This window comes from Pseudomonas sp. RP-B7, from assembly GCF_059803535.1.
On record NZ_JAPFHC010000010.1, the window covers coordinates 55,713 to 113,383 of the forward strand.

Annotated in this window: 49 protein-coding genes (2 of these 49 cut by a window edge); 27 read left to right on the forward strand and 22 right to left on the reverse strand. The window is 61.5% G+C overall.

Going from position 1 to position 57,671, the window contains the following annotated elements; translation table 11 throughout:
- Positions 1-47, forward strand: the 3' end of a protein-coding gene (locus tag OPU96_RS11795; RefSeq protein WP_010564137.1) for a bacterioferritin-associated ferredoxin. Its footprint begins 172 nt before the window's first position; the window shows 47 of its 219 coding nt (coding positions 173-219); its start codon lies off the left edge, out of view; its stop codon occupies positions 45-47.
- A 201-nt stretch (positions 48-248) separates the two neighbouring features.
- Complete coding sequence (bfr, locus tag OPU96_RS11800) at positions 249-719, forward strand: bacterioferritin (protein ID WP_192297307.1); 471 nt, start codon at positions 249-251, stop codon at positions 717-719.
- A 69-nt stretch (positions 720-788) separates the two neighbouring features.
- Here the strand turns inward: bfr and grxD are convergent, their stop codons facing one another.
- Together grxD and OPU96_RS11810 are read right to left on the reverse strand one after the other, a co-directional pair.
- The gene (grxD, locus tag OPU96_RS11805; RefSeq protein WP_065906770.1) at positions 789-1,127 is read right to left on the reverse strand and encodes a Grx4 family monothiol glutaredoxin; all 339 of its coding nucleotides are present in this window, start codon (positions 1,125-1,127) and stop codon (positions 789-791) included.
- Positions 1,128-1,204: 77 nt separating this feature from the next.
- A complete protein-coding gene (locus OPU96_RS11810; RefSeq protein ID WP_498559107.1) occupies positions 1,205-3,313 on the reverse strand; it encodes a molybdopterin oxidoreductase family protein in 2,109 nt (702 codons plus the stop codon).
- A gap of 433 nt (positions 3,314-3,746) precedes the next feature.
- Between OPU96_RS11810 and argF the strand changes: the two genes are divergently transcribed.
- Positions 3,747-4,667, forward strand: a complete 921-nt coding sequence (argF, locus tag OPU96_RS11815; RefSeq protein WP_192297309.1) for an ornithine carbamoyltransferase — start codon at positions 3,747-3,749, stop codon at positions 4,665-4,667.
- On the forward strand, positions 4,664-5,773 hold the full coding sequence (locus OPU96_RS11820) for an ABC transporter ATP-binding protein (RefSeq protein WP_226455948.1): 1,110 nt from the start codon (positions 4,664-4,666) through the stop codon (positions 5,771-5,773). Before argF ends, OPU96_RS11820 begins: the two co-directional genes overlap by 4 nt.
- Positions 5,774-5,909: 136 nt before the next feature.
- On the opposite strand, the gene ybaK is transcribed toward OPU96_RS11820, so the two are convergent.
- Positions 5,910-6,380, reverse strand: coding sequence for a Cys-tRNA(Pro) deacylase (gene ybaK / locus OPU96_RS11825; RefSeq protein WP_226455949.1), 471 nt, complete (start codon positions 6,378-6,380; stop codon positions 5,910-5,912).
- Positions 6,381-6,706: 326 nt separating this feature from the next.
- Between ybaK and OPU96_RS11830 the strand changes: the two genes are divergently transcribed.
- The 11 genes from OPU96_RS11830 (at position 6,707) to OPU96_RS11880 (ending at position 19,183) form a co-directional block, all read left to right on the forward strand.
- Positions 6,707-7,564, forward strand: coding sequence for an MIP/aquaporin family protein (locus tag OPU96_RS11830; protein WP_192297312.1), 858 nt, complete (start codon positions 6,707-6,709; stop codon positions 7,562-7,564).
- Positions 7,565-7,642: 78 nt separating this feature from the next.
- Entirely contained in the window at positions 7,643-9,148 is a 1,506-nt protein-coding gene (gene glpK / locus OPU96_RS11835) for a glycerol kinase GlpK (RefSeq protein ID WP_226455950.1), read from the forward strand.
- Between the two features lie 83 nt (positions 9,149-9,231).
- Positions 9,232-9,987, forward strand: a complete 756-nt coding sequence (locus OPU96_RS11840; RefSeq protein ID WP_226455951.1) for a DeoR/GlpR family transcriptional regulator — start codon at positions 9,232-9,234, stop codon at positions 9,985-9,987.
- A gap of 302 nt (positions 9,988-10,289) precedes the next feature.
- The gene (gene glpD, locus OPU96_RS11845) at positions 10,290-11,828 is read left to right on the forward strand and encodes a glycerol-3-phosphate dehydrogenase (protein ID WP_226455952.1); all 1,539 of its coding nucleotides are present in this window, start codon (positions 10,290-10,292) and stop codon (positions 11,826-11,828) included.
- 314 nt (positions 11,829-12,142) lie between these two features.
- Positions 12,143-13,069, forward strand: coding sequence for a glutamate/aspartate ABC transporter substrate-binding protein (locus tag OPU96_RS11850; protein ID WP_192297316.1), 927 nt, complete (start codon positions 12,143-12,145; stop codon positions 13,067-13,069).
- Between the two features lie 194 nt (positions 13,070-13,263).
- Entirely contained in the window at positions 13,264-14,010 is a 747-nt protein-coding gene (locus tag OPU96_RS11855) for an amino acid ABC transporter permease (RefSeq protein ID WP_192297317.1), read from the forward strand.
- On the forward strand, positions 14,010-14,681 hold the full coding sequence (locus OPU96_RS11860; RefSeq protein ID WP_192297318.1) for an ABC transporter permease subunit: 672 nt from the start codon (positions 14,010-14,012) through the stop codon (positions 14,679-14,681). The genes OPU96_RS11855 and OPU96_RS11860 overlap by 1 nt, the downstream gene beginning before the upstream one ends.
- Complete coding sequence (locus OPU96_RS11865; protein WP_226455953.1) at positions 14,678-15,412, forward strand: amino acid ABC transporter ATP-binding protein; 735 nt, start codon at positions 14,678-14,680, stop codon at positions 15,410-15,412. Before OPU96_RS11860 ends, OPU96_RS11865 begins: the two co-directional genes overlap by 4 nt.
- A gap of 197 nt (positions 15,413-15,609) precedes the next feature.
- Positions 15,610-17,511: a two-component sensor histidine kinase AauS gene (aauS, locus tag OPU96_RS11870; protein WP_305392147.1), complete on the forward strand. Its 1,902-nt coding sequence runs from the start codon at positions 15,610-15,612 to the stop codon at positions 17,509-17,511.
- On the forward strand, positions 17,508-18,845 hold the full coding sequence (gene aauR, locus OPU96_RS11875; protein WP_192297321.1) for a two-component response regulator AauR: 1,338 nt from the start codon (positions 17,508-17,510) through the stop codon (positions 18,843-18,845). The genes aauS and aauR overlap by 4 nt, the downstream gene beginning before the upstream one ends.
- On the forward strand, positions 18,845-19,183 hold the full coding sequence (locus OPU96_RS11880) for a GlpM family protein (RefSeq protein ID WP_226455955.1): 339 nt from the start codon (positions 18,845-18,847) through the stop codon (positions 19,181-19,183). The genes aauR and OPU96_RS11880 overlap by 1 nt, the downstream gene beginning before the upstream one ends.
- 131 nt (positions 19,184-19,314) lie before the next feature.
- On the opposite strand, the gene OPU96_RS11885 is transcribed toward OPU96_RS11880, so the two are convergent.
- Genes OPU96_RS11885 through OPU96_RS11910 form a run of 6 tightly spaced genes read right to left on the reverse strand, consistent with a single transcriptional unit; the run spans position 19,315 to position 26,653 of the window.
- On the reverse strand, positions 19,315-20,712 hold the full coding sequence (locus OPU96_RS11885; protein WP_498559108.1) for a sigma-54-dependent transcriptional regulator: 1,398 nt from the start codon (positions 20,710-20,712) through the stop codon (positions 19,315-19,317).
- On the reverse strand, positions 20,702-22,474 hold the full coding sequence (locus OPU96_RS11890; protein ID WP_226455957.1) for a sensor histidine kinase: 1,773 nt from the start codon (positions 22,472-22,474) through the stop codon (positions 20,702-20,704). The genes OPU96_RS11885 and OPU96_RS11890 overlap by 11 nt, the downstream gene beginning before the upstream one ends.
- Positions 22,474-23,598, reverse strand: a complete 1,125-nt coding sequence (locus OPU96_RS11895; RefSeq protein ID WP_498559109.1) for a GNAT family N-acetyltransferase — start codon at positions 23,596-23,598, stop codon at positions 22,474-22,476. The genes OPU96_RS11890 and OPU96_RS11895 overlap by 1 nt, the downstream gene beginning before the upstream one ends.
- 31 nt (positions 23,599-23,629) lie before the next feature.
- Entirely contained in the window at positions 23,630-24,568 is a 939-nt protein-coding gene (locus OPU96_RS11900) for an alpha/beta hydrolase (RefSeq protein WP_498559110.1), read from the reverse strand.
- A complete protein-coding gene (locus OPU96_RS11905; protein ID WP_192297331.1) occupies positions 24,565-25,959 on the reverse strand; it encodes an aspartate aminotransferase family protein in 1,395 nt (464 codons plus the stop codon). Before OPU96_RS11905 ends, OPU96_RS11900 begins: the two co-directional genes overlap by 4 nt.
- Positions 25,952-26,653: an MtnX-like HAD-IB family phosphatase gene (locus tag OPU96_RS11910; RefSeq protein ID WP_192297332.1), complete on the reverse strand. Its 702-nt coding sequence runs from the start codon at positions 26,651-26,653 to the stop codon at positions 25,952-25,954. Before OPU96_RS11910 ends, OPU96_RS11905 begins: the two co-directional genes overlap by 8 nt.
- A gap of 227 nt (positions 26,654-26,880) precedes the next feature.
- Here OPU96_RS11910 and OPU96_RS11915 point away from each other — a divergent pair, with 227 nt between their 5' ends.
- Entirely contained in the window at positions 26,881-27,651 is a 771-nt protein-coding gene (locus OPU96_RS11915; RefSeq protein WP_226455960.1) for a MipA/OmpV family protein, read from the forward strand.
- A 70-nt stretch (positions 27,652-27,721) separates the two neighbouring features.
- Here the strand turns inward: OPU96_RS11915 and OPU96_RS11920 are convergent, their stop codons facing one another.
- The 5 genes from OPU96_RS11920 to OPU96_RS11940 all read right to left on the reverse strand — a co-directional run bounded on the left by OPU96_RS11920 (position 27,722) and on the right by OPU96_RS11940 (position 31,327).
- Entirely contained in the window at positions 27,722-28,114 is a 393-nt protein-coding gene (locus OPU96_RS11920) for a DMT family transporter (protein ID WP_192297334.1), read from the reverse strand.
- On the reverse strand, positions 28,111-28,491 hold the full coding sequence (locus OPU96_RS11925; RefSeq protein ID WP_192297335.1) for a DMT family transporter: 381 nt from the start codon (positions 28,489-28,491) through the stop codon (positions 28,111-28,113). The genes OPU96_RS11920 and OPU96_RS11925 overlap by 4 nt, the downstream gene beginning before the upstream one ends.
- A complete protein-coding gene (locus OPU96_RS11930) occupies positions 28,488-29,408 on the reverse strand; it encodes an arginase family protein (protein WP_305392144.1) in 921 nt (306 codons plus the stop codon). Before OPU96_RS11930 ends, OPU96_RS11925 begins: the two co-directional genes overlap by 4 nt.
- A 190-nt stretch (positions 29,409-29,598) precedes the next feature.
- Positions 29,599-30,252, reverse strand: coding sequence for a DsbA family oxidoreductase (locus OPU96_RS11935; RefSeq protein ID WP_192297337.1), 654 nt, complete (start codon positions 30,250-30,252; stop codon positions 29,599-29,601).
- A 55-nt stretch (positions 30,253-30,307) separates the two neighbouring features.
- Positions 30,308-31,327: an alpha/beta fold hydrolase gene (locus OPU96_RS11940; protein ID WP_192297338.1), complete on the reverse strand. Its 1,020-nt coding sequence runs from the start codon at positions 31,325-31,327 to the stop codon at positions 30,308-30,310.
- Between the two features lie 182 nt (positions 31,328-31,509).
- On the opposite strand from OPU96_RS11940, the gene metR reads away from it, so the two are divergent.
- Entirely contained in the window at positions 31,510-32,427 is a 918-nt protein-coding gene (metR, locus tag OPU96_RS11945; RefSeq protein ID WP_192297340.1) for a transcriptional regulator MetR, read from the forward strand.
- Positions 32,428-32,566: 139 nt separating this feature from the next.
- On the opposite strand, the gene OPU96_RS11950 is transcribed toward metR, so the two are convergent.
- The 4 genes from OPU96_RS11950 to nosR form a co-directional block, all read right to left on the reverse strand.
- Positions 32,567-33,073: a GNAT family N-acetyltransferase gene (locus OPU96_RS11950; protein ID WP_226455963.1), complete on the reverse strand. Its 507-nt coding sequence runs from the start codon at positions 33,071-33,073 to the stop codon at positions 32,567-32,569.
- Positions 33,070-33,708, reverse strand: a complete 639-nt coding sequence (locus OPU96_RS11955) for a LysE family translocator (protein ID WP_192297344.1) — start codon at positions 33,706-33,708, stop codon at positions 33,070-33,072. Before OPU96_RS11955 ends, OPU96_RS11950 begins: the two co-directional genes overlap by 4 nt.
- 24 nt (positions 33,709-33,732) lie before the next feature.
- Positions 33,733-34,146, reverse strand: a complete 414-nt coding sequence (locus OPU96_RS11960; protein WP_192297346.1) for an NUDIX hydrolase — start codon at positions 34,144-34,146, stop codon at positions 33,733-33,735.
- A 110-nt stretch (positions 34,147-34,256) separates the two neighbouring features.
- On the reverse strand, positions 34,257-35,573 hold the full coding sequence (gene nosR / locus OPU96_RS11965) for a response regulator c-di-GMP phosphodiesterase, NosR family (RefSeq protein WP_192297348.1): 1,317 nt from the start codon (positions 35,571-35,573) through the stop codon (positions 34,257-34,259).
- Between the two features lie 255 nt (positions 35,574-35,828).
- Here nosR and OPU96_RS11970 point away from each other — a divergent pair, with 255 nt between their 5' ends.
- Genes OPU96_RS11970 through OPU96_RS11985 form a run of 4 tightly spaced genes read left to right on the forward strand, consistent with a single transcriptional unit; the run spans position 35,829 to position 41,876 of the window.
- Positions 35,829-37,703, forward strand: a complete 1,875-nt coding sequence (locus tag OPU96_RS11970; protein ID WP_305392141.1) for a putative bifunctional diguanylate cyclase/phosphodiesterase — start codon at positions 35,829-35,831, stop codon at positions 37,701-37,703.
- Positions 37,704-37,759: 56 nt separating this feature from the next.
- Positions 37,760-38,689, forward strand: coding sequence for a cytochrome-c peroxidase (locus OPU96_RS11975; RefSeq protein WP_225595308.1), 930 nt, complete (start codon positions 37,760-37,762; stop codon positions 38,687-38,689).
- Entirely contained in the window at positions 38,686-40,500 is a 1,815-nt protein-coding gene (locus tag OPU96_RS11980; RefSeq protein WP_498559111.1) for a DAHL domain-containing sensor histidine kinase, read from the forward strand. The genes OPU96_RS11975 and OPU96_RS11980 overlap by 4 nt, the downstream gene beginning before the upstream one ends.
- Positions 40,497-41,876, forward strand: coding sequence for an ATP-binding protein (locus OPU96_RS11985; protein ID WP_305392139.1), 1,380 nt, complete (start codon positions 40,497-40,499; stop codon positions 41,874-41,876). Before OPU96_RS11980 ends, OPU96_RS11985 begins: the two co-directional genes overlap by 4 nt.
- Before the next feature lie 51 nt (positions 41,877-41,927).
- Here the strand turns inward: OPU96_RS11985 and OPU96_RS11990 are convergent, their stop codons facing one another.
- The 3 genes from OPU96_RS11990 to OPU96_RS12000 all read right to left on the reverse strand — a co-directional run bounded on the left by OPU96_RS11990 (position 41,928) and on the right by OPU96_RS12000 (position 42,960).
- A complete protein-coding gene (locus OPU96_RS11990; RefSeq protein ID WP_192297357.1) occupies positions 41,928-42,233 on the reverse strand; it encodes a HigA family addiction module antitoxin in 306 nt (101 codons plus the stop codon).
- Between the two features lie 8 nt (positions 42,234-42,241).
- Complete coding sequence (locus tag OPU96_RS11995) at positions 42,242-42,520, reverse strand: type II toxin-antitoxin system RelE/ParE family toxin (protein WP_498559112.1); 279 nt, start codon at positions 42,518-42,520, stop codon at positions 42,242-42,244.
- Between the two features lie 167 nt (positions 42,521-42,687).
- Complete coding sequence (locus OPU96_RS12000; protein WP_463983302.1) at positions 42,688-42,960, reverse strand: type B 50S ribosomal protein L31; 273 nt, start codon at positions 42,958-42,960, stop codon at positions 42,688-42,690.
- 189 nt (positions 42,961-43,149) lie between these two features.
- On the opposite strand from OPU96_RS12000, the gene OPU96_RS12005 reads away from it, so the two are divergent.
- The 5 genes from OPU96_RS12005 to OPU96_RS12025 all read left to right on the forward strand — a co-directional run bounded on the left by OPU96_RS12005 (position 43,150) and on the right by OPU96_RS12025 (position 53,347).
- Positions 43,150-44,769, forward strand: a complete 1,620-nt coding sequence (locus OPU96_RS12005; protein WP_226455968.1) for an FMN-binding glutamate synthase family protein — start codon at positions 43,150-43,152, stop codon at positions 44,767-44,769.
- 11 nt (positions 44,770-44,780) lie between these two features.
- Positions 44,781-45,065, forward strand: coding sequence for a putative quinol monooxygenase (locus OPU96_RS12010; protein ID WP_192297362.1), 285 nt, complete (start codon positions 44,781-44,783; stop codon positions 45,063-45,065).
- 62 nt (positions 45,066-45,127) lie between these two features.
- Positions 45,128-45,424, forward strand: a complete 297-nt coding sequence (locus OPU96_RS12015; protein ID WP_192297363.1) for a cupin domain-containing protein — start codon at positions 45,128-45,130, stop codon at positions 45,422-45,424.
- Between the two features lie 226 nt (positions 45,425-45,650).
- Positions 45,651-46,775 carry an OpgC family protein gene (locus tag OPU96_RS12020; protein WP_226455970.1) on the forward strand — a complete coding sequence of 375 codons (1,125 nt, stop codon included), beginning with the start codon at positions 45,651-45,653 and terminating at the stop codon, positions 46,773-46,775.
- 65 nt (positions 46,776-46,840) lie between these two features.
- Positions 46,841-53,347 carry an NEL-type E3 ubiquitin ligase domain-containing protein gene (locus OPU96_RS12025; protein WP_498559113.1) on the forward strand — a complete coding sequence of 2,169 codons (6,507 nt, stop codon included), beginning with the start codon at positions 46,841-46,843 and terminating at the stop codon, positions 53,345-53,347.
- A 3-nt stretch (positions 53,348-53,350) separates the two neighbouring features.
- Here OPU96_RS12025 and OPU96_RS12030 read toward each other — a convergent pair whose 3' ends face one another.
- The gene (locus OPU96_RS12030; protein WP_226455972.1) at positions 53,351-54,769 is read right to left on the reverse strand and encodes an amino acid permease; all 1,419 of its coding nucleotides are present in this window, start codon (positions 54,767-54,769) and stop codon (positions 53,351-53,353) included.
- Positions 54,770-55,059: 290 nt separating this feature from the next.
- On the opposite strand from OPU96_RS12030, the gene OPU96_RS12035 reads away from it, so the two are divergent.
- Positions 55,060-57,671: the 5' portion of a transglycosylase domain-containing protein gene (locus tag OPU96_RS12035; RefSeq protein WP_498559114.1), read on the forward strand. 502 nt of this gene lie beyond the right edge of the window; only the first 2,612 of its 3,114 coding nucleotides appear in the window; its start codon is at positions 55,060-55,062; its stop codon lies beyond the right edge, outside the window.

A 57,671-nucleotide genomic window follows, 5' to 3' on the forward strand; every position in this document is an offset into this window, starting at 1 on the left:
CAGCCCAGGCTGCGCTCCCCTATTCAGCAGAATTTACACACGCTTAAATCGGCGCGTTTTAAAGAACCGGACTTAGTGTCCGGTTTTTTTATGCCCGCAATTCAATAAGTTAGCGCTAAGACGCGGAACACAAACATTCTTATTCCGATTAATTTTCATTTATTATTCAATAACTTAGGTTTGACACTAAGGTTTTCGCCGCTCAAACTCCGGCCTATATACAGCTATTACAGGGCAGGACCCCAGTCATGAAAGGCGACATCTCAGTCATCCAGCAACTCAACAAAATCCTTGCCAATGAACTGGTCGCGATCAATCAGTACTTCCTGCATGCACGCATGTTTGACGATTGGGGCCTGGAAAAGCTGGGCAAGCGTGAATACAAAGAATCGATCAAAGCCATGAAGGACGCCGACGCGCTGATCAAGCGCATCCTGTTCCTCGAAGGCCTGCCGAACGTGCAGGACCTGGGCAAGCTGAGCATCGGCGAGCACACCCAGGAAATGATCAACAGCGACCTGAAATTCGAGCAAAAGAGCCACAGCGACCTCAAGGCCGCCATCGCTCACTGCGAAACCAAAGGCGACTTCGGCAGCCGTGAGCTGCTGGAAGATATTCTGGAAGACCAGGAAGAACACATCGACTGGCTGGAAACCCAACTGGGCCTGATCGACAAAGTCAGCCTGGAAAACTACCTGCAATCGCAGATGGGCGAATAAGCCCTCGGCACGCAGGTATAAAAAAGCCCCGCTCTCTCACGAGAAGCGGGGCTTTTCATTGCAAGCGAATCAAGCGTCAGTCTTGGCCGCCGCGTTTGCCGCCGCTTCCTTGATCAGCGCTTGCAGCGAACCATCAGCCGCCATCTCAACGATGATGTCGCTACCGCCGACCAACTCACCGGCAACCCACAGTTGCGGGAACGTAGGCCAGTTGGCGTACTTGGGCAGGTTGGCACGGATTTCAGGGTTCTGCAGGATGTCCACGTAAGCGAATTTCTCGCCGCACGCCATGATCGCCTGGGAAGCCTTCGCGGAGAAACCGCACTGAGGAGCGTTTGGCGCGCCCTTCATGTAAAGCAGAATGGTGTTGTTGGCAATCTGCTCTTTGATCGTTTCGATGATATCCATGGAACACCTCGGCTGGAACTTTGCGACTCACAGGTCGGCACGGTGGCGCATTGTAACGCAAAATTCCAGCGCAGTGCTCAGGCGGCTGCGACCTGAACCGGAACGCCGTTGAGCGCAGCGTTGCCCGACAACTCGTCCAAATGCCGCTCGTCGGTCAAGTCGTTCGCACTCGCCCCCGGCTGCCCACTGGCAATGCTCATCTGCACACCCGGACGGCCATGCCCCCAACCGTGGGGCAGGCTGACTACACCGGGCATCATATCCAGGCTGGCCAGTACTTCCACTTCGATCATGCCGATGCGCGAACTCACTCGCACGCGCTGACCATCGCTCAATTGCCGACTGGCCAGATCGTCCGGGTGCATCAACAACTGATGACGGGGCTTGCCCTTCACCAAGCGGTGATAGTTATGCATCCAGGAGTTGTTGCTGCGCACGTGGCGACGACCGATCAACAACAACTCATCCGCCACAGGCAGCGGCTGCGCGGCAAAGCGCGCCAGATCGGCAAGGATCACCGCCGGTGCCGCCTGCACTTTGCCATCCGCCGTTTTCAAGCGCGCAACCAGATTGGCCTTGAGCGGCCCCAAGTCGACGCCATGGGGATGTTCCGCCAGCATCGCCACCGACAACTTGTGGCTCGACGCATCACCGTAAACCCCGGCACGCAACCCGAAGTCGATCATCTGCGCCGGCGCCATGGTCGGCTTCAGCACTGCACCGGTCTGCGCGGCAAACGCCTCTGCCAGACCTACGAAGATCTCCCAGTCATGCAGCGCCCCCGCCGGCTTGGGCAAGATCGCACGATTGAAGCGGGTGACGTTATGCACCGCGAACATATTGAAGGTGGTGTCGTAGTGATCGTTCTCCAGTGCCGATGTAGACGGCAGGATCAAGTCGGCATATCGCGTGGTCTCGTTGATATAGAGATCGATGCTGACCATGAACTCCAGCCCATCCAGCGCCTGTTCCAACTGGCGGCCGTTGGGTGTCGACAACACCGGATTGCCGGCCACCGTGACCAATGCGCGGATTTGCCCTTCGCCCTCGGTAAGCATTTCCTCAGCCAGGGCCGACACCGGCAACTCGCCGCCATATTCCGGACGCCCGGACACCCGGCTCTGCCAGCGATTGAAATGCCCACCGCCTGTCGACGCCACCAGATCCACCGCCGGCGTGGTGCACACGGCGCCACCGGCACGGTCCAGGTTGCCAGTGACCAGGTTGATCAGTTGCACCAGCCAATGACACAAAGTGCCGAACGCCTGGGTGGAGACGCCCATGCGCCCGTAACACACCGCCCTGTCCGCCGCCGCAAAGTCCCGCGCGAGCTGGCGAATCTGCGCGGCCGGCACTGCACATTGGCGACTCATGGCCTCGGCGGTAAACCCGACGATTGCCTGGCGCACATCGTCCAGGCCAGCGACCGGCAGGTGACTGTCGCGAGTCAGGTTTTCACTGAACAAGGTGTTGAGCACCCCAAATAACAACGACGCATCTCCGCCGGGGCGCACGAACAGGTGCTGATCGGCCATCGCCGCTGTCTCACTGCGCCGTGGGTCGACCACCACCACTTTGCCGCCACGGGCCTGGATGGCCTTGAGGCGCTTCTCTACATCGGGCACGGTCATGATGCTGCCGTTGGATGCCAATGGGTTGCCGCCGAGGATCAGCATGAAATCGGTGTGATCGATGTCCGGAATTGGCAGCAACAGGCCATGACCGTACATCAGGTGACTGGTGAGGTGGTGGGGCAACTGGTCCACCGAGGTCGCCGAGAAGCGGTTGCGCGTCTTCAACTGGCCCAGGAAGTAGTTGCTATGGGTCATCAGCCCATAGTTATGCACGCTGGGGTTGCCCTGGTACACCGCCACCGCATTCTGGCCGTGCCGGGCCTGGATACCCGCCAGGCGCTCGGCTACAAGGGCGAAGGCGTCTTCCCACGGGATTGGCTGCCATTCGCTGCCCACCCGCAACATAGGCTGGTGCAGGCGGTCCGGGTCATTCTGGATGTCCTGCAGTGCCACCGCCTTGGGGCAGATATGCCCGCGGCTGAACGTATCCAGCGCATCACCCTTGATCGAGGTGATCGCCAGGCTGCCGTCGTCGGCCTCGGTGGTTTCCAGGGTCAGGCCGCAGATGGCTTCACACAGATGGCAGGCACGGTGGTGGAGAGTCTTGGTCATGGCCAGTCTCTTTATAGGGGCTTTGACTCAACTATGAGCCGCCACATGCAGGGGCGCCACCAACGTTCGCGGTGTGAATCGACGGGCATCAGGCCCGGCCATGGCTAAGAGTGAGCAAATGTTTCAGAAGCCCGCAAAGCATCGCTGAAACCGACGCAACCGGGCCCAAGCCCGCCGCCGCGCATTGCAAAAGGTTGCGGCGCCAGTGTACAAATGGCCCGCTGCCGTATGGAATTCGTCTTCAAAAGCGCTCTCGCGCCCTTCTTGAACACCCCTAAAAACGTAGCCCTATTGGTAAGACGCGACATTTAATGTCAATATCGCGCCTTCCCCTATTTCGTCGCCCCGTGCGGCTTTCGCCGCAGGTCTCGCCCGTTGTCACAATAAACAAGGCTTTGAGTATCTGCGGTCTGTTGCAAAAAGGTAGTTAATGATGAGCGCAAGGCACTTTCTCTCTCTGATGGATTGCACGCCCGAAGAGCTGGTCAGCGTGATCCGTCGAGGCATTGAGCTTAAAGACCTGCGTAACCGCGGCGTACTGTTCGAGCCTTTGAAAAACCGCGTTCTCGGGATGATCTTCGAGAAATCGTCGACCCGCACCCGCCTGTCCTTCGAAGCCGGCATGATCCAGCTGGGTGGCCAAGCCATCTTCCTGTCACCGCGCGACACCCAACTGGGCCGTGGCGAGCCGATCAGCGATTGCGCGATCGTCATGTCGCGCATGCTTGATGCGGTGATGATCCGTACCTTCGCCCATAGCACCCTCACCGAATTCGCCGCCAACTCCCGCGTGCCCGTGATCAACGGCCTGTCCGACGACCTGCACCCGTGCCAGTTGCTGGCCGACATGCAAACCTTCCTTGAGCATCGCGGTTCGATCCAGGGCAAGACCGTGGCCTGGATCGGCGACGGCAACAACATGTGCAACAGCTATATAGAAGCGGCGATCCAGTTCGACTTCCAACTGCGCGTTGCCTGCCCGGAAGGCTACGAGCCTGACGCACGCTTCCTCGCACAGGCAGGTGAGCGCGTCACCGTCGTTCGTGACCCACGGGATGCCGTGATCGGCGCTCACCTGGTCAGCACCGACGTCTGGACCTCCATGGGCCAGGAAGACGAAACCGCCAAGCGCCTCGCGCTGTTCGCGCCGTTCCAGGTCACCCGTGCCCTGCTCGACCTGGCCGCGCCGGACGTGTTGTTCATGCACTGCCTGCCAGCCCACCGTGGCGAAGAAATCAGCCTCGACCTGCTTGACGATTCGCGCTCCGTCGCCTGGGACCAGGCCGAAAACCGCCTGCACGCGCAGAAAGCCCTGCTCGAATTCCTCGTCCCGCCTTCGTACCATCACGCATGAGCCATCCACTCCTGCTGAACCTGCGCAATCTGGCATGCGGCTATCAAGATCAACGGGTGGTGCAGAACCTCAACCTGCACCTCAATGCCGGTGACATCGGCTGCCTGCTGGGCTCCTCGGGCTGCGGCAAGACCACCACCCTGCGGGCGATAGCCGGTTTCGAGCCGGTGCACGAAGGTGAAATCAGCCTGGCCGGCGAAGTGATCTCCAGCGCCGGTTTCACCCTAGCGCCGGAGAAACGTCGTATCGGTATGGTGTTCCAGGACTACGCACTGTTTCCCCACCTCAGCGTGGCGGACAACATCGCGTTCGGCATCCGCAAGCACCCGAAAAAAGACCACGTGGTCGCCGAACTGCTGGAACTGGTCAACCTGAAGAACCTCGGCAAACGCTTCCCCCACGAGCTGTCCGGCGGCCAGCAGCAACGCGTTGCCCTCGCCCGCGCACTGGCGCCGGAGCCGCAACTGCTGCTGCTCGACGAACCCTTCTCCAACCTCGACGGCGAACTGCGGCGCAAGCTCAGCCATGAGGTGCGTGACATCCTCAAGGTCCGGGGCACCAGTGCGATTCTGGTCACCCACGACCAGGAAGAAGCGTTCGCCGTGAGCGACCAGGTCGGTGTATTCAAGGAAGGCCGCCTGGAGCAATGGGATACCCCCTACAACCTCTATCACGAGCCGCAGACCCCGTACGTCGCCAGTTTTATCGGCCAGGGGTATTTTATCCGCGGCCAATTGAGCACGCCGGAGTCGGTCAGCACCGAACTGGGTGAACTGCGCGGCAATCGCGCCTACACCTGGCCAACGGGTGGCGCGGTGGATGTTCTGCTGCGTCCGGATGACCTCGTGTATGCGCCGGACAGCGCGTTGAAAGCGCGCATCGTCGGCAAGACGTTTCTCGGTGCGTCGACCTTGTACCGACTGCAACTGCCGACGGGCGCGCAGCTGGAGTCGATCTTCCCGAGCCATGCGGACCATCAGATCGGCGCGGATGTAGGGATTCGGGTGGCGGCGGAACATCTGGTGCTGTTCCAGGCTTCGGGCAGCGTTGCGGCGCAGATTCCCCAATCCGAATCAGGCGTAAGACGCTACAGCCCGGCCACCTGAAGACACCGGCTCAAAAAAAGTGGGAGCGGGCTTGCTCGCGAATGCGGCTTATCAGTGATGACTGTATCGACTGAAACTCTGCATTCGCGAGCAAGCCCGCTCCCACATTTTGATCCAGGTACACCCCAGCGTAGGTTTACGCCCGGCCAATCGGCGCGAATTTGGCCTGGGTGTGCTCCGCCAGCACCGCCGCCGACAGTTCCACTTCAAGCCCCCGCCTCCCCGCACTGACAAAAATCGTCGCAAACGGCTGCGCCGTTTCATCGATAAACGTGCGTAAACGCTTCTTCTGCCCCAACGGGCTGATCCCCCCCAGCAGGTACCCGGTAGAGCGCTGCGCTGCCGCCGGGTCGGCCATTTCGACTTTTTTCACCCCCGCTGCCTGCGCCAGGGCCTTCAGGTCCAGACTTCCGACGACCGGCACCACCGCCACCAACAATTCACCCTTCTCGCTGCTGGCCAGCAAGGTCTTGAACACCTGCGCCGGATCAAGTCCCAACTTTTCCGCGGCTTCCAGGCCATAGGAAGCGGCCTTGGGGTCATGTTCATAACTGTGGATGTGATGTTCGGCGCGAACTTTTTTCAACAGGTCCAATGCAGGGGTCATGCTGGCTCCAAGCGTGGCAAACAGATCGCCAATTCTAGGCCAACCCCACGTAAAACGCTCTACTGCGCGCACTTTGGCAAACACACACAACGTTACAAGCATGATCATTCACCAGCTCAATAGTTTGAAAGTGACCAATGGTTCACTTTCGACCTTTGACAGCAGTGATTCTTGTCTATATTTTTTCGTTTCCGAATACTGTAGGAATAGACCTGCAACATTCGAGCAGTAAGCCGTGTCCGGGATGGGGATCCTTGCCACGGTGAAAATCGCGCAACGCCCCGTTGAGGTCGTGCGCCAGACAAGAACAACAACTGAGGTTTTCCATGACAACTGCTCTTCAACAGCCTTCACTTTCGAGCCAATGCATGGCCGAATTCCTGGGCACTGCGCTTCTGATCTTCTTCGGTACAGGGTGTGTCGCTGCGCTCAAGGTCGCGGGTGCCAGCTTTGGTTTGTGGGAAATCAGCATTATCTGGGGGATCGGCGTCAGCATGGCGATCTATCTGAGCGCCGGTATTTCCGGGGCTCACCTCAACCCGGCGGTGAGTATCGCCCTGTGTATTTTCGCCGATTTCGAAAAGCGCAAACTGCCCTTCTACATCCTCGCCCAGATCGCCGGCGCCTTTTGCGCCGCGGCCTTGGTGTACACGCTCTACAGCAACCTGTTTTTCGATTACGAACAAACCCACCATATGGTGCGCGGCTCACAAGCCAGCCTGGAATTGGCCTCGGTGTTCTCCACCTACCCCCATGCGCTGCTGAGCACCGCCCAGGCGTTCCTGGTGGAAATGGTCATCACCGCGATCCTGATGGGCGTGATCATGGCCTTGACCGATGACAACAACGGCCTGCCACGCGGCCCGCTGGCCCCACTGCTGATCGGCCTGTTGATTGCGGTGATCGGCAGCGCCATGGGCCCACTGACCGGTTTCGCGATGAACCCGGCGCGGGATCTGGGGCCCAAGCTGATGACCTTTTTCGCTGGCTGGGGTGAAATAGCCTTCACCGGCGGCCGCGACATTCCTTATTTCCTGGTGCCGATTTTCGGCCCGATCGTGGGTGCATGCCTCGGCGCCGCGGCCTATCGCGGGCTGATTGCCCGCCATCTGCCGAGCGCCGCACCTGCTGCAGTTGAAGAAACACCTGACACGGCTGTCAACGGCAAGACCCGTATTTCCTGATAGCGCCAGCCTGGACCCACCTGCCCTTTTTGCGGCCCAGGCTGATTACCGATCTTCTTATTTTCCAAGGCATTCGACATGACCGACATTCAGAATAAGAACTACATCATCGCCCTTGACCAAGGCACCACCAGTTCGCGGGCGATCATCTTCGATCGTGACGCCAACGTGGTCTGCACCGCCCAGCGCGAATTCGCCCAGCACTACCCGCAAGCGGGCTGGGTCGAGCATGACCCGATGGAAATCTTCGCCACCCAGAGCGCGGTGATGGTCGAAGCCCTGGCCCAGGCTGGCCTGCACCATGATCAGGTCGCCGCGATCGGCATCACCAACCAGCGTGAAACCACCGTGGTGTGGGACAAGGTGACCGGCCGCCCGATCTACAACGCGATCGTCTGGCAATGCCGCCGCAGCACCGAGATCTGCCAGCAACTCAAGCGCGACGGCCACGAGCAGTACATCAGCGACACCACCGGCCTGGTCACCGACCCGTACTTCTCCGGCACCAAGCTCAAGTGGATCCTCGACAACGTCGAAGGCAGCCGCGAGCGCGCGCGCAACGGCGAACTGCTGTTCGGTACCGTCGACAGCTGGCTGATCTGGAAATTTACCGGCGGCAAGACCCACGTCACCGACTACACCAACGCCTCGCGCACCATGCTCTTCAACATCCACACCCTGGAGTGGGATGCGAAGATGCTGGAGATCCTCGACATTCCGCGGGAAATGCTGCCGGAAGTTAAGTCGTCGTCGGAAATCTACGGCCGCACCAAAAGCGGCATCGCCATCGGCGGTATCGCCGGTGACCAGCAAGCCGCACTGTTCGGCCAGATGTGCGTCGAAGCCGGCCAGGCCAAGAACACCTACGGCACGGGTTGCTTCCTGCTGATGAACACCGGCGACAAGGCGGTCAAATCCAAGCACGGCATGCTCACCACCATCGCTTGCGGTCCGCGTGGCGAAGTGGCCTACGCCCTCGAAGGCGCAGTCTTCAACGGCGGTTCCACCGTGCAGTGGCTGCGTGATGAGCTGAAAATCATCAATGACGCCCACGACACCGAATACTTCGCCGGCAAGGTCAAGGACAGCAACGGCGTGTATCTGGTGCCTGCGTTCACCGGCCTGGGCGCGCCGTACTGGGACCCGTATGCCCGTGGCGCACTGTTCGGCCTGACCCGTGGCGTACGCGTGGATCACATCATTCGTGCGGCCCTGGAGTCGATTGCCTACCAGACGCGCGATGTACTCGACGCCATGCAACAGGACTCGGGCGAACGCCTCAAGGCCCTGCGCGTGGACGGCGGCGCGGTTGCCAACAACTTCCTGATGCAATTCCAGGCCGACATCCTCGGTACCCAGGTCGAGCGCCCGCAAATGCGCGAAACCACCGCACTCGGTGCGGCCTACCTGGCTGGCTTGGCGTGTGGCTTCTGGGGCAGCCTGGACGAGTTGCGCGGCAAGGCGGTGATCGAGCGCGAATTCGAACCGCAATTGGAAGAAAAGGAAAAAGAAAAGCTCTACGCCGGCTGGCAAAAAGCGGTCAGCCGCACCCGTGACTGGGAGCCCCACGAAGGCGCTGAATAAGCCAACATCCGGTTGTAACTGGCAGGGAGCAGATTCCTGCGTCATCATGGGCCACTTTTGTATGGCAGCCCAAAGGACGCCCAATGAATCTGCCTCCCCGCCAACAACAAATCCTCGAACTGGTCCGCGAACGCGGCTACGTCAGCATCGAGGAAATGGCGCAGCTATTCGTCGTCACCCCGCAAACCATCCGCCGCGATATCAACCAGCTGGCGGACGCCAATCTGCTGCGCCGCTACCACGGCGGCGCGGCCTATGACTCCAGTGTCGAAAACACCGCATACGCCATGCGGGCCGACCAGATGCGCGACGAGAAACAGCGCATCGGCGAAGCCATCGCCGCGCAGATCCCCGATCACGCCTCGTTGTTCATCAATATCGGCACCACCACCGAATCCATCGCCCGTGCGCTGCTCAACCACAGCCACCTGAAAATCATCACCAACAACCTCAACGTCGCCAGCATGCTCAGCGCGAAGGACGACTTCGATGTGCTGCTGACCGGCGGTAATGTGCGCCGTGACGGTGGCGTGGTGGGTCAGGCCAGTGTGGATTTCATCAACCAGTTCAAGGTGGATTTCGCCTTGGTGGGCATCAGCGGCATCGATGAAGACGGCAGCCTGCTGGACTTTGACTATCAGGAAGTACGGGTTTCCCAGGCGATCATCGCCAATGCGCGTCAGGTGATCCTGGCGGCGGACTCCAGCAAATTCGGGCGCAATGCCATGATTCGCCTGGGGCCGATCAGCCTGGTGGATTGTTTGGTCACCGATCAGCAGCCGGTGCCGGCGCTGGTGCAATTGTTGAATGACCATAAGGTGCGGCTGGAAGTCGTTTAAAACCTTCGACTTCTCCGGCGCCTGCGCCGCCACCTTCGCGAGCAAGCCCGCTCCCACACTTGACCGAGTTCCAGCATAGGAATGCGGTCGAATGTGGGAGCGGGCTTGCTCGCGAAGGCGATCTATCCAACACCGACCTCCCCAAGCCTGCATCTGGCTCATGTTCACAATTTTTCCCTCTCCAGCCCGTCGATGAATTTTTTCAATCGAAGTCGGGTGGCTGTGGGCGCGTTTATCAGCTACCATTTTCGCAAATGAACATTAATGTTCGAATTCCAAGATAAAAATCGCGAGGCCAGCCGATGAACCCTTCCACCTTGCCTGCCCCACCGCTTGCCGAAGTCTATGACGTGGCCGTTATCGGCGGCGGGATCAATGGCGTCGGTATTGCAGCAGACGCAGCCGGGCGCGGTTTGTCGGTATTCCTTTGCGAAAAGGACGACCTGGCCAGCCACACCTCTTCCGCCAGCAGCAAGCTGATCCACGGCGGCCTGCGCTACCTCGAACATTACGAATTCCGCCTGGTGCGCGAAGCCCTCGCCGAACGTGAAGTGCTGCTGGCCAAGGCGCCGCATATCGTCAAGCAAATGCGCTTCGTGCTGCCGCACCGCCCACACCTGCGTCCGGCCTGGATGATTCGCGCGGGCCTGTTCCTCTACGATCACCTCGGCAAGCGTGAAAAGCTGGCAGGTTCGAAAAGCCTCAAGTTCGGCCCGGACAGCCCGCTGAAAAGCGAAATCACCAAAGGCTTCGAATACTCCGACTGCTGGGTCGATGACGCCCGCCTCGTAGTCCTCAACGCCATGGCCGCCCGCGAAAAAGGCGCGCACATCCACACCCAGACCCGTTGCATCAGCGCACACCGCAGCAACGGCATGTGGGAAATGAACATGGAACGCGCCGATGGCAGCCTGTTCTCGATCCGTGCCCGTGCACTGGTGAACGCAGCCGGCCCATGGGTCGCCAAGTTCATCAAGGATGACCTGAAGCTGGATTCGCCCTACGGCATCCGCCTGATCCAGGGCAGCCACCTGATCGTGCCGAAACTCTACGAAGGCGCCCACGCGCACATCCTGCAGAACGAAGACCAGCGCATCGTCTTCACCATTCCGTACCTCAACCACCTGACCATCATCGGCACCACCGACCGCGAATACACCGGCGACCCGGCTGCAGTTGCGATCACCGAAGGTGAAACCGACTACATGCTCAAGGTGGTCAACGCCCACTTCAAGCAACAGCTGAGCCGCGATGACATCGTCCACACCTACTCCGGTGTGCGCCCGCTGTGCAACGACGAGTCGGACAACCCGTCGGCCATCACCCGCGACTACACCCTGGCGTTGTCCGGCGGCACAGGCGAGGCGCCGATCCTGTCGGTGTTCGGTGGCAAGCTGACCACCTACCGCAAGCTCGCCGAATCGGCGATGGCGCAACTGGCCCCGTACTTCACCCAGATGCGTCCGAGCTGGACCGCCAAGGCCAGCCTGCCCGGCGGCGAAGACATGACCACGCCAGAAGCGCTGGCCGAAGCGATTCGCCAGAAGTTCGAATGGGTACCGAGCGAAATCGCACGTCGCTGGTCCACCACCTACGGCAGCCGCACCTGGCGCCTGCTGGAAGGCGTACAGTCGCTGGCCGACCTGGGCGAACACCTGGGTGGTGGCCTGTACACCCGCGAAGTCGACTACCTGTGCACCGAAGAATGGGCGACCCAATCCCAGGACGTATTGTGGCGTCGCACCAAGCTTGGCCTGTTCACCACGCCGGAAGAACAAGCCAACGTGCAGCGTTACCTGTCCAAGGTTGAGCACAATCGCGGCAAGATCGAAGCGGCCTGACCGCTCAGTCTCGCAAAAGCCCCTGTGCCGTGAGGTCCAGGGGCTTTTTTATGCCTGCCTTGCCATTCGGTTTTCCGAACGCCAACCTCATGGCTATTCGGTTTGCCGGACCAAACGTAAGAAAGTTCGCCACCAAAAAAACTAAATCATCATATAAATCAACTGCTTAACCTTTAAGTACTGGTCTGGCACGACTCATGCTCTACACTCCATGACGATTGCCTGAGACGCCTCAGGAGCCGTTACGGGCATTCGCTGTACAAGAGAGCCGTCTAGCCGGCTTCATAAAAAAAACAAATGTCGAGGAAGTATTGATGCGCATCGTTCCCCATATCCTGGGCGCAGCTATCGCTGCTGCTCTGATCAGCACTCCAGTATTCGCCGCCGAACTCACCGGCACGCTGAAAAAAATCAACGACTCCGGCACCATCACCCTCGGGCACCGCGACAGTTCCATTCCGTTTTCCTACATCGCGGATGGTTCGGGCAAGCCAGTGGGCTACTCCCACGACATTCAGTTGGCCATCGTCGAAGCCCTGAAGAAAGACCTCAACAAACCCGATCTGCAGGCCAAATACAACCTGGTCACATCGCAGACCCGTATTCCATTGGTTCAGAACGGCACCGTCGATATCGAGTGCGGTTCCACCACCAACAACGCCGAGCGCGCCCAGCAAGTTGACTTCACCATCAACATGTTTGAAATCGGCACCCGCCTGCTGGTCAAGAAAGACAAGGACGGCAAACCGTCCTACAGCGACTTTGCCGACCTGAAAGGCAAGAACGTCGTGACCACCGCCGGCACCACGTCCGAGCGCATCATCAAGGCGATGAACGCCGACAAGCAGATGGGCATGAACATCATCTCCGCCAAAGACCACGGCGAATCCTTCCAGATGCTGGAAAGCGGCCGTGCCGTAGCGTTCATGATGGACGACGCACTGCTGGCCGGTGAAGAAGCCAAGGCCAAGAAGCCGGACGACTGGGTCATCACCGGTACTCCGCAGTCTTTCGAAGCCTACGCGTGCATGGTGCGTAAAGACGACCCAGCCTTCAAAAAGGCCGTGGATGACGCCATCGTCGGCCTGTACAAGTCCGGCGAAATCAACAAGATCTACGCCAAGTGGTTCGAAAGCCCGATCCCACCAAAAGGCCTGAACCTCAACTTCCCGATGAGCGACAAGGTCAAGGAACTGATCAAGAACCCGACCGACAAGCCGGCTCCGGAAGTAAAGATCTAAAACCTGACTAACCTTATCTCCTGAGGGAGCCAACCCTCCCTCAGGCGTCTGTTACTACCTGCTGGCTTTTATTTGGAACACTCGACCTGGCGGTTTTCGAGCCGATCTTGTGTGCCTGGCGTTCACCGCCGGGCGGGAATGGATTTTCCCCAAGCGGGTGCTTGTACATCGATCGACTTCGAGGGGAGACCCTAATGAATTACAACTGGGACTGGGGCGTGTTCTTCAAGTCCACCGGCGTGGGCGGCGAGACTTATCTCGACTGGTACATCGCCGGCTTGGGCTGGACCATCGCCATCGCTGTCGTGGCATGGATTATCGCCTTGCTGCTGGGCTCCATTCTGGGGGTCATGCGCACCGTGCCAAACCGTATCGTATCGGGCATCGCGACCTGCTACGTGGAACTGTTTCGTAACGTGCCGCTGCTGGTGCAGCTGTTCATCTGGTACTTCCTGATCCCCGACCTGCTGCCGCAAAACCTGCAGGACTGGTACAAGCAAGACCTCAACCCGACCACCTCGGCCTACCTGAGCGTCGTGGTGTGCCTGGGCCTGTTCACCGCAGCGCGGGTGTGCGAGCAAGTGCGGACCGGTATCCAGGCGCTGCCACGCGGCCAGGAATCCGCCGCGCGCGCCATGGGCTTCAAGCTGCCGCAGATCTACTGGAACGTGCTGCTGCCCCAGGCCTACCGGATCATCATTCCACCGCTCACCTCGGAATTCCTCAACGTCTTCAAGAACTCCTCCGTGGCGTCCTTGATCGGCCTGATGGAACTGCTGGCGCAAACCAAGCAGACCGCCGAGTTCTCGGCCAACCTGTTTGAAGCCTTCACCCTGGCTACGCTGATCTACTTCACCCTGAACATGAGCCTGATGCTGCTCATGCGCATGGTCGAGAAGAAAGTCGCGGTGCCCGGCCTGATCTCCGTGGGGGGTAAATAATGGAACTCGATTTCAGCGGCATCATCCCCGCCATCCCAGGCCTGTGGAACGGCATGGTCATGACCTTGAAGTTGATGGTCATGGGCGTGGTCGGCGGCATCGCCCTTGGTACGGTCCTGGCGTTGATGCGCCTGTCGTCCAGCAAGCTGCTGTCGCGCCTGGCCGGCGCTTATGTGAACTACTTCCGTTCGATCCCGTTGCTGTTGGTGATCACCTGGTTCTACCTGGCGGTGCCGTTCGTGCTGCGCTGGATCACCGGCGAAGACACCCCGATCGGCGCGTTCACCTCCTGCGTCGTGGCCTTCATGATGTTCGAAGCCGCGTACTTCTGTGAAATCGTGCGGGCCGGCGTGCAGTCGATCCCCAAGGGCCAGATGGGTGCGGCGCAAGCGATGGGCATGACCTATGGCCAGACCATGCGCCTGATCATCCTGCCCCAGGCGTTCCGCAAGATGACCCCGTTGCTGCTGCAACAGTCGATCATCCTGTTCCAGGACACTTCGCTGGTCTACACCGTGGGCCTGGTGGACTTCCTCAACTCCGCCCGCTCCAACGGCGACATCATCGGCCGCTCCAATGAGTTCCTGATCTTCGCCGGTGTCGTCTACTTCATCATCAGCTTTTCCGCCTCGCTGCTGGTCAAGCGTCTGCAAAAAAGGTTTGCCGTATGATCTCTATCAAGAACATCAACAAGTGGTATGGCGACTTCCAGGTGCTGACCGATTGCAGCACCGAGGTTAAAAAAGGCGAAGTGATCGTGGTGTGCGGGCCATCCGGCTCGGGCAAATCCACCCTGATCAAGTGCGTCAACGCGCTGGAACCGTTCCAGAAGGGCGACATCATCGTGGACGGCACCTCCATCGCCGACCCGAAGACCAACCTGCCGAAGCTGCGTTCGCGAGTGGGCATGGTGTTCCAGCACTTCGAGCTGTTCCCGCACCTGACCATCACCGAAAACCTGACCATCGCGCAGATCAAGGTGCTGGGCCGCAGCAAGGAAGAAGCCACCAAAAAAGGCCTGCAGTTGCTTGAGCGCGTCGGCCTGTCGGCACACGCCCACAAGCACCCTGGCCAACTCTCCGGCGGCCAGCAGCAACGTGTGGCGATTGCCCGCGCGCTGGCCATGGACCCGATCGTCATGCTGTTCGACGAACCGACCTCGGCCCTCGACCCGGAAATGGTCAACGAAGTACTCGACGTGATGGTGCAACTGGCCCAGGAAGGCATGACCATGATGTGCGTGACCCACGAAATGGGCTTCGCACGCAAAGTGGCCGACCGCGTGATCTTCATGGACGCCGGCAAGATCATCGAAGACTGCCAGAAAGAAGAGTTCTTCGGCGATATCAGCGCCCGCTCCGAACGCGCGCAGCACTTCCTTGAGAAAATCCTGCAACACTAAAACCAACGCCGCGCGGGCTTTTTGTAGTGAGCGGGCTTGCCGCGCGCTGGGGGGCGAAGCCGCCCTAACCCAGTCACCGTATTTCTCCAGATAGAACTAGGGTGCCTGGTTTTGGGGCGGCTTCGCCCCCCAGCGCGGGGCAAGCCCGCTCACTACAGAAGCCTGCTCGCACTGCTGGTTGACCCAAGGCATCTGTGATGAAATGCGACCCCAATCAATATCGCGCCGCGCCGCCATCACTTGCCGTGAAGCCTCGTCTGATTCGCCAACTGTTCCTGCCGCCACTGATCATCATCCTGATGGTCGGCCTGGGTTATATCGGCTTCTGGGTCAGTGACTACTACGGCATCCGCACCCTCAGCGACACCGGCGAGCGCCAGTTGGAACTGCATGCCCGTACCGTCGAAAGCGAACTGAGCAAATACACCTACCTGCCCAGCCTTCTGGAGCTGGAGTCCAGCGTCTCCAAGCTGCTGGCCGACCCGAACCAGGAAACCCGCAAGACCGTCAACGATTACCTCGAAGGCCTGAACCGACGCAGTCGCAGCCGGGCCATCTATGTGATGGACACCACCGGCCGTGTGCTGGCCACCAGTAACTGGCGCGATGCCGACAGTTACCAGGGTGAAGACCTGTCCTTCCGCGCCTATTTCCAGAACGCCGTGCGTGGCCAGCCCGGGCGCTTCTACGGCATCGGCAGCACCAACGGCGAACCCGGCTACTACCTGGCCCACGGCCTGGAAGAGCACGGCAAGATCATCGGCGTGGCCGTGGTCAAGGTGCGCCTCGAAGCCCTCGAAGAACGCTGGCAACGCGCGCGGCTCGAAGCCTTCGTGAGCGACGAGAACGGCATCATCATTCTCTCCAGCGACCCGGCCCGCCGCCTCAAGGCCGTGCGTCCGTTGAGCGATGACACCAAGGACCGCCTGGCCCACAGCCTGCAATATTACTGGGCCACGCTCAACGAGCTGGAACCCCTGGCCCGCGAGCGCCTGAACGAAAGCGCCGAGAAGCTCACCTTCCCGGCCAACAGTGAAGTGGTCAACGACGAGCAGGAAGTCAGCTACCTGGCGCAGACCCGCCCGCTCAACGACACCCCGTGGAACTTCACCCTGCTCACCCCGCTCAACGACCTGCGCCGCGCCGCGATCAACCAGGGCATCCTGGTGGCCGTCGCCTTTGGCCTGGTGGCATTCCTGCTGATTGCCTGGAACGAGCGGCGCAAGGTCATCGCCACCCGCCTCGCCGCCCGCGAAGCCTTGCAGCAAGCCAATAGCCAGCTGGAACGAAGGATCGCCGAACGCACCGCCGACCTGCGCGCCAGCAACGAACGCCTCAAAGGCCAGATCCGCGAACGACGCCAGGCCGAAGAGACCTTGCGCCGCGCCCAGGATGAACTGGTGCAGGCCGGCAAACTGGCGGCCATCGGCCAGATGTCCACCAGCATCGCCCACGAACTGAACCAACCGTTGGCCGCGCTGCGCACCTTGTCCGGCAACACTGTGCGCTTCCTCGAACGCGGCGCCCTGGACACCGCCAGCGCCAACCTGCAAACCATCAACGAACTGATCGACCGCATGGGCCGCATCACCGCCAGCCTGCGATCGTTTGCCCGACGCGGCGACGATCAGGGCGAAGCCAGCCTGAACAAGGCGGTGGACGCCGCGTTCCAGGTGCTCGGCCCACGCCTGGACAGCCTGCCGCTGACCGTGCACCGCGATTTTGCCCACGCCCAATTGCAGATCGACCAGACACGCCTGGAGCAGATCCTGGTCAACCTGATCGGCAACGCCGTCGACGCCATGCAAGCCCAGCCGGCCCCCGAACTGTGGCTGGAAGGCAGCAGCAGCGAGGGCAAATACCGCCTGCATGTGCGTGACAACGGCCACGGCATCGACCCCGAGGCCCGCAAGCATCTGTTCGAACCGTTCTTCACCACCAAACCCGGCGAGCAAGGCCTGGGCCTGGGCTTGACCCTGTCCGCCAGCCTCGCCGCGGCCACCGGCGGCAATCTTGCCGTGGAGCATCCGGTGGGTGGTGGTACTGCCTTTGTCCTGTGCCTGCCGCTGGTGGGTGCTCAAACAGCTGAGTCGACATGAATACCAACCCCGCAGACCTCACCGTCCTGATTGTCGAAGACGATCCCCATGTACTGCTCGGCTGCCAGCAGGCCCTGTCGCTGGAAGACATTCCCAGCATCGGCGTGGGCAGTGCCGAAGAAGCGCTCAAGCGCATCGACGAGAACTTTGCCGGTATCGTCATCAGCGACATTCGCCTGCCGGGCATCGACGGCCTGGAGTTGCTCACGCGCCTCAAGGCCCTGGATAAAAGCCTGCCGGTGGTGCTGATCACCGGGCATGGCGACATCTCCATGGCGGTCGGTGCGATGCGCAACGGTGCCTACGATTTCATGGAGAAACCCTTCTCCCCGGAACGCCTGGTCGACGTCGCCCGCCGAGCCCTGGAGCAACGCGGGCTGGCGCGAGAAGTCTGGGCGCTGCGCCGCCAGTTGGCCGAGCGCGACTCCCTCGAAGGCCGCATCATCGGCCGCTCGCCGGCCATGCAGAACCTGCGCGAGCTGATCGCCAACGTTGCCGACACCTCGGCCAACGTGCTGATCGAAGGCGAGACCGGCACCGGCAAGGAACTGGTCGCCCGCTGCCTGCATGATTTCAGCCGCCGTCATGACCACCAGTTCGTCGCCCTCAACTGCGGCGGCCTGCCGGAGAACCTGTTCGAAAGCGAGATTTTCGGCCACGAGGCCAACGCGTTTACCGGCGCCGGCAAGCGCCGTATCGGCAAGATCGAACACGCCCACCAGGGCACGCTGTTCCTCGATGAAGTGGAAAGCATGCCGATCAACCTGCAAATCAAACTGCTGCGGGTGTTGCAGGAACGCACCCTCGAACGCCTGGGTTCAAACCAGAGCGTGGCAGTGGATTGCCGGGTGATCGCCGCGACCAAGTCCGACCTCGATGAACTGAGCCGCGCCAGCCAGTTCCGCAGCGACCTGTACTACCGCCTCAACGTGGTCACCCTGGAACTGCCGCCCCTGCGCGAACGTCGCGAAGACATCCTGCAATTGTTCGAACACTTCCTGCAGCAGTCGTCCCTGCGCTTCGACCGCGCGGTGCCGGAGCTGGACAACCAGACCCTGTCGAGCCTGATGAGCCACGACTGGCCGGGCAACGTGCGCGAACTGCGCAACGTCGCCGAACGCTTCGCCCTCGGCCTGCCCGCCTTCAAGAAAAGCGGCGCGGCCGGCAGCGGCCAGGGCCTGGCCTTTACCGAAGCGGTGGAAGCCTTCGAACGCAACCTGCTCAGCGACGCCCTGCAACGCAGTGGCGGCAACCTGACGCAAGCCAGCCAGGAACTGGGGATGGCCAAGACCACCCTGTTCGACAAGGTCAAAAAATACGGGTTGAGCCACTGATGGACCTGTTCCTCAAAGCCGCCCTTGGCGCGGCAGTCGTGTTGATCCTGGCCGCGCTGGCCAAGACCAGGAACTACTACATCGCCGGCCTGGTGCCGCTGTTCCCGACCTTTGCGCTGATCGCCCACTACATCGTCGGCAAAGGCCGCTCGGTGGAAGATTTGAAGACCACGATCCTGTTCGGGATGTGGTCGATCATTCCGTACTTTGTGTATTTGGCGACGTTGTATGTGATGGTGGATCGGTTGCGGCTTGAAGCCTCGTTGGCCGTCGCGGCAGTTGCCTGGCTGATGGCCGCGACTGTGCTGGTCACTGTCTGGGTACGCCTGCACACCTGACACAACTCGGTTAAAAATGTGGGAGCGGGCTTGCTCGCGAAAGCGGTGTGTCAGTCAAAGATATTCCAACTGAACCACCGCATTCGCGAGCAAGCCCGCTCCCACATTTGGATCAGTGACTGACAGAAAGATCAGCGCACGATCTTGTCGACCTGGATGCCCAGTTTTTTCAGGCGATACCAGAAGCTCCTCTCCGAAATCCCGATATTCGCCGCCGCAGCCGCCTGCACCCCATTGCTCTCCTGCAATGCCGCCAGAATGTACGCCTTCTCTACCTCAGCCAGCGCAGCGTCGAGGTCCTGGGGAATCCCCGGCCCGTCACTGAGGATCGCAGCAACGCCAGCTTCACTTGGCTTCGACGCAAACAGATACCCCGGCAGGTCGATGTCTTCGATCACCGGCGTGGCCGCCACAATCGTCGCGCGCTCCACGCAGTTTTGCAGTTCACGGATATTGCCCGGCCAGTGATACGCCGCCATCGCCTGCAACGCCTCCGGGCTGAAGCCGGTGATGCGCTTGCCGGCCGTGGCACTCAGGGTGTGGGCAAAGTGCCGGGCCAGGGGCGCGATGTCTTCCACGCGTTCGCGCAAGGCAGGCAAGGGAATCGGGAACACGTTGAGGCGGTAGTACAAGTCTTCGCGAAACTCCTTGTTGGCCACCGCCTCCAGCAGGTTCTTGTTGGTGGCGGCGATTACCCGCACGTCTACCTTGCGCTCTCGGGGGTCGCCTACCGGCTCGATCACCCGCTCCTGCAACGCGCGCAGGATCTTGGCCTGCAACGCCAGCGGCATGTCGCCCACTTCATCAAGAAACAGCGTGCCCTTATCGGCCTGCTGAAAGCGTCCGATCCGGTCCGACACCGCGCCGGTAAACGCGCCTTTGCGATGGCCGAACATTTCGCTTTCCAGCAGCCCCTCGGGGATCGCCGCGCAGTTGACCGCCACGAACGGCTTGTCGGCGCGGCTGCCATGCTTGTGGATAGCCCGCGCGACCATTTCCTTGCCGGTGCCGCTCTCGCCGGTGAGCAGGATCGTCGCGGTGCTGTCACGCACCGCGTCCACCGCCTGCAACACGCTACGAAACGCCGGGCTGTCGCCGACCAGGCTGTCGAACTGGGCGTGTTCATCCAGCTCGGCGCGCAGGCGCGCGTTGTCACGCAGGATGTCGCGAAACTGCAAGGCCTTGGCCACCGTGATGTCCAGCTCATCAATATCGAAGGGCTTGGCGATGTAGTCGTAGGCGCCGTTGCGCATCGATTGCACGGCGTTTTTCACGGTGCTGTAGGCCGTCATCACGATCACCGGCACCTGGGGATAACGCACCTTGATCTCGGCCAGCAGCGCCGGGCCGTCCATGCCGGGCATGCGCCAGTCGCTGATCACCAGGTCGATGTCTTCCTGCTCCAGCACCTTGAGCGCGTGCAGGCCGTTACCGGCAATGAAGACCTGGATGTCGTTCTGGCCCAGGGCCGATGCCAGCAGATCGCAGAGTTTGGGTTCGTCGTCGACCACCAGAATGCTATACGTCATGGTTGTCCTCGTCGTCTTGGTCAATCGCTGGAATATACAGGCTGAAGGTGGCGCCGGCATCGACCTCGCTGACGCATTCGATGCTGCCATCGTGGCTTTCCATGATTGAGTAGACCTTGGCCAGCCCCAGGCCCGTGCCCGACGCCTTGGTGGTGACGAAAGGCGTGAAAATGCGCTCGATCATCTCGGGCGCAATGCCTTGGCCGCTGTCGGCGATGCTGATTTGCGTGGTGCCGTCGCCAAGCGTGCGAATACCGACGGTCAACCGCCCACCTTCGGGCATCGCGTCGATGGCATTGAGGATCAGGTTGAGGCAGGCCTGCTTGAGCTGCTTGGCATCGGCATAAATCGTCGCGCCCGGCGCCTGATCATCGAGCTGCACATCGATCTTATGGCTGGCCAGTTCCGGCGCGCAAAAGCCGAGGATTTCATCCACCAGCGGGCGGGCCGCCTGCAACACGCGCAACGGCGGGTTGGGTTTGGCGAAGTCGAGAAACTCGGTGATCAGTTCGTTGATCCGGCTGACTTCGCTGACCACATATTCCAGATGACGCTTGTCCGTTTCCGCCAGGTCAGCGCGCCGGTGCAGCAGTTGGGTCGCCGTCTTGATAATGCCCAACGGGTTGCGGATTTCGTGGGCCAGGCCCATGGCGACTTCACCCAGGGCATGCAGGCGATCACGCCGGCGCAGTTGCGCTTCCAGGTGATGCAACTCGCCCAGGCGCTCGGTCATGTGGTTGAAGGTGCTGCTCAACTGGGCCAGTTCGTCGCCACCGCTGACCGCCACGCGGTGTTGGTAGTTACCGCAGATCACCGCACTCACCCCCTCGGACAGGTCACGCAACGGCTGGGTCAGGCGCCGTGACACCAACACCCCGGCGCCCAGGGACAACGCCGAACTGACCAGGAAGATCAGCACGAACAGATTGCTCTGGTTCACCAGCCCCACCAGGCTGGTGTGGCGCAGCAGGCCGCTGAAGATAACGCCTTGCAACTCACCGGCATCATTGAAGATCGGCCAGTACAAGCCACTGTAGTTGTTGGTGAATTGCTCGCTGGGCTGGCGCGTGCTGCGCATTGCCGCTTCGACGTCCCTGGGGATGCGCGAGGGATGATCCTGGAAACGCTGGGTCGAGAAAATCTCCGAGAAGCCCTTGGGGTTGGCCAGGTACAGGCGCAGGTCGAGGGAATGCACTTCGGCCACGCTGGTGAGGAAACTGCTGTCCAGATAGGTGGCCACCAGCAGCAGGTAATCGACGCCGTCCTTGTTGGTCTCGAACGTCGAGACCACGATGCCGGTATCGACACCCGACACACTCACGGTTTGCAGCACCGCATTGCCGGTCAGGTTGATCTGTTTGACGATGTCATCGGGCGCGGTGCTGAACATGATTTTGTGGTCGCTGACGCGAATCAGCGCCACCACGTCGATGTCCGTTGCGTCGGCAATATCCGCGGTCAGCCGGTCGTGTTTGGCGGCTTGCTTGCCCGACGGCGGACTGGCGTAGCGCAGGAACAGTTTGGCCATGCGCGCGTTGTCATGAACGATGTCGCCGATCTCGTCCTTGACGATACGGGTCGACTCTTGCAGCCAGATCCGCACGTTGCTGTCGAAAATCTGCGACAAGGTGGTGGCGGCCAACTCCGCCGCGATCATGGTGGGGATCACACTGACCAGCCAAAACGCCAACACCAGCTTGCGCTGGACGCTCCAGCGTGAGATGGCAAAGGGGCGGGCTTTCTGGCGGGTCTTGGTGATCATCAGGTTTCGCTTATCGCAGCAGCCATGGCAGGGTCGGAACGATCCGGTCGAATAAACAGTTTTACTAGCTTGAGCAGGCCGTTGACCAGCCGGTTGCGGTGCCGGAAAAACACGCTGTTGCCCTGGAACTCGCAGCCCAGGCGCAGCTTACTGGCATACCCGGCCTGTCCGCACTCGTAGACGGCAATCTTGTGTTCAATACAGTAGTCGACATTGGTCAGCCAACTGCGGAAGTACAGGTTGTAGTCACGGCTGAATTCAACGTCATGCCCGAAGAACTTGTCCACCAGGCGGTGCTCGTCCAGCAGGATCAGGTTGAACGCCACCAGGTGGTCATCCACCCAGTAAAGAACACATACCGCGCGCTCCCCAAGGCGTTCCAGCACACCGGTGAAGTAGCCAGCGGGCAGGCGCTCGAACTGCAAGTCGGCGCGGGTGAGCGTAGCTTCGTACAGGCGCATGATCTCGGGTAGCACATCGTCGATATTGCGTCGCCACTCGACCCGCGGCCCCGGTGCACGCAGTTTGCGGCGCAGGTCCTTGCGCGTGGATTTACCCAGGGAACCGAGGTAGGCGTCCACCGAGCCATAGGGCAGCGGCAACACGCCCGTGGGCAAGCTCGGCATGCTTTGGAAGCCGGCGGCGCGGCAGCTGTCGGACCAGTGCGGATCGTTGCTTGGCGCGTCCTTGACCGCTACGAGGCCGATGCCGAACTCATCGGCGTCCTGGCGTGCGGCGGCGAGCAGATGCTTGAGCAACTGCGGGCGGCGCGATTCAGGCACGCTGCTGGCGAAGCCGACGTCGCAGCGCTCGGCTACCGGGGAACCGAGGGCATACAAGCCCAACTGCAAAAGACCCGGCCACAGCCGGTCAAGGCGTTCGGTCAAACGCTTGCCGGCGCCCGACACCGTGGTGTCAAGGCGGTAATGGGTGATGAACGCGGCAGCCACGGCCACCAGCGTTCCATCTTCGTACACCGCGAGGTACCGCCATTGGAAATCCGCGATGGCGGCGCTTTCCACGGCGACGTAATAGTCCCAGTCCTCCAGAGCACCGGGAAAACAGTCATTCCAGGCACTGCGCTGGAGGGCCCGGATGCTGGGGAAGGCTTGGGCGGTAATCACATTTTTCCCTTATTGCTATGGCCAACACCATTCAACTGTGTGCAGCTTTTTGTGGGAGCGGGCTTGCCCGCGATAACAGTGGATCAGTCAACACCGCCATCGCAGGCAAGCCAGCTCCCACATTGACCTGACCTGGCTTGAGCCTTGTGTGCTGGTCAACGAACTCGGCGCTCAGCTCGATCACCCGGCGGTATTGCAGGTCGACGGTGATCATGTGATAGCAGTTGTCCAGCAGGATCTTGGTCACCGGCCCGCCCAGATGGCGCTCGACATAATCCGCGTTCCAGCGGCTGGTGATGTCGTCCTCGATGGAATGCAACACCAGCGCCGGCACGTTGATCTCGGGCATGCGTTTCTTGACCACTGCGTTCATCCGGTGCAACTCGCGCACGGTGATGCCCTCCATGGTCAACAAGCCCGCCTCGCTGCTCTCGCCCTCCTTCATCTGCCGCTCAACGATGGCCCGCAGGCGTTCGTTCTTGATGCCATAGGGCGGCTTCTCTTCGAAGCGGCAGATGTGCACGCCGAACGGGATTTTCATCAGCAACGGGGTAAGGAACGCCAGTTTGTTGATGCTCCAGCCGTCGTACTTCAAGGTGGTCGAATACAACAGCAACCCGCTCACTTGCCCCGGATGCTCGGCGGCCACGTACATCGACATCACCGCGCCCATGGACAAGCCACCGACGAACACCTGGGCGTGGCGTTGCTTGACCTGGGCGAAGGTCTTGCGCACGCCGTCGTACCAGTCCAGCCAGCCGGTGGCCTGCAAGTCGCTGTTATCGCCGCAATGCCCGGCCAGGGTGGGCACGTACACCGTGCAATTGCCCGCCTTGGCCAGGCCCTTGGCGACTTGGCGCAATTCCGTCGGCGTGCCGGTCAGGCCGTGGATCAACAAGATCCCGACCGGACCTGCACCGAGAACGAAACCGGCAGTACCTTCACCGAGGTCGATCTCAGGCGTATTCACCGTTTGGTCGCTCGCACCAGCAGTTGCTCCAGCAGCTTCAGGCCCAGGTCGATTTCCGGGTAGCTGATTTCCAGGGACGGCGCCAGGGTGATCACGTTTTTGTAGTAACCGCCCACGTCGAGGATCAGCCCGAGTTTCTGGCCGTCCACGATCATGTCGCCTTTCATGCCTTCTTCGACCATGTAGTCCAGGGTCGCCTTGTCCGGCGTGAAACCATCCGGGCCGCAGATCTCGCAGCGCAGGGCCAGGCCCAGGCCGTCGACGTCGCCGATGATCGGGAAGCGTTTCTGCAAGTCCTGCAGGCCTTCGAGGAAGTATTTGCCCTTGGCCATGACCATCGCGCCGTAGTCGACTTCGTTGGTCATCTTGAACATTTCCAGGCCTACCGCCGTGCCCAACGGGTTGGAGGCGAAGGTGGAGTGGGTCGAACCTGGCGGGAAGATCTTCGGGTTGATCAACTCTTCACGGGCCCAGATACCGCCCAGTGGGTTGAGGCCGTTGGTCAGCGCCTTGCCGAACACGATCACGTCCGGTTGCACGTCGAAGTGTTCGATCGACCACAGTTTGCCGGTGCGATAGAAGCCCATCTGAATCTCGTCGGAGACCATCAGGATGCCGTGCTGGTCCAGCACGTGCTTCAACTCACGGTAGAAGTTCATCGGCGGGATCACGTAGCCGCCGGTGCCCTGGATCGGCTCGACGTAAAACGCGGCGTATTCGCTGGAACCGACTTTCGGGTCCCACACGCCGTTGTATTCAGTCTCGAACAGGCGCGCGAATTGCTGCACGCAGTGGCTGCCGTATTCCTCCTTGGTCATGCCTTTAGGGCCACGGAAGTGATACGGGAACGGAATGAACTGCGCACGCTCGCCGAAGTGGCCGTAGCGGCGACGGTAGCGGTAGCTGGAGGTGATCGACGAGGCGCCGAGGGTACGCCCGTGGTAGCCGCCTTCGAAGGCGAACATCAGGCTCTTGCCGTTGGTGGCGTTACGCACCACTTTCAACGAGTCTTCGATGGACTGCGAACCGCCGACGTTGAAGTGCACACGACCGTCGAGGCCGAATTTCTTCTTGGCGTCGACCGCGATCATTTCCGACAGCTCGATCTTGCCCTTGTGCAGGTACTGGCTGGCGATTTGCGGCAGGGTGTCGATCTGCTGTTTCAGCGCGTTGTTCAGGCGCGGGTTGGCGTAGCCGAAGTTGACCGCCGAGTACCACATTTGCAGGTCGAGGTAGGCTTGGTCTTCGGTGTCCCACACGTAGGAGCCTTCGCAACGGCTGAAAATACGTGGCGGCTCGATGTAGTGGACGGTGTCGCCGTAGGAGCAATACTTGGCTTCTTTATCCAGAAGGATCTGGTCTTCGGCGGTAGCGATGCGGATATCAGACATGGTGGAAGAGTTCCTGGTTGTCGGCAGCAGTAAAGGAGGTGGCGTTGGCGGCGTTGCCCTGGGGCAGTCGGGCCAGCAAGGCGCTGACTTCGGCGAAGGTGTCGAAGCGCGCGTGGGGAATGTTGTGGGTGACGCAGTAGTCGGCGAGGCTGCCCTTGGCAAAGACGAAGTCGGCGGTGGAGGCCACGCACATGTCGGACTTGCCGTCGCCAATCACCAGCACGCGTTTGTTGCGCGGCGTGGATTTGCACTTGCAGTTGCCGGAGGCGGCGCGGCAGGCGTCGCTGGAATACGGGAAGTCGATGCGCCAGCTGTTCTGGTCGACCTGGCGCAGGCGGTTGGCGAGGATCGGCAACAAAGTCACGTAGTTGCGCGACAGGATGCGCGCGATGCCTTGCTCGATGCCGTCACTGACCACTTCGATGGACGCGCCCAGGCCGATGACCTGATCGACGAAGTCGGGGAAGTCCGGGTCAATCTCAACGCTGTCGAAGTACGCCAGCAGTTCCGTCGGGGTGGCCTTGATCAACGCCAGTTGGCGGCTCAGGCATTCGCGTGAACCGATATGCCCGTCCAGCCATTGCTGTTCGATGGTTTCCCACTCGGGCCCGGCGAAGCGTTGGAGGACGTTGTCGATAACATCGGTGGGGGTGATGGTCCCATCGAAGTCGCACACGATATGCCAGTCGATCATCTGTGTTTACCTTGGAAGAGCGCGCTGTATGCGCTTGCACCAGGGCTAGAGCAGGGACTGTGCCAACCGCACAAAGCCCAGCGGGGCTGGTGCTTTGCACGCTGCGTGATGGCATTTGTGTCAGCTGAGCTACAATTTTTGTAGCTTGCTACAAACAAGATCAGTGCTTGCGTCAGGGCGGCGCTTCGCGCGTTCATGCGCGCATATCCCCAGAAGGAAACGCTTCCATGCACAAGGTCAGTTCTGCTGTAGTCGCCGGTTTATTGGGGCTGTGGGGCTTTTGCAACGCGGCCCAGGCCGAGCCCATCACCGGCGAAGTCGGCGCGGGTCTTACCTATCAACCCCACGACCCGACCGGCAGCCGCTACGAAACCCGTCCCGTGCCCTACCTGGACCTGGACTGGGGCAATGTCAGCCTGAGCACCGAAGACGGCTTGAGCTGGAGCGCGCTGAAGACCCACGGGATCACCGCCGGCCCATACATCAATTACTTGCAGGGGCGCACCTCGAACGGCGAGCTGCAAGGCTTGCGCAACGTCTCGGACATGGCTGAAGCAGGCGGTTTCATCCAATACGCCCCGGCCGATTTCTGGCGCGTATACGCCCAACTGGGGCGGGCCGTTGGCGGCGGGCACGACCAAAGCGGCGTGCTGGGTAAAGTCGGCGGCGAACTGGGCTACCCGCTGGGCGGCGGCATTATCGGCAGCAGCAGCCTTATGGCGCACTTTGCCGACGCGCGCCAGACCCAGACCTTTTTCGGCGTCGACGCCAATGAGTCTGCGGCCTCGGGCTTTCGCCCGTACAACGCCAGCGGCGGCTTCCAGAATGTGACGCTGAGCCAGAGCTTCGAGTTTCCGCTGGCGCCCAACTGGTCCTTGCTGACCAGTGCCAGCTGGGTACACCTGGTGGGTTCAGCGGCAGACAGCAGCATCGTCAAGGAAACCGGGGATGTGAACCAAGGCCAGGTGCAGACGGCGATCAGCTACAAATTCAACTGATTCAACTGGAATAACATGTGGGAGCTGGCTTGCCTGCTCCCACATGGGCCTGCATTTCATAGCAGGTTGTTCAGTTTTCTTCGCCTTCGGCCAACAAGGCGATCCCGCCGATAATCACCGCCACGCCCACCCAGTGCAGCGCGCTGATATGCTCCCCCAGCCCCAGCCACGAACCGAGCAATACCACCACAAACACCAGTGAACTCAGCGGAAACGCCAGGGACAGGCTGCTGCGCCGCAGGATCAGCATCCACACGAAAAACGCGCCGATGTAGCAGGCAATCGCCGCCAGGATTGCGGGGTTGCGCGCCACCTCACCCAGCCACAGCCAGTTGAAGTCCATCTGCCCCAACTGGTCGCCGGCCACCTTGGTAAACAACTGTCCGGCGCTCTCGGTGCAGATCAGCAACGCCCACAACACCACCGTGCCAAAGCGCCCGTGTAGCCATGCGTGCGTACTCATACCTGCCCTCCTCCAATCGCCACCAACATCACGCCCAAGGTGATCACCCATGTCCCCGCCCAACGGCGACGGCTGACGGTCTCACCCAGCACCACTTTGCCCACCAGCACCACCCCGCAATACGCCAGCGCGGCGGCGGGGAACAGCAGGCTCAAGGGCGCACGGGACAAGGCTTCGAGCCAGACAAAAAACTCAATCGCATAGGCGCCGATCCCCGCCCACAACAACGGCGCATTGAATACCTGGCCCCAGAACGCGTTCAGGCGAAAGCCGCCTTCCAACTCGGGCAAACGGTCCAGGCCGAGCTTGAAACACAGCTGGCCGATCACATCCAGCACGATGGAAAACGCCACCAGTAACACCACGGTCAACGTCACGGGAACAACTCCTCAAACAGGTCGATCAGGGCCGCATTGGTGGCCGCATTGCGTTGCAGATCCTCGGGGCTCCAGCGCTCGGGTGGCGGCTGGTCGGACTTGGCTTCCCAGCGCTTGAACGCGTTGCTGAATGCGGGCTGGGCGAACTCGCCGCACACGTCGATGCCAATGATCCGCTTGCGCGCCGCCAAGGCGCGCAGGGCCTGGAGCAAGTGGCTCAGGCGCATGCCGCCCTGATCCCAATTGGTGGCGGCGTCTTCGCTGGCGAGCACGTCTTTGTCGATGGTGATCCAGATCGCCTCGGTGGGCAGGCTGTCGATCATCTGGTCGAGAAACTCAGCCCAGTCCAGCTCGGCCAAATTGCGCCAGTGCAGGTGGTTTTCCTGCTGCCGGTGCCCGGCGCCATCGCCGACCCGGCCCCAGACTTTCGAGGGTGGATGCTGCCAGGGAAACAGCTGCAATTGCCCGCGTTTGAGCGCCCCGAGGTTGCCACCGCGCAGTTGCGGGTTATGCAGGTCGTCGCTGCAGGGGCCGAGGGTGACGATGCGTTTGATCGCCGGCATTTTCAGCGCGCGATTGACCCACGAGCCACAGTGGCGCTTGGGCGCAAAGCGCACCCAGTCGGGGTGGTTATCGAAGTGGATCAGGCTGACAGGCTCTTTCAAGTCGGCGAGAAACGCCGGTGTGAGGTGGTGATAGTCGCCGGAGCCGACAAACAGGATGTCCGGCCGCGCATCCACCGGCCGGGGCCGCTGGGCCAGGCGTTGGGCGAAAGACTTCCAGGTTTTTTCGGTGGACCACAGGCGCAGCTTGGGGCCCAGGTCCAGCAGGTCGATGCGCGTGGCCTGACCGCTGGCCAGGCGCAGGGCAATCGGTGCCTGGCCGGTGAGGCTGTGGTCGAGATCAAGAATATTCAAGGCAGAGGTGCCCCCTTTATGGCTTCAGGGGGTCAATGCAAGGGCCGGGCCAGCGGGTCTCTTGTGAACAATGAGTAACCCATGTGGGAGCGGGCTTGTGTGGGAGCGGGCTTGCTCGCGAACGCGGTGGATCAGCAACAGGTTTAGTGACTGGCACTCCGCTTTCGCGAGCAAGCCCGCCCCCACATTTTTAGTTGCGGGATTCGTTGATGATCTGGCGAATCGCGCCGACAAACGCTTCAGCCGGTTGCCCACCGCTCACCGCGTACTGGTCGTTGAACACAATGGTCGGCACCGACGTCACGCCACGCGACACCCACAGTTCCTCTTGCTCACGCACCTCGGCGGCATATTCGTCAGACGCCAGAATCTCAGCCGCGCGCTTGAGGTCCAGCCCGACGCTTTCGGCGATGATCGCCAGGGTCGCGTGGTCGGAAGGGTCCTGGCCGTCGCTGAAGTACGCCTTGAACAGCGCTTCCTTGAGGTTGTACTGCAAACCTTCGAGGCCGGCCCAATGCAGCAGGCGGTGAGCATCAAAGGTGTTGTAGATGCGGCTCTGGCCGTCGGTGCGAAAGGCAAAGCCCAGCGCGGCGCCCATGTCGCGGATGCGCTCGCGGTTGGCCTGGGATTGCTCGGCAGTGGAGCCGTATTTTTCGCTGATGTGCTCGACGATGTTTTGCCCTTCGGCGGGCATGTTGGGGTTCAGTTCGAACGGCTGGAAATGGATCTCGGCCTGTACGTCGGCGCCGAGCTGGTCGAGGGCTTCGGTCAGGCCGCGCAGGCCGATGATGCACCAGGGGCAGGACACGTCGCTGACGAAATCGATTTTCAGGGGAGTACTCATGGTGGGCAACCTCGTAGGCAAAAACGCGCCAGAAAGGTTGCACGATACACCAATGTCACAACACCTTCGAAGGCTCGCCCAGGTCAATCCGCGCCAGGTGTGCCGCGTCTTGGCGATGGGCTTGCAGGTACGGCAACACCGCCGTCAGCAGCGGCGCCTTGAACGCTTCCTGGAAACGATGGGCCATGCCGGGAATCAACCTCAATTCGCTGCCCTGGATATGCGCCGCCAAGTGCACGCCGTGCATCACCGGCAACAGCGGGTCGGCGGTTCCGTGGACGACCAGGGTCGGCACGCGCAGTTGGTTGAGTAGCGGCACGCGGCTCGGTTCGGCAAGGATCGCCATGATCTGGCGCTTCACGCCATCGGGGTTGAACGCACGGTCGTAGGACAGCGCCGCCTGGTGCAACAGAGCCTGGCGATCATCCTTCACATTCGGGCTGCCCAGTGCGGCGAGCAAGTCGGCCTGCTGCTCTAGCGCCACTTCACGGTTGGGCGCGCTGCGTCGCGACAACAATTGCACCAACGCCGCATTCGGCGCCGGCAGGCCTTCGGCGCCGGAGCTGGTCATGATCAGCGTGAGGCTTTCGACTCGCTGCGGCGCCATGGCCGCCAGGTGCTGGGCGATCATGCCGCCCATGCTCGCGCCCAGCACGTGGAATTGCTGGATCTGCAACGCGTCCATCAGGCCGATGGCGTCATCGGCCATATCGGTCAGTGTGTAAGGCGCCGCCACCGGCAGGCCGAGTTTGTAGCGCAGCACTTCGAAGGTCAGGTTGGCGCTGGCCGGGGCCTGGCGCCAGGAGGACAGGCCGACGTCACGGTTGTCGTAGCGGATCACCCGAAAACCCTGTTGGCACAGGGCGACGACCACTTCATCCGGCCAGTGGATCAACTGCCCGCCCAGGCCCATCACCAGCAACAAGGCCGGGTCGGACGCACGACCGATGCTCTGGTAGGCGATGCTTACCTGAGCCAGGTCGACCGTTTGGGTCGGGACATTGACGTCACATCGAGAAGCCGCAAAAGACGGCAGGCCGAACAAGAAAGCGGCCAGTAAAAGCAACACGCGCATGAAAAACACCGAAACGCAGAACCCCAGTAGAGCGCGAGTCTGATGAAGTTTGTTCAAGCGCGCTGCCACAGTTGCGTGACAGTTTGATGAAGAGTGCCCAGCGGTCATAGTCGACAGGCCTTGCAACATGAGACAAACTCACGCTATTCCGATTCGTCACAAATTATCTTCATGGAGAGCCCGTGCTCGAAATCCGCCACCTCAAGACCCTGCACGCCCTGCGCGAAGCCGACAGCCTGGTGGAAGCCGCCGAACGTCTGCACCTGACGCAATCGGCGCTGTCCCACCAGTTCAAGGAGCTGGAAGAACGCCTGGGCATGCCGCTTTTCGTGCGCAAGACCAAGCCGCTGCGCTTCACCAGCGCCGGCCTGCGCCTGCTGCAATTGGCCGACGCCACCCTGCCGCTGCTGCGCGGCGCCGAGCGTGATATTGCGCGTTTGGCCGGTGGCACCGCCGGACGCTTGCACATGGCGATCGAATGCCACAGTTGCTTCCAGTGGCTGATGCCGACCATCGACCAGTTCCGCGACGCGTGGCCGGAGGTCGAGCTGGACCTGGCCTCCGGCTTTGCCTTCGCACCACTGCCGGCCTTGGCCCGTGGCGACCTGGATCTGGTGGTGACGTCCGACCCGCTGGAACTGCCAGGCATCACCTATGTACCGTTGTTCACCTACGAAGCCATGCTGGCGGTGGCGAACCAGCATGCGTTGGCGAGCAAATCCTATATCGTCCCCGAAGACCTGCTGACCGAAACCCTGATCACCTATCCGGTGGAGCGCGACCGCCTGGACATCTTCACCCGCTTCCTCGAACCCGCCGACGTCGAACCGGCCCAGGTGCGCACCTCGGAGCTGACGGTGATGATGATGCAACTGGTGGCCAGCGGCCGTGGTGTGTGCGGCATGCCCCATTGGGCGCTGCATGAATACAGCTCGCGCGGGTATGTGAAAGCCAAGCGCCTGGGCGAGAAAGGCTTGTTTGCGACGCTGTATGCGGGGATTCGTGCGGACATGCTGGATGCGCCGTATATGCGCGATTTCCTGCTGACGGCCAAGGACACGTCGTTTTCGACATTGGATGGGGTCAGCGCCGTCCGCTGATACTGAAAACTCTGATGATCAAAATGTGGGAGCGGGCTTGCTCGCGAATGCGGTGGTTCAGTCGAATTATCTGTACCTGACACACCGCTTTCGCGAGCAAGCCCGCTCCCACATTGGATAGGGTTTCCACAGTTGGATTTCAGTCGGTCTTCAGTTCGCGCCACATGTGGATTTTGTCGAAGTATTCGACGCCCACCCTCACCGCCAACGGTTCCAGGCCGTATTGGATGAAACCGCAACGCTGGTACAGCGCAAACGCCGCGTCATTGCCGGCGGTTACGGTCAGTTGGATCACCTTCAGGCGCGGCTGCCTGCGCGCCTCATCCAGTGCCGCCTCGACCAGTTGACGGCCCACACCCTGGTGCTGATGGCGGGCATTCACATACATGCCAAACAACGTCACCTTGTGCCACGCCTTCTCCCGAGGCTCGAACGCCAGGCCGACAATACCGACCAGTTCATCCCCTTCAAAAGCACCGAGCAATCGATCCAACGGGCTGTCCAGGCGCTTCTCCCACCAGCTCAACGGCATCGCCGCACGCTCGGCCACGCTGGAGGTGAAGGCCTGGGGATAGACGCCATACGCCTCCAGCATCAATGCCCGATACGCCTGCGCGTCACGGGCGGCCAGCGTGCGGATGATCATGCGCTGCGGCGCTGCTCAAGCATCAGGCGCACGGCCAGGGCCGCCAGCACGAAGCCCATGAAGTAACGCTGCACCGCCAGCCAGGTCGGGTTGTTGATAAACCAACTGGCAATACTCGCGGCAAAAATCGCGATCAGCGCATTGACCATAAAACTCACGCTGATCTGGGTGAAACCGAGCATCAGGCTCTGGGTGAACACCGAACCGTGCTCCGGGGTGATGAATTGCGGAAACACCGAGAGGTAGAACACCGCGATCTTCGGGTTCAACGCGCTGGTGAGAAAGCCCATGGTCACCAACTTGCGCGGGGAGTCCGCCGGCAGTTGCTGGGCTTCGAAGGGCGAGCGCGCGCCGGGCTTGACCGCCTGCCAGGCCAACCACAGCAGGTACAGCGCGCCGGCCCATTTGAGCACTTCATACGCCATTGGCACGGCGAGAAACACCGCGGTCAAACCCGCCGCCGCAGCGAACAGGTGCACAAAGAAACCCGCGACCACACCCAACAACGACACCAGGCCGGCCTTGCGCCCCTGGCAGATCGAACGAGAGATCAGGTAGATCATGTTCGGACCAGGGGTCAACACCATCAGCAGGCAGGCAGCGGCGAAAATCAGCAACTCGTTGAGTGGGATCACGGTTCAGTCCTTTGAGCCTGTGTGTCAGGCGGTGGTGGTCAGCGATGCGCGATAAAACGGCAGGATCAGGTCACGTGTCAAGGGTGCCAAAACCAGGCCGCCATCGCCGGCCGGGTCGATCCAACGCACTTCTTCAATTTCGGCGGCGGGGTTCACCGGCACGTCGATGCAGACCTTGTACAACTGCGCCTCGACGGTATAACCAGGCTCATTGGCGGCGGGTGCCGAAAAGTGCCCGAGGTACACGGCGGCGTTGGGGTCGATACGCAGGTTGAGTTCTTCGTGCAGTTCACGGGCCAGGGCTTCGGCAGGTTGCTCACCGGCGTCGATCTTGCCGCCCGGTTGCATGAACGCCTGAGTACCGCGCTTGCGCACCAGCAGGGTTTGGCCGTCGCTGCCGATCAGGAGGGCGGCGGCGATGCGGATGGTGGACGGCATGGGAGGGTTTCCTTGGGGCAAAGGGTGCAAGAATCACATGTGCGCATGAAACACAGCAATCAATGTGGGAGGGGCGGTGCGACGACTCGACCAGGCCCCTCGCGGATTTTTTACTGGAGTGCGCCTGAAGCGCCTGGGTCTTCCTTGATGAAGACGCTGTACTTGGCGCCTTCCATCGCCTCGAACGCAATCAGCTTGTCCACCAGCGGCAGGTTCAGCACCTTGCCGGCGTTGAGCAGCAGCATGCCGTTGTCGGCGTTGAGGTTGCGCGCCAGCACCATGCCGTCGGCCAGTTCGCGGGTGGTCAGCACTTTGATCGACGGATCACCGAGGGTCACATCGCTGAGGAACTTGGCGCAGGCCTGGGAGAACGCTTCCACCAGCTCCGGGTCATAGAGTCGCCCGGTGTATTTCTGGATGTACAACAGCGCCTCGCCACTGTTCATCTGCCGTTCAAGGATCAGGCCCTTCTGCAACTCGATGAAGTCCACCGCCAGTTTCAACAGGCGCGAGCCGAACGGGATCGCCTCGCCCTTGAGGTGGTCGGGAAACCCGCTGCCATCCCAGCGCTCCTGGTGGTGGCGAATGATCCGCGCCGCGTCCTTCATCGGTTCCAGGGTCATCAACAGCGATTCACTCTGGGTCGGATAGGCACGGTACTGTTCGCGGTCGGTGCTGTGCAGTTTGTCGGACGGGGCGACCAGCATGTTGTCGTTCCAGCTCAGCTTGCCGATGTTGTAGAGCGCGGCGGCCATGGTCAGGTCGCGGGTGCTGGCTTCGTCCATGCATTGGGACGCGCAGTACACGCGCACCAGTTCGATCAACGGGCGGTTGGTCTGCTTGTCCTTGGGCAGGCGCAGGTTGGCCAGCAGCGAGAACACTTCGGTGCCGGTCACATAGCTGCGCTTGAGTTCGTCGTAGGCCAGGTCGAGCATGTCGGCGGTTTGCTGCAACTCGCTGGTACGCGCGGCCACGCGTTTTTCCAGGGTGGCGTTGAGCGTCTTGAGCTGATCGTTCTGCTCCAGGGTCAGGCGCTCCAGGCGCTGATGCTCCAGGGCCTGCTGCAGGATCAGCTTGAGCTCGTCGTCATTCCAGGGTTTGCCGATATAACGGTGGATCTGCCCTTCGTTGATCGCCTTGATGATCGTCGGCAGGTCGGCGTAGCCGGTCAGCAGGATACGGCTGGTGGCCGGGTAAAGCTCGTGGACCTTGGCCAGCAGCGTGGCGCCGTCCATGTTCGGCATGCGCGCATCGCTCATCACCAGGTCGATGGGTTGCGCCGCCATGATCTCCAGCGCCTGGGCACCGCTGCCGGCGAGCACCACGTCATAGGGCTGGCCCCGCAGCAGGCGACGCAGGCTGTTGAGGATCGACTCTTCGTCGTCGACCAGCAAGATCGTAGGGTTCACAGCGAGTTGATCATCCATGGATACTGCGCCTTCAAATTAAACAGAATTGATCTAAATTGAACCATTGAGCCCGGAGGTACTGCGTCGTAGAAAAGCCTGGCCTATAAACGCCGGATGCCTCAGGGTAACAACCGGGGTTGATTTGACGCCAACTGGCCGTTGATTTCAAGGGAACTCGACTACGCTGTCAGAGCCGGTGTGCGCTTCGCTCAGCAGTGGAATCAGGGAAGGAATCGTTATGTTGTCGTACCTTACGCAGTTACGGAGCGCGTCATGAATCCGGGCTCAGGACGGGCAAACCGTCGCATTCTGATCGTCGATGACACCGCATCGATCCACCAGGACTTTCGCAAGATCCTCTGTGCCCATCCCGATGATGAACCGACCCTGGACGGCCTCGAAGAGGCGCTGTTCGGCACGGTCGCCCCGGTGCGCCAGGCGTTTGAGCTCGACTCCGCCTACCAGGGGCAAGAGGCCCTGGCCCTGGTGAACAAGGCCCTCGCGGCGAACGCCCCTTATGCCATGGTGTTTATCGACATGCGCATGCCGCCAGGCTGGGATGGCCTGCAAACCATCGAACAGCTGTGGAATGTCGACCCCAACTTGCAGATCGCACTGTGCACCGCGTACTCCGACTATTCCTTCGAAGCCATCGAGGCGCGGTTGAAGTACAACGACCAGCTACTGATCCTGAAAAAACCCTTCGACCACCTGGAAATCCGCCAGATGGCCAGCGCCCTGACCTGGAAATGGCAGCTCGCCCAAGATGTCGCGCTCAAGGTCATCGGCCTGGAACGCACCATTGAAGAACGTGTGCAGGAACTGCTGAAAGTCTCGCACCTGCTGCAATACGACGCGCTCACCGAGTTGCCCAACAGCACGCTGCTGGGTGACCGCCTGAGCCAGTCCATTGCCCTGAGCCGGCGGCATGACAAACAGTTGGCGGTGATGTTTGTCGGGCTCGACCGCTTCAAACGCATCAATAATGCGTTGGGCTACCCGGTCGGCGACGAGGTACTCCAGCAGGTCAGCCAGGGCCTGGTGGCGACGGTGCGCGATTCGGACTCGGTGTTCCGCTACGGCTCCGACGAGTTCGTCATCGTCCTCAACGACATCCAGCACCCCCAGCAAACCCAGCATGTGGCACATAAGATCCTCAAGGCCATCGGCGCCACCCGCCACGTCGCCGGGCACGACCTGAGCGTCACCGCCAGCCTGGGCATCAGCATTTACCCCAACGACAGCGGCAATGCCGTGGAGTTGATCAAGCACGCTGAAACCGCCATGCACACCAGCAAGGAGCGTGGCCCCAACGACTTCAGCTTCTATACCGAGGACATGAACCTGCGCGCCCAACGCCAGCAGAACATGGAAAGCGCGATTCGCCAGGCGCTGGACCGCGATGAGTTCGTGCTGCATTACCAGCCCAAGCTGGACCTCAAGTCCGGGCAGATCGTCGGGGCGGAGGCGCTGATCCGCTGGTATCAACCGCGCTCAGGCTGGGTCAACCCGGCCGAGTTCATTCCGGTGGCCGAAGACAGCGGCCTGATCGTGCGCGTGACCCTCTGGGTGTTGCAGCAAGCCTGTGAACAGACACAAGCCTGGCGGGCGATGGGCCTGGCGCCGTTGACCATCTCGGTGAATGTCTCGGCCATTGACCTGCGCCAGCGCGACTTTGTCGACAACCTGGCCGCCATCCTCAAGCAGACCGGCCTGCCACCCGCACAGCTGGAGCTGGAAATCACCGAAAGCGTGTTGATGCAGAACGTCGAGGAAACCGTCACCCAGCTGGAATCCATCAAGGTCATGGGCGTGCGCCTGGCCCTGGATGATTTCGGCACCGGTTACTCCAGCCTGAGTTACCTGCGGCGCTTTCCCATCGATGTGTTGAAAATCGACCAATCCTTTGTGCGCGGCATGGGTACAAACAGCCAGGACGCGCAGTTGATCAGCGCTATCATCGGCATGGGCAAGAGCCTGGACCTGAACATCATTGCCGAAGGGGTGGAAACCTTCGAGCAACTGACCTTCCTGCGCAATCAGCACTGCGAGGAAGGTCAGGGATTCTTGTTCAGCAAGGCCGTGCCATCGAAGGATTTCACCCAGATGCTGCAAGTGGGTTCCGCGACGCTGATGCCCAACCAATAAACAGCCCTATGCTTGCAAGGAGTGCTCGCTTGAGCCAAACCCCAACCTACCGTCTCATGCTCCTGCTGTGGGTGAGCCTGCCGCTGGCGGCCGCGCCGCTGGACGAAGCGCTCAAGCCGTTGCCTGCGGTGCCGGCGCTGGACCCGGCCAAAGTCGAGCTGGGTCGTCGGCTGTTCAACGAAACGCGCTTGTCGGTCAACAACACGCTGTCCTGCGCCAGCTGCCACCGCCTGGAAATCGGCGGGGGCGACGACAAACCCTTCTCCCTGGGCTTTGATGGCAAGCCGGTGCAGATCAATACCCCGTCCGTGTTCAACGCCAGCCTGAACTTCAAGCAGTTCTGGAATGGCCGGGTAGACACGCTGGAAGCGCAGGTCGAACAGGTGGTCATCAGCCCGGTGGAAATGGGCAGCGACTGGAAGACCGTGGTGCAGAACCTCACCGACCTGCCCCTCTACCAAAAAGCCTTCAGCCAGGCGTACCCCGATGGCGTCACCGCCGCCAATGTGCAAAACGCCCTGGCCACCTACGAACGCACGCTGCTCACGCCCAACTCGCGCTTTGACCAGTACCTGCTGGGCAACACCGAGATCCTGACCCTGCAGGAAAAATACGGCTACCAGCGCTTCAAGGATTACGGTTGCATCGCCTGCCACCAGGGCGTGAACATCGGCGGCAACATGTTCCAGAAATTCGGCGTGATGGGCGACTACTTCAAGGCGCGCGGCAACCCGGTCGAAGCGGACCTGGGACGCTACCTGCTGACCAAGGACGAAGAAGACCGGCACGTGTTCAAGGTGCCGAGCCTGCGCAACGTCGCGATCACCGCGCCGTACTTCCACGACGCTTCGGCCAAGACCCTGGAGAACGCGGTGGACGTGATGTTCAAGTACCAGTTGGGGCGTAACCCGACCCAGGAAGACAAGGACCTGATTGTCCAGTTTCTCAAGACCCTTACCGGCGACTGGGCGGGCAAACCTCTATGACTCTGTCTTCGCGCCGTACCAGCCAGGTGCTGTTGACCCTGGTCACCCTGCTCCTGGCCTCGACGCTGGTGTTTCTGTACCTCAAGTCGACCCGCGACCAGACCGCCAGCTACACCGAGTCACGCGACCTGATCCGCCAGCTCCAGCAACTCAACGCGCAATGGGACAGCGAAGTGCTCAAGGCACGGATCGCCATCACCCACAACTACGACCCGCTGGTCACGCCGCTCACCGATATGACCCGCTTGTGGGCCAACCTGAACGATCGCGACACCTACCACAGCCCCCAAGACCTGCCGCGCTGGCAAGCCACCAAAGCGGCGTACCAGGCCGCGATCCAGGAAAAAGCCCGGCTGGTGGACCAGTTCAAGTCGCACAACGCAGTGCTGCGTAATTCCCTGGCGTTTTTGCCGACTGCCGAAGATGACATCCAGGCCCAGTTCAATCGCTATGACGATCAAGACCGCCTGCAACTGCAAAGCGTGGCAACCGACACCTATGACCTGTTGCTCAGCAGCCTGGAGTTCGCCCAGGTCACCAGCGATGATCGGGCCGCCGATATTCTGGTGGGCCTGGGCAAACTGGAGGTCAACAAGGAACGCCTGCCCACGGAGTTCCAGGCACCGGTCGAAATTCTCAGCAATCACATCTCGCTGATCCTGCGCGAGCAACCTGTGGTCAACAACCTGCTCGAACGGATCGCTAACGTGCCCGTGGCCGAGCGCCTGGATGACCTGACCACCCACCTCAATCAGGACCAGCAAGCCGCCGACCTCATCGACCACCAATACCACCGCTACCTGCTGATCTTCTCGACCTTGCTGGTGGTGGTGCTGCTCTACCTGGCCCTGCGCCTGCTGCGCAGCTTTGCCGAGATCAACCGGGTCAACCGCGCCTTGCAGGCGGCGAACGAAACCCTGGAACAACGGGTGGAACGGCGCACCCAGCAGCTCAAGGATGCGCAAACCGAACTGCTCGACAGCGCACGCCAGGCCGGTATGGCCGAGATCGCGACCAACGTGCTGCACAACGTCGGCAACGTGCTCAACAGCGTGAACATCTCCGCCGACCTGGTCACGCGCAAACTGCGCAGCAGCAAGGCGCTGGGCCTGGGCAAGGCGATGCAGTTGATCAACGAACACCAGGCAGACCTGGGCACCTTTCTCACCCAGGATGAAAAGGGCAAGCTGCTGCCCGGCTACCTGAACCAGTTGGTGGAGGCCATCGCCCAGGAACAACACGGCATGGCCGAAGAACTGGCGCAACTGAGCAAAAGCGTCGACCACATCAAGGACATCGTCTCGACCCAGCAATCCTATGCCGGCGCATCCGCCCTGCTGGAGCCGGTGCACATCAGCGCCTTGATGGAGGACGCCCTGCGCATGAACGCCGGTGCCCTGAGCCGGCACCACGTCACGGTGGTCAAGGACTTTGCCCAGGTGCCGGAGATTCTCGCGGACAAACACCGCTTGCTGCTGATCATGGTCAACCTGATCAGCAACGCCAAATACGCCATGAGCAACCTCTCCAACCGCCCGCGGCAGATGACCCTCAGCGTGCAGCCGCTGGGCGACGGCAACCTGCAGATCAGCGTGAAGGACGACGGTGAAGGCATCCCGCCGGAAAACATGGCGCGGATCTTCACCCACGGCTTTACTACCCGCAAGGAAGGCCACGGCTTCGGCCTGCACAGCTGCGCCCTGGCGGCCGTAGAGATGAAAGGCCAGCTCAGCGCCCACAGCGACGGGCCTGGCCTGGGCGCGGTATTTACCTTGACGATTCCCCTAACCCTGGCCGGACATCCCGAATGAACCAACCGCCCAACCGGCGCATCCTGTTGATCGATGACACGCCGTCGATTCATGACGACTTCCGCAAGATCCTGATGCCCACCACCGAGTCGAACCAGGCGCTGGACGACATGGAGTCCGCCCTGTTTGGCGGTCCGGAAAAACCCCAGGCCCAGGCATTCGAGCTGCACTCGGCGTACGGCGGCGAAGAGGGCCTGGGGTTGCTGACCACCGCCATGGCCGAGCAACGCCCCTACGCCCTGGCCTTTGTCGACATGCGCATGCCCCAGGGCTGGGACGGCGCCAAGACCATCGAGGAGCTGTGGAAAGTCGCCCCCGACCTGCAAGTGGTGGTGTGTACCGCGTACTCCGACTACTCCTGGGAAGAACTGCTGGAACGTCTGCACGCCCATGATCGCTTGCTGATCCTGAAGAAACCCTTCGACAACATCGAAGTGCAGCAGATGGCCAACACCCTCTCCAACAAGTGGGACATGGCCCGCCGCGCCGCCCTGCAAACCTCGCACCTGGAGCTCTTGGTGGAGCAGCGCACGCAGGCGCTGCAAGTGGAAATCGAAGAACGCAAACACCTGGAAAGCCAGTTGGTGCAGTCGGAAAAACTCGCATCCCTGGGCCAACTGGCGGCGGGTGTGGCCCATGAAATCAATAACCCGGTGGGGTTTATCTCCTCCAACCTCAGCACCCTCGACGGCTACTTCGAGCAACTGCAACAGATGCTGGATGCCTATCGCCAGGCCGAAGCGCTGCTGCCCGCCGGCGAGCAGCGCGACCGGCTCATGGCACTGGCCAAGACCCTGGAACTGGATTTTCTGCGGGAAGACATTCCGATCCTGATCCGCGAATCCAAGGACGGTATCGGGCGCGTGGTACAGATCGTCAAGGACCTGAAGAACTTCTCACGGGTGGACACCGACCAGACCTGGCAGTGGGCCAACCTGCAACAAGGCATCGACTCCACGCTGAACATCGTCGCCAGCGAACTCAAGTACAAGGCCGACGTGGTGAAGCAATACTCACCCCTGCCGGAAATCGAATGCCTGGCTTCGCAGCTCAATCAAGTGGTGATGAACCTGGTGGTCAACGCGGCACAGGCCATGGGCCCGGAACGCGGCACCATCACTATCAGCAATGGCGTGGAAGGCGAAAACGTCTGGCTGGAAGTGGCCGACAACGGCTGTGGGATTGCCCCGGAGACGGTGCAGAAAATCTTCGATCCGTTCTTTACCACCAAACCAGTGGGCGAAGGCACGGGCTTGGGTTTGTCGCTGTCGTACGGCATCGTCAAGAAACATGGTGGCGATATTTCTGTCAGCAGCGAGCCGGGTAAGGGGACGAAATTTCGGGTGGTGATACCGATTCGGCAGACGGCGGCGTAGGGCATTAAAAACCCGGCTTTTCACCGGGTTTAAATAGGCGCTGCTACACGATCAAGCGCAATGCGCGACTTTCTCGACTTCTTTGAAGATTTGATCGCCCGTAGCAATTTCCGCGGTGCGCAGATCATAGGCCGTCTGCAAATTCAGCCAGAATTGCGCAGAGGTTTCCAATGCAGCCGCCAAGCGCAGCGCAACATCCGCGCTGATGCTGCGACGCTTCAAAACGATGTCATTCACCGTGGGCGCGGAAACGTGCAACGCCCTGGCAAGGGCGGCGGCGGTAAGGCCCAGCGGCTCCAAATACTCCTCCTTGAGAATTTCTCCAGGGTGTACGGGACGCATGCCATTTTTAAACATGATGCACCTCAGTGGTAATCCACAATTTCAACGTTTTCCGGACCATTTGGCCCCCAAATGAAACAGATCCGGAATTGACCATTGATTCGGATACTGTGCTGCCCTTCTCTGTCGCCATACAGTTGCTCCAACCGGTTACCCGGCGGTGAGCGCAAATCAGCGAGAGCAACGGCGGCATCCAACATGCTCAGCTTTCGCTCAACCACCGAGACGATGGCAGACCAGCGCCGGGTTCGACCGGTTTCAAAAAGAGTTTTGGTCTCGTCGCATTTGAAGCTTCTTATCATCGCTTAACGCTTAACGTTATTCGTTAACACAAAACTCTACATGGGTATTCAAGATATTCAACCGGCAGTTAAAGCGACCCTAAGACCTCGCGACGAGCGGTCAACACCGAAAGCAAAAAAAGCCGCTCCTGAAACAGGCGCGGCCTTCACGCAAAGAGTTATATCCCTCACGCCTCGACTTTTTTCGGACTCGACCCAAACGTCGCAAACCGCTTGTTGAACCCGGCGATCCTGCCTTCAGCCTGGGTCTTGCGTTGTTGACCGGTGTAGATCGGGTGCGAGGCGCTGGACACGTCCAGCGGGATGTAGGGGTAGGTGTTGCCGTCGCTGTGTTTGTGGGTACGGTCGCTGTCGGCGGTGGAGCCGATCAGGAAGAACACGTCGGCGGCCGTGTCGTGGAACAGTACAGTGCGGTAGTCGGGGTGGATTCCAGCTTTCATGGGGCCTCCGGGGCGTCTGGGTGCATTTCAAGTGTTATACAGTAACGCAAATCATGCAGCCAAACGAGAACCGATTGCAATAAGAATAGGCCTGCCACTTCTATGCAGAATAAACCCATAGGTTGTCTGGGGTTTCGTTACGGGCGCAGAATGGCGGATCGACCTTAGAGTCCGAACCAAGGGAACCGTATGAGCCTGTCCTTGCTAAGCCGTTACGCCTTCTTTGCCGTGTGCGTCATTTTTACCCTCGCCAGCCTCCCGTTTATCCAGCATGAATGGCTGTGGCCCATCACCGTGGTCACCGGCGTCCTCAGCCTGATCGGCATTTTCGACCTGCTGCAAAGCCCCCACGCGGTGCGCCGCAATTATCCGATCCTGGGCAATATCCGTTATCTGGTCGAAGCCATCCGCCCGGAAATCCGCCAATACCTGCTCGAATCCGACAGCGACGCCCTGCCCTTCTCCCGGGCCCAGCGTTCACTGGTGTACTCGCGCGCCAAGAACGAAACCGCTGACAAACCCTTCGGCACCCTGATCGACGTGTACCAGTCGGGCTTCGAATTTATCGGCCACTCCATGCGCCCTGCGCCGCTGAGCGACCCCAGCGCGTTTCGCGTGATGGTCGGGGGGCCGCAATGCACGCAGCCGTATTCGGCGTCGGTGTTCAATATCTCGGCGATGAGTTTTGGTTCGTTGAGCGCCAACGCGATCCGCGCGTTGAATCAAGGCGCCAAGCTCGGCAACTTCGCCCACGACACCGGCGAAGGCAGCATCAGCCCCTATCACCGCGAAAACGGCGGCGACCTGACCTGGGAACTGGGCAGCGGCTACTTCGGCTGCCGCACCAGCGATGGCCGCTTCGACCCGGAACGCTTCGCCGTGCAGGCGCAGAACCCGCAAGTGCGCATGATCGAAATCAAGATGAGCCAGGGCGCCAAACCCGGCCACGGCGGCATCCTGCCCAAGCACAAGGTCACCCAGGAAATCGCCGAGACCCGCGGCATCCAGATGGGCGAAGACTGCATCTCGCCGTCGCGCCACAGTGCGTTTTCCACGCCTATCGAATTGATGCAGTTCATCGCCCAACTGCGTGAACTGTCGGGCGGCAAGCCGGTGGGCTTCAAGTTCTGCCTGGGCCACCCGTGGGAATTCATGGGCATTGCCAAGGCCATGCTCGAAACCGGCATCCTCCCGGACTTTATCGTGGTCGACGGCAAGGAAGGCGGCACCGGCGCCGCGCCGGTGGAGTTCACCGACCACATCGGCGTGCCGCTGCGTGAAGGCCTGCTGTTTGTGCATAACACCCTGGTGGGCCTGAACCTGCGCGACAAGATCAAGCTCGGCGCCAGCGGCAAGATCGTCAGCGCGTTCGACATCGCCAGCGTCCTGGCCATCGGCGCCGACTGGGCCAACTCGGCACGCGGCTTTATGTTTGCCATCGGCTGCATCCAGTCGCAGTCGTGCCACACCAACAAATGCCCGACCGGTGTCGCCACGCAAGACCCGCTGCGCCAACGCGCACTGGTAGTGCCGGACAAGGCCCAGCGCGTGTTCAACTTCCACCGCAACACCCTCAAGGCGCTGGCCGAAATGCTCGCCGCCGCGGGCCTGGATCATCCGTCGCAACTGTCGGCCAAGCACCTCGTGCGACGCATGTCGGCGACCGAGATCAAGCTGTTCTCGCAACTGCATGTGTTCCTCAAGCCCGGCGAACTGCTCACTGGCGAAGTGAACGGCGAGTTCTATTCGCGCATGTGGCAGATGGCGCGGGCGGACAGTTTTGAACCCCATGAAGTGGTTGCCGCCTGAGGACGCACATTGTGTTGAAAGTCATCGCCGAAGATTTCATCAAACCCGAACACGTGGAAACAGTCCGTGGGTGGTACGCCGAACTGGTGGAAAAAACCCGTCAGGAACCGCTGTGCATCGCCTACGATCTGTTCATCGATCAAAAAGATCCCGGGCACTTTGTCTTTATCGAGCAATGGCCTGACCAGGCCGCGCTCGACATCCATTGCCAGACCGAACACTTCACCCGGCTGGTGCCACAGATCAATGCGTATCAGGCCAAGCCGTGCCGAGTGTTGTTGATGGACGCGTTTTAAACCCACACCTGCCCCCTGCTGAACCGGACCACCGACGGCATCGTTGAAACAAGGAGATTCACATGCCGTTACTGGACTTTTCTGCCATCGCGGAACAACTGCCCGCCCCTTGGAAATCCACGCGCCTGGGCCAGGTCGGCCCGGCGCGGATCAAGGTCTTGCGCATGGATCAGCAGGCGTATGAGCAAGAGACTCACGACTACAACGAAGGGTTGCTGGTGATCGATGGCTGCTTGCGACTGGCGATTGCCGGCGAGGAAGTCGAGGTCGGGCCAGGCCAGATGTACCTGGTGGACGCCTATGTCGCTCATGGGGTACTGGAAGGAAGCCACGGTACGCTGGTGATTATTGACCTGTAGCTCAGTCCCTATGTCCAATCACCTCTGGCGGCGTTTGAAGATCCCCATCAACAGGCGCCACCGGCGTACTCAAGCCCGCGACGTACGGCAATATTGAGACATTCAGTAATACCCGACCTTTGCAATTGCTTACAAATACCGCCAACCTGCCCGCCCGACGTGCGGCGCATGACGTTGCCCACGTCCACCTGTCCTTATTAAACCTATTGTTCAAGAGCCCGTAGCCATGCCTAACGGACGCGACCCGCGCATCGATTTCTTTCGGGGCCTGGCGTTGATCTTCATTTTCTGGGATCACGTCCCCCACAATCCTCTCGGCCAGATCACCCTGCGCAACTTCGGCTTCAGCGATGCCGCAGAAGTGTTTGTATTCCTCGCCGGTTTTGCCGCCGTGCTCGCCTACGGCAAGATCATGCAGCGCGACGGCTACTGGATGGCTTGCCTGAAGATCCTGCGCCGGGCGTGGGTGCTGTACGTGGTGCATATCTTCCTGCTGGCCCTGTTGATGGGCATCGTGTTCTTCGCCAACAGCCACGTGGAAACCCGCGACCTGGTCTCGGAGATGGGCCTGACGCACTTCGTCACGCACCCGCAACAAGCCCTCACCGATGAACTGCTGCTGCGCTTCAAGCCCAACCTGATGGACCCGTTGCCGTTGTACATCGTGCTGCTGGCCGGCCTGCCGCTGGTGTTGCCGATGCTGGTGCGCAAGCCCTCCGTGGTGGTCGCCGTATCGCTGACGATCTACCTGCTGGCACCGTGGATGGGCTGGAACCTGCGGGCGATTGCCGATGGCGTGTGGTACTTCAACCCGGTCACCTGGCAACTGTTGTTTGTGCTCGGTGGCGCGGCGGCGATACACAGCCAGCGACCAAGACCCGTCGAGACACGCCCATTGTTGCGTCAGCCGCTGTTCGTCAGCGCGGCGCTCTACGTATTGCTCGCGGGGATACTCACCCTGTCGTGGCGCTGGCCCGAGGTGCATGATGCGTGGATGCCGTCACGCCTGAGTGACCTGCTCTACCCCATCAGCAAGACCGATCTGTCGCCGCTGCGCCTGGTGCACTTCCTGGCGTTGGCCTATGTCACGGCCAAGCTGCTGCCCGGCGCAGGCTGGACGCAAAACCGCCTGGCGGGCGAGGTCTGCCGCATGGGCCGCTACTCCCTGGAAGTGTTTTGCCTGGGGGTGGTGCTGGCGCCGTTGGCGGACATGGTCAACGCCATGGCCAACGATGCGCTGGCCGTGCAACTGGCCACGGCCATCGTCGGCGCGTTGCTGATGGCGGGGCTGGCCGCGTGGTTGGAATTCAACAAGCGCCTGGATCAACGCAAAGTCGCGCTACATAGCTAGCGCCCGGCACCCATAGGTGGGTGCTTCCATTTGCCTTCCACTCAACCCGTGAAAGGAAATGGCCCATGCCTACCCACCAACTGCTCAACGGCTTGTCGGGCAACCTGCAATCCAGCGAATCCTGGGCTCGCCAACAAGCTCTGGAGCTGATCCGCGAAACCCTGGCGCGAACGATGGGCAGCCTGACGCTGGCGCAACAGCGCGACTACGTCAGGCTGCAACGCGAAGCCCACCAGGCCCTGAAAGCGGTGGACCGCGAAAACACCGCGATCATCCAGGCCTTCAAGACCCAAGGGCTGGCCCAACTGAGCAGCAGGCTAGGCGGCCTGGACCCGCAAGCCATCCACCTGCACACCCGCTACCTGCAAGAGCTGCAACCACCGCTGCCGTGGGAACCCAGGTCCAGCCAGCCGCTGTCACGCCAGCGTCGCTTTCGCCGCGCCTACGATGAATGGAAATACCGCGCCCACGTTTCCACGCTGTCGCTGTGGGATGCGGCCTGCCTCAATTTTGACTTCGCCACCGCTGAGCGTCAGGCATCAGGGCACAGTTTTGTCGACGCGTCCTACCTCAGCGGCGCCGAAGGCCTGAAGCTGAGCGTCAGCGAGTTCATCACGATTGCCCGTGAACTGGACTTCGGCGGCCAGTTGGCGCAGCGCCTGCAACGGGCACTGGGCCCCGGCGGCGATCTGTACGCCACGCTCCAGGCCAGCGCCAAGGCCTGCCTGCGTTTCGAAGCCCTGGAGGCCTATCGCAATCGCGCCATCACCGGCGTGACCCGCGAGCACTATGACAGCCTGAGCGCCGCCATCGACGGTAGCGGCCCGGCATTGAAATTCGACACCCTGGGCATGAGCACCGGCATCACCGTGTTGCCCGCCGTCCCCTTCGTACCGTCAGGGCAAACCGTCCCGGTGCCCCTGCTGGTGATTCATGTGGGCAGTCGCGCGGTGCTGTCGTATTTCCCGTTCCGCCCCGGCGGTGCCCTGCGCTACCACACCGATACCCGCCAGGCGGCGGATGACTTCCTGCAACAGCTCAAGGACAGCCACGCCCAGGGCGACCTGGGCTGGTTCGCCCGGCAACTGCCGATGACCGAAATGCACGGGTTCAAGCGATTGCTCAAGGAGGCATCACGCCCCGTGGGCCTGAGCCCGACCGCCGGGTTCCTGTACGACACGTTTCACTGTCTGTTCCCACCGCACACCCTCGATAGCCTGCGCTTTACACCAGACCCCAAACATGGCCGCGAAGAAACCCTGGTACAGGCCTGCACATACCGCGAAGTGCAACGCTATCAAGCCAACCTGTCGACCCTCGCCACCCGTCGCTCGGAACGCGACCTGCAGGCCTTGATCGACGGCGCGGCCGCCATCGCCCAGGAAGTCCTCGACCTGTTGCTCACCCCCGTGCCCGGCGGTGTAACGGGCCTGAACCGGGTCATGCAGGTGGCAGTGTTCGGCAGCCTGGCCTACAGCATGATCGTGGGGATCAACGAAGCCGCGAGGGGGGAAGCCAATGAATTCGCGTCGGCCCTGGCCGACACCGCCGACCTGGCCATCAATGGCCTGTTGATCACCACCGCCGGCCGCGTGCATCGCCAGCGTATCGAGAGTTTGCTGCACCGGCTGGGCAACCCGCGAAAAATGCTCAAGGCCGACGGTACGCATGTGCTTTGGAAGCCGGACATCGGCCCCTACGCAATTCTCGACCAGCACCTGCTCGACGGCCAGGTCGCCAACCCCCAAGGCGTCTTCCCGGTCCACGGCAAGCAGTACGCCTGGCTGCAACAAAACGGCCAGCGCCGTGTGGTGGAGGTCAGTTACGACGCCAAGCTGATGCGCTTCGTGCTCAAGCAGGAAAACGACAGGCAGTTTGCCCCACCGATTCTGTTCAACCCCGCGCAACAGGCCTGGACCCTGGACCTGCACAACGCCCATACCCTCTCGGACATCCAACTGGCCGAGCGCATGCTGCCCAACGGCTCCACCGCCGTACCCCGGGTCGACATGGAAACAATGCTGCGCAGCACCGCCACCGACCGCGCAACCCTCGATAGTGTATGGAGTGGCCAGCCCGCACCGATCAACCTCACCGAAGGCGTAAGGCGCCTGCAGGCCGACCAGATCATCGAGCAGTTGATCAAGGACTTCCACCTTCGCGGCCACATGCCGCCCCACGCCGACGCTGCCGTATTGAGCCTGTTGACCCAGGTGCCCGGCTGGCCTGCCGACGTCAGCATCAACGTGCACGACCGGCAAGGCACCCTGCTCGAAAGCTATGCCGCCAACGACAACGGGCTTTCCCACACCATCGACCTGATGCGCCGCGATGATGGCACCTACGGCCTGCTGGCGGACCCCGCGACCAGCGTGCCCACCCGCGAGCAACTGTTCGAACTGATCCTCACCCAACAACCGGCCCATTCACGCTTGGGCAAGGAAGGCAGCCCGCACCTGACGCTTGCCCAGCGCATTGCCCGGGTGCGCCTGCAAATCAGCCAACTGGCACAGGCACACCGCATGGCGCTTTTCGAGGCCATGACGCGCTATGACGGCTATGCCCGCGCTGAGTTGGCCGCCGATGAAAGCGCCCGGCAATTCTTGCCGATCAAGGTCGCTCCGCCCTTGGTGGAAGTGACCCCCGTGCTGAAAAAACTGCGCCGACTCTACCCACCCCTGACCTCGGCCAACCTGCAACAGTTACTGCTGATCACGCCCTTGAGCAGCCGCGAGCAAGCGCAATTCCTGCACGATGCAAGCCTGCCCGCCTCGGTGCGGGAACACCTTGAACACCATCGCACCGCCCTGCGTATCGACGCCGTGATAGACGGCCTCTACCATCGCCGCGCCTTCAACCCCGACACCGACCAATGGGCCCGCGAGTTCACCGCGAGCCTGTTGCTCAATACCTTCGAGCGCCACTTCGTGGTCACCGACATGAGCCGCGGCACACCGTCCAATCGCTACGTTTCAAGCGGGCCCGACGACACCACTGTCGAGCTGTTGCACTACGGCCAGGGCCGCTACGAGGCCTACGACATGCGCAACGCCGGGCCGATTCCGGTGACGCCCGGGGTCGACAGTTTCTACCTGGCCGTCGCCTCGGTGCTGCAACCGGGTGAACGTCTGCAATTGGGGATGAAGAGCGCCAGTGATGCCCAGGGCCTGCGCAAAACCCTCGGTGATCTCATGAGCGCCCAGCGCAGCCCTGGAGGCCAGGTCAGCCTGCTGGATCAGTCCCTGGGCCAATACGAACAACGCGTCGTGCTGCCCCATGACCTCAAGCCCGACGCTGAAGGCATCTACGAATGGAACGGCCAGCAACTGCTGCCGCTCTATGGCTCGCTGTACCCGATTTTTTTCGACAAACGCCTGCGCAAATGGCGGCTCAGGCATCCGGAAAAAGTCGGGGTCGATACCCCCCGCCTGGAGCACAACCGCCGGGGCGCCTGGCGATTGTCGAATGAAAACCCGATGACATGGGATGACCACCGTCTGTTCTACCGCCTGGGGGCGAGCAACTTTCATGTCGACCAGGCCACCGCTGCGCGGATCATGCGCGTCACCGACACCCCAGCGCGGGCCTTGCGCGAAGTGCACAGCGCCGGCCTGCCGCCGCCACCGTTGCTGCAAGACACCAGCAAGCGGTTTCGCATCGAGCGGGAAATCCTGCAGTTCATCAATGCCATGACCGTCTACTCGGCCACCCGCAATGCGCGGCCGTCCCTGCAATTGCTGCTGGTCACCAGCTTACCGGCGTGGCCCGCCAGCCATGCGCTGCAGATCGTGGATGAGCAGGGTCAGGTAATCCGTCGCTATCCGGCCAGAAGCTCACCCGAAGCCAAGGCCATCCGCCTCACCGAAGCCGAAAGCCGTGGTCTGGAACCGCTGAATAACATTGCGCTGAACGATGACGTCAGCCGTGCGCTGCTGGGTACCTTGCCCGCCACCCAGGAGGAGCGTCTGTTCAAGCTGTCCAAACGCATCGCCGACCACGCGTGGCGCGAACGCGCGCAATTGTTCGACATCCTCTACGCCCAGAGCGAGCATGCCACGACACTGATCGAACGGCGCCTGCACGCCCACTTCCCGCACCTGCCTACCAGCGCGATCACCGCGATACTTGAACAAGCCACGCCCAAGGAACTCAAGCACTTGCAACAGCAGGACCAGGTCGGCCTGCGCCTGGCGGAACAGGCGCGGCTCACCGCCGACGATATGCGCCTTAACCGGGCGTACGAAGGCCTGTTCCTGGACACCCTGGCCAACCCCGACAGTGACAGGATCATCCTGCACGTGCTCAAGGATTTGCCCGGCTGGCCCCTGAGCCTGCGCGTGGACGTACGCCAAGCCAGCCTCTCCGGCCCGTTGCTAGGCAGTGGCGGGCATGCCAGCGCTGTCGACCGCCGCACGCTGGTCAAGATCGATGGCACCTACCAGGCCTATGGCCGCGAGGGACAACTGCTCAACGACCCCAGCGACAGCAGTGGCCTGATCAATAGCGTGGCCTCGCTGCTGACCGACACCGAACGCAGCAACCTGGGCCTGGACGACAGCGGTGACACAGCGCCGCTGCGCGAACGCATCGCCGACTTGGCCCTGGGCCAGCGCGTGGCAATCAAATCGCTGCTGGGCCTGGCGCATATCCCGCCGTGGTTGCAACCGCCGATGCCGGTGCACAGCACATTCCTGGCCTACCCGTTTTCCCTGCGCAGCCTCTGGCCTTTCAGCGGCCGCCAGCCAGTGGACCTGGTCAGCAAGGTCAAGGAACTCTACCCCAGCTTCAGCACGGCGGCGGCCAACGAATTGATTGACGGCCTGGGCATCAGCGAACCGGCGGCGCTGATTGAGCTGGAGCGGCGCAAAGCCGAGTACCAGACCCTGGAGTTCGAGCTCAACCGCTGGATCGAAACGCCCCAGGCCATCGACGACCCCGAGACCGACCCGCTGGGTTGGAACTATGGCCTACGCCGCAGCCTGGCCGAACGAATATTGCGCGCCTGGCGCCGGGAAACCCGCTCGGCCTATGACAATGAATCGGGCCTTTTCGACAAACACCAACTGGTGTTGCGCCTGGACGGCAACGACCTGCCCGACCCGGCCTTCATCCTGAGCAACCGCGCATTCGAACACATTGAATACCTCAGGATCGACGGTGACATGCTCCCCACCATCGGGAACGCATTCCTCAGCAAGTTCACCGGCCTTACCCACCTGAAACTCGATTGCCTGCTCGGTGAACTTCCCCCCGCACTCGCCCAGATGACCCAACTGCAACAGTTGGATCTGAGCGACAACATGATTGCACTGACGGTTGAGTCCCGCCAGCACCTGGCCGGGCTCACACGCCTGGACGGGCTGTTCCTGGATGGCAACCCCCTGGGCCTGACGCCCGATGTCAGCCGGATGACCCGCCTGCGGGTGCTGTCTCTGCGCCAGACCAACATCGACCAGTGGCCCATCGGGGCCGAGAGCCGCAGCAGCCTGCGTAGCCTGCTGCTTCAGGAAAACCGCATCACCACTATTCCCGACGCGGTGTTTTCCGATGTGCGCATGGGCCCCACCAACCGCAACACCATCCTGCATGACAATCCATTGAGCGATGCCATGCTCGACAGGCTACGCAGCTACCGCAACCGAACCGGCATCGTGCTGGGCGGCGCGCTGCCGGGCGTCCTGCATCAACAGGCGCAGGCCATTGACGTCAACCGATGGCTGACCGGCGTGCCCAGCGCCCAACACGCGCAACGTCAAACCCTGTGGCAACAGTTGCGCCAGCATGAAGATGCCAACCCGGACGACACCTTCCGGGTCCTGCGGGACCTCACGCAGTCGTATGCTTATCGGCGCAACCAGGCCACCCAGCAAGCACTCACCCGCCGTGTGTGGAACCTGCTCGACGCCATGGGCCAATCCACCGACCTGCGCAACCGGGTATTTCTCAATACCTACGTGGCCGGCACCTGCGGCGACGGCGCCATACTGGCGTTTATCAATATGGAAATTGAGCACCTGGTGCACCAGGCACGCAACCAGGCCGGCAGTGAGCAGGCCGACCGCCAATTGCTGGGCCTGGCCAGGAGCCTGTTCTACCTGCGTCGGGTGGACCAGTTGGCCGAGGCGCATATCGAGCGCCTGCGTGCAGCGGGGGTGGACCCGGACGATGCCGAGATCAAGCTCTACTACCGGCTCAAGTTGCGCGATGCGTTCGACCTGCCGATCAGACGTGAAGAGATGCTCTACGCGGTCGAAGAATGGGTGAGCGAAGACGACGTGATCCAGGCCCGGCAAACCCTGGAGGCACTCGGTCGGACCCAGGCGGCGCAGGAGTCGTTATTGATGGAGGACTTCTGGATCGAGTACCTGGCCCGCAGCTACCCGGAGCCCTTCTCGACCATCGACAATGTGGTGCGCCACCAGCTCAATGCGCTGAACCAGGAGATCAGCGACCGGCGTTCGGACGCGTACCTGGACCGACGCCAATCCCTGGTGGAGCTGGAAATTGCCGAGCGCAATCGCCTGGTGCGCCAGTTGACCGAAGCGGCGCAACTGGCACAAAAGGCGCACTGAAGCTTACGCCGAGCGCGGGGCGGCTTGGACGTTGGCGACCGGCTGCAACTTGAACACGTAGAACAGCACGGTCAGCAACACCAGAAACGCCGGCCCCACGTACAGCGCCACGCGGGTATCCGGGAAGTACGCCATCAGGCCCACCACCAGTACCAGGAAAGCCAGGGCCAGGTACGAACTGACCGGGTACAGCCACATGCGGTACTTGAGCCCTGCCTGCTCGGCCGGGCTCAGGCCTTTGCGGAACTTGAGCTGGGCCAGCAGGATCATCAGCCAGGTCCAGATCGCGCCGAAGGTGGCGATGGAGGTCACCCACACGAACACCTGGTCCGGCACCAGGTAGTTGAGCAACACGCCCAGCAGCAAGGCAAAGATCGACAACAGCAAGGCCTTGCGCGGCACACCGTTGCTGGAAGTCGTGCCGAACGTGGCCGGTGCCTGGCCGTTCTGCGCCAGGCTGTAGAGCATGCGCCCGGTACTGAAGATGCCGCCGTTGCAGGAGGACAGCGCGGCGGTGATCACCACAAAGTTGATGATGCCCGCCGCGGTCTTGATGCCCAACCGCTCGAACGTCATCACGAACGGGCTGCCCTGGGTACCGATTTCATTCCACGGGTAGATCGACAGGATCACGAACAATGCACCGACGTAGAACAGCAGGATGCGCCAGAACACCGAGCCGATGGCGCTGGGAATCGTCTTCTGCGGGTTGCGGGCTTCGCCGGCGGTGAGGCCGATCATCTCTACGCCCAGGTAGGCGAACATCACCATTTGCAGGGACATCAGCACGCCCTGCACGCCGTTGGGCATGAAGCCGCCGTGGGCCCACAGGTTGGAAATGCCCAGCGCCACGCCGTCGTTGCCAAAGCCGAAGGCGATGATGCCAACACCGCCGATCACCATGGCGATGATCGTGACGATCTTGATCAGGGCGAACCAGAACTCGAATTCACCGAACGCCTTCACGGCGATCAGGTTGATCGTGCCCATGCTGATCAAGGCGGCCAGGGCCCAGATCCAGCGTGGCGTGTCAGGGAACCACACGCCCATGTACACCGCCACGGCGGTGATCTCGGCAACGCACGTCACCAGCCACAGGAACCAGTAGTTCCAACCTGTGAGAAAGCCCGCCAGCGGACCGAGATAATCTTGCGCGTAACGGCTGAACGAGCCGGCGACGGGGTTGTGCACGGCCATCTCGCCGAGGGCGCGCATGATCACCAGGATCGCCAGGCCGCCGATGATGTACGACAGCATGATCGCCGGGCCGGCCATTTCAATGGCCTTGGCCGAGCCTAGGAACAGGCCGACGCCGATGCAGGCACCGAGGGCCATCAGGCGAATGTGTCGTTCACCGAGTTCGCGTTTGAGCGGGCCGCCTTGAGCGGTCTCGCCATGGGGCAGTGGGTTGCCGACGGGCATAGGGGTACAACCTCATCTTGTTATTGGAGTGCCCGCCGTGGAGCGATCGCAGCGGGGCGTGCAGTATAAAAAGCCAGGGTTAGGGTCTTTCACTATAAAAACCGCTCAATTTAGTTAAAGAACCCGCAAAAATGTAACTTTACAGGAGCATCTAACCTACCCGCAGCGACCAAACGTCGCAGCGCTCGCACAGAAACTTCCGACAAACAAAGCACAATTCCCTCACAACAAGCCCCCAGCGACTAAGCTTCCAGCAAGTCCGATCAATCTGCGTGCAGGATCAATCGACTATGGGCGCACTGTGGCAAACCGACTCGACCAAGGCTGCGAAAGTACACGGCAGTTCGGACCCAGCGCCTTCATCAAAAACCAGACCCAGGCCGCGCTACGCTTGGCGTTTGTTCTGGCTGATCGTACTGATGGGCTTGATTGCCCTGGGCGTGGCCGCCACCAAGGAGATGCGTACCTCGCGCCTGCAAGCCCAGGAACTCAGCCGCCTGGCGCGCAACCTCACCTATCAGGTCGAGCCCGGCGCCAGCGATGCCATCGACTACCCGGGTGCCGGGCCATTCGACCGGCGCCTGGGCTACAGCGACCTCGACACCTTCCTGCCGCGCCTGCTCAAGCGCGGCTACGTGATCCAGGCGCAGTCGCGTTTTTCCCCGGCGTTGATGGACTACAGCGCCAAGGGCCTGTTCGTGCCCTACGCGGAAAAAATCCAGGCAGGGCTGTCGATCACCGACTGTCGCGGCGCGCCGCTGTACACCTACAACTACCCGCAACAGCTCTACGCCAGCTTTGCCGCGATCCCTGCGCTGGTGACCAACAGCCTGCTGTTTATCGAAAACCGTGACCTGCTCGACCCCGCCCAACCCCTGGCCAACCCCGCCGTGGACTGGCCGCGTTTCGCCAAGGCCGCGTGGTCGCAGGTCGCCAAGCTGCTGCACCTGCCAGGCCAAAGTGCCGGCGGCAGTACATTGGCGACCCAGCTGGAAAAGTACCGCCACTCGCCGGATGGCCTGACGGTATCCGGCGGCGAAAAACTGCGGCAGATGTTTTCCGCCGCCGTACGCGCCTACCACGATGGGCCCGAGACCCTGGCGGCGCGGCAGAACATCCTGCGCGACTACCTCAACAGCGTGCCGCTGTCGGCGGTGCCGGGACACGGTGAAGTGCACGGCATGGCCGAGGGTTTGCGGGTGTGGTACGGCGCCGACTTCAACCAGGTCAACCAGGCGCTGTGGGGCCCGGTGAATGCCGAGCAAGGCCTGGCGCTGCGCGAGGTGCTGTCATTGATCATCGCCCAGCGTCGGCCATCTCATTACTTGACCAAGGGCCGTGACGAACTGGCGCAACTCACCGATAGCCACCTGCGCCTGCTGGCCCAGAGCGGCGTGATCGAACCGGCGCTGCTCAAAGCGGCACTGGCAAGCAAGGTCAGCTACCGCGACTGGGTGCAACAACCCACGGTACAACCGATCGAAACAGACAAGGGCATCAGCGTGGCGCGCAGCCGCCTCGCCGCCCTGCTCGACCGGCCGCTGTACGACCTGGACCGCCTGGACCTCTCGGCCACCAGCACCCTGCAAGCGCAATTGCAGGGCCAGGTCAGCGGCTACCTCAAGCACCTCGCCGACCCCGAGTTCGCACGCCAGATCGGTCTGCTCGGCGAGCGCTTGCTGACCGCCACCAGCACCGCCCAGGTGCGCTACAGCTTCACCCTATTCGAACTGACCCCGGACGGCTCGCGGGTGCGCGTACAAACCGACAACACCGACCAACCCTTCGACATCAACGAAGGCAGCAAGCTGGAGCTGGGTTCCACCGCCAAGCTGCGGGTGCTCACCACCTACCTGCAAATCATCAGCGAGTTGCACGCCAAATACGCGGCCCAGGCCCCGGCCGAGCTGAAAAAAGCCAATGTGGATGAACAGGACCGCCTGAGCCGCTGGGCCGTCGACTACCTGATCCAGGCGCCGGACAAATCCCTCGCCCGGATGCTCGACGCCGCCCTCGACCGCACCTACTCGGCCAACCCCGGCGAGCGCTTCTTCACCGGCGGCGGCCTGCACACCTTCCATAACTTCCGCAGCCAGGACAACGGCCGCACCCCGACCCTGCGCGACGCCCTGCGCGAGTCGATCAACCTGCCGTTCATTCGCCTGATGCGCGATGTAGTGCGCTACGTCACCTATTCCGGCGAGAACAACAGCGCCGAGTTGCTCAAGGACGACAACAACCCGCGCCGCCAGGAATACCTCGCCGGTTTCGCCGACCGCGAAGGCACCACCTTCCTGCTCAAGTTCTGGAAGAAGTATCAGAAGAAGGACACCCAGGCACGCCTCGACACCTTCCTCGACAGCCTGCACCCCACGCCGATCCGCCTGGCTGCCGTGCATCGCTACCTGCTGCCCAACGCCAGCCAGGAGAGCTTCAACCTGTTCGTGCGCTCACATATGTCGGGCGTTCAGAGCCCGCTCAAACTCACCGACGAACGCCTGGAAAAGCTCTACCAAGATTACGGCCCCGGCGCCTACGACCTGCCCGACCAAGGCTATATCGCCAAGGTCCATCCGCTGGACCTGTGGCTGCTGGGCTACCTGCTCAACCATCCCGACGCAACCTTCAGCGACGCCGTCAAGGCCAGCCAGTTCGAACGCCAGGAGGTCTACAGTTGGCTGTTCAAGAGCCGCCACCAAAGCGCGCGGGACAGCCGCATCCGCACCATGCTGGAGATCGAGGCGTTCCTGGATATTCATCAGCGCTGGAAAGCCGTGGGGTATCCCTTCGACCACCTGGTGCCGTCGCTGGCCACCGCCATCGGCAGCTCCGGCGACCGCCCGGCGGCGTTGGCGGAACTGATGGGCATCATCCTCAATGATGGCGTGCGCCCCAGAGTGCT

Bases quoted from the DNA above. Each gene is read 5' to 3' on its own strand.
- bfr (WP_192297307.1), top strand. From the start codon at position 249: ATGAAAGGCGACATCTCAGTCATCCAGCAACTCAACAAAATCCTTGCC.
- grxD (WP_065906770.1), bottom strand. From the start codon at position 1,127: ATGGATATCATCGAAACGATCAAAGAGCAGATTGCCAACAACACCATT.
- OPU96_RS11810 (WP_498559107.1), bottom strand. From the start codon at position 3,313: ATGACCAAGACTCTCCACCACCGTGCCTGCCATCTGTGTGAAGCCATC.
- argF (WP_192297309.1), top strand. From the start codon at position 3,747: ATGAGCGCAAGGCACTTTCTCTCTCTGATGGATTGCACGCCCGAAGAG.
- OPU96_RS11820 (WP_226455948.1), top strand. From the start codon at position 4,664: ATGAGCCATCCACTCCTGCTGAACCTGCGCAATCTGGCATGCGGCTAT.
- ybaK (WP_226455949.1), bottom strand. From the start codon at position 6,380: ATGACCCCTGCATTGGACCTGTTGAAAAAAGTTCGCGCCGAACATCAC.
- OPU96_RS11830 (WP_192297312.1), top strand. From the start codon at position 6,707: ATGACAACTGCTCTTCAACAGCCTTCACTTTCGAGCCAATGCATGGCC.
- glpK (WP_226455950.1), top strand. From the start codon at position 7,643: ATGACCGACATTCAGAATAAGAACTACATCATCGCCCTTGACCAAGGC.
- OPU96_RS11840 (WP_226455951.1), top strand. From the start codon at position 9,232: ATGAATCTGCCTCCCCGCCAACAACAAATCCTCGAACTGGTCCGCGAA.
- glpD (WP_226455952.1), top strand. From the start codon at position 10,290: ATGAACCCTTCCACCTTGCCTGCCCCACCGCTTGCCGAAGTCTATGAC.
- OPU96_RS11850 (WP_192297316.1), top strand. From the start codon at position 12,143: ATGCGCATCGTTCCCCATATCCTGGGCGCAGCTATCGCTGCTGCTCTG.
- OPU96_RS11855 (WP_192297317.1), top strand. From the start codon at position 13,264: ATGAATTACAACTGGGACTGGGGCGTGTTCTTCAAGTCCACCGGCGTG.
- OPU96_RS11860 (WP_192297318.1), top strand. From the start codon at position 14,010: ATGGAACTCGATTTCAGCGGCATCATCCCCGCCATCCCAGGCCTGTGG.
- OPU96_RS11865 (WP_226455953.1), top strand. From the start codon at position 14,678: ATGATCTCTATCAAGAACATCAACAAGTGGTATGGCGACTTCCAGGTG.
- aauS (WP_305392147.1), top strand. From the start codon at position 15,610: ATGAAATGCGACCCCAATCAATATCGCGCCGCGCCGCCATCACTTGCC.
- aauR (WP_192297321.1), top strand. From the start codon at position 17,508: ATGAATACCAACCCCGCAGACCTCACCGTCCTGATTGTCGAAGACGAT.
- OPU96_RS11880 (WP_226455955.1), top strand. From the start codon at position 18,845: ATGGACCTGTTCCTCAAAGCCGCCCTTGGCGCGGCAGTCGTGTTGATC.
- OPU96_RS11885 (WP_498559108.1), bottom strand. From the start codon at position 20,712: ATGACGTATAGCATTCTGGTGGTCGACGACGAACCCAAACTCTGCGAT.
- OPU96_RS11890 (WP_226455957.1), bottom strand. From the start codon at position 22,474: ATGATCACCAAGACCCGCCAGAAAGCCCGCCCCTTTGCCATCTCACGC.
- OPU96_RS11905 (WP_192297331.1), bottom strand. From the start codon at position 25,959: ATGTCTGATATCCGCATCGCTACCGCCGAAGACCAGATCCTTCTGGAT.
- OPU96_RS11910 (WP_192297332.1), bottom strand. From the start codon at position 26,653: ATGATCGACTGGCATATCGTGTGCGACTTCGATGGGACCATCACCCCC.
- OPU96_RS11915 (WP_226455960.1), top strand. From the start codon at position 26,881: ATGCACAAGGTCAGTTCTGCTGTAGTCGCCGGTTTATTGGGGCTGTGG.
- OPU96_RS11920 (WP_192297334.1), bottom strand. From the start codon at position 28,114: ATGAGTACGCACGCATGGCTACACGGGCGCTTTGGCACGGTGGTGTTG.
- OPU96_RS11935 (WP_192297337.1), bottom strand. From the start codon at position 30,252: ATGAGTACTCCCCTGAAAATCGATTTCGTCAGCGACGTGTCCTGCCCC.
- OPU96_RS11940 (WP_192297338.1), bottom strand. From the start codon at position 31,327: ATGCGCGTGTTGCTTTTACTGGCCGCTTTCTTGTTCGGCCTGCCGTCT.
- OPU96_RS11950 (WP_226455963.1), bottom strand. From the start codon at position 33,073: ATGATCATCCGCACGCTGGCCGCCCGTGACGCGCAGGCGTATCGGGCA.
- OPU96_RS11960 (WP_192297346.1), bottom strand. From the start codon at position 34,146: ATGCCGTCCACCATCCGCATCGCCGCCGCCCTCCTGATCGGCAGCGAC.
- nosR (WP_192297348.1), bottom strand. From the start codon at position 35,573: ATGGATGATCAACTCGCTGTGAACCCTACGATCTTGCTGGTCGACGAC.
- OPU96_RS11970 (WP_305392141.1), top strand. From the start codon at position 35,829: ATGAATCCGGGCTCAGGACGGGCAAACCGTCGCATTCTGATCGTCGAT.
- OPU96_RS11975 (WP_225595308.1), top strand. From the start codon at position 37,760: ATGCTCCTGCTGTGGGTGAGCCTGCCGCTGGCGGCCGCGCCGCTGGAC.
- OPU96_RS11980 (WP_498559111.1), top strand. From the start codon at position 38,686: ATGACTCTGTCTTCGCGCCGTACCAGCCAGGTGCTGTTGACCCTGGTC.
- OPU96_RS11985 (WP_305392139.1), top strand. From the start codon at position 40,497: ATGAACCAACCGCCCAACCGGCGCATCCTGTTGATCGATGACACGCCG.
- OPU96_RS11990 (WP_192297357.1), bottom strand. From the start codon at position 42,233: ATGTTTAAAAATGGCATGCGTCCCGTACACCCTGGAGAAATTCTCAAG.
- OPU96_RS11995 (WP_498559112.1), bottom strand. From the start codon at position 42,520: ATGATAAGAAGCTTCAAATGCGACGAGACCAAAACTCTTTTTGAAACC.
- OPU96_RS12000 (WP_463983302.1), bottom strand. From the start codon at position 42,960: ATGAAAGCTGGAATCCACCCCGACTACCGCACTGTACTGTTCCACGAC.
- OPU96_RS12005 (WP_226455968.1), top strand. From the start codon at position 43,150: ATGAGCCTGTCCTTGCTAAGCCGTTACGCCTTCTTTGCCGTGTGCGTC.
- OPU96_RS12015 (WP_192297363.1), top strand. From the start codon at position 45,128: ATGCCGTTACTGGACTTTTCTGCCATCGCGGAACAACTGCCCGCCCCT.
- OPU96_RS12020 (WP_226455970.1), top strand. From the start codon at position 45,651: ATGCCTAACGGACGCGACCCGCGCATCGATTTCTTTCGGGGCCTGGCG.
- OPU96_RS12025 (WP_498559113.1), top strand. From the start codon at position 46,841: ATGCCTACCCACCAACTGCTCAACGGCTTGTCGGGCAACCTGCAATCC.
- OPU96_RS12030 (WP_226455972.1), bottom strand. From the start codon at position 54,769: ATGCCCGTCGGCAACCCACTGCCCCATGGCGAGACCGCTCAAGGCGGC.